The sequence below is a fragment of the Duganella sp. GW821-FHT07G03 genome (assembly GCF_059418605.1).
This window is the reverse complement of sequence record NZ_JBWKQE010000006.1, coordinates 113,674-168,674: the sequence shown is the minus strand read 5'-3', so window position 1 is coordinate 168,674 and position 55,001 is coordinate 113,674. Positions and strand designations below refer to the sequence as shown.

Here is a 55,001-nt window from a genome sequence, read left to right as displayed (position 1 = left end):
CCCGGAGGAAAAGTAACCGTTAGCGGACGCCGGTAGTGGCGTCCGCTCTCGGGTTATTCGGTGCCGTCCCTGCTGCGAGGGACAGCGTGCCGCAGTGTCCCCCACTTCCGCGCGATGTACCACCCGATTATTCCAAGCCCTGCTTTTCACGCCATCCGGTACCGTGTTACGATACCTTTTGTTTTTTTACCAAGGCAGGGTATGAGCTCACCGGAATTGCTGCTGCAAGTCTTGCGGACCCAGATGCGGGCCGCCGGCGTCACCTACAAAATGCTGGCCGAACGGATCGCCATGAGCGAGTCCAGCGTCAAGCGCATGTTCGGCCAGCAGGACATGTCGCTGTCGCGGCTGGCGCAAATCTGCAAGGCGGCGGGGGTGGCGATGGAGGACGTGCTGCGCGGCGCGGCCGACGCCACGCCGCAGACCGACGCCCTGACCCTGACGCAAGAGAAATCGCTGCTGGCGCAGCCGCACCTGCTGCTGATGGCGATCTGCTGCCTGGGCCACTGGACCCTGGAGCAGGTGCTGGAAACCTACAACCTGACCGAACCGGAATGCATCCTGCTGCTGGCCGAGCTGGACCGGCTGGGGGTGATCGAATTGAAGCCGCTGAACCGCTACCGCCTGCGCGTGTCGAACGCCTTCCGCTGGCTGCCGGACGGGCCGGTGCAGCAATTCTTCCGCGAGCACGCGGTGGCCGATTATTTCAGTGGCAGCTTCGACGGCGCCGGCGAAGCGCTGCTGTGCCTGCCGGCGCGGCTGTCGCTGCCCAGCGCCGAGGAACTGGTGGGCCGCATCCAGCAGTTGGCCGGCGAGCTGGCGCGGCTGCACCAGGGCGACCGCAAGCTGGCGCCGCAGGAGCGCGACGGCTTCACCCTGCTGGTCGGCTTCCGCTCGTGGGAATTCGCCGCCTTCACCGCGCTGCGGCGCGCGCCGCCGCCGGCTACCAGATAGGGCCGAGGAACAGGTAGGCGCTGGAGTTGCCGCCCTTGGTGGTGCCGGCGCCCAGGTACAGCGGACCGAAGCGCGTATCGACCGCGAAGAAGCCGCTGGCGGCCTGGTGCAGCGCGCCCCAGCGCAGCGGATTGGTCGGGCTGTAGGCGCCGCCCGCCTCCAGCGAAAAGCCCAGCCGCACATCGCCGCCCAGCGCGGCCGGCATCGCGCCGATGCTGCGCGCCATCACCACCCGCCCCAGCAGCGTGCGGTCGCCGACGATCGATTGCGGCGTCGAGCCCGACAGCCGCAGGAAGCCGCCCAGGTTGTTCGACGAGGCGCCGCCCTGGCTGCGCGACCATTCCGCGTACACATGGCCGGCCCAGCGGTCCACATGGAAGGCCTGCAAAGCCTGCACGGCCTGGGTGGTCGGCACGGCGCCGGTGGAACCGCTGTGCATCAGGCGCTGCCAGCCCAGCGAGAACAGCGTGCCGCGGGTCGGGAAGGCCACCGTGTCGAGGCTGTCGACATTGAAGGACAGCTGCTGCACGGTCTGCATATCGCTGCCCTCGGTGAGGACTTCCGGTATGCTTTGGTGATACACCTGCTTCGCGCGCGCCACGCTGTAGCGCACATCGCCCCAATGGCCCAGCTGGCGGCCCAGCGCCACGCTGGCGCCCTGGCTGTTGAAGGCGTAGCGCGCCTGGCGGAAGCCGCTCGGGCTGAAGATATCGACGGCCGACGAGTTGTAGTGCAATTCCGGCGCCACATACCATTGCGATCCCGCGCCCAGCGGCTGCCAGAACTGCACGCCCAGCGCGCGCTCGGTGCCGACCCGGCCGATGGTGCGCAGCTCGGCGCCCCAGTCGTTGAGCGACGACAGCACATGCATCACCTTCAGCTCGAACGCATTGTTCTCGGAGAAATCGCTGGTCAGCTCCAGGCCAACGCGCAGGCGGCTGCGCGCCCAGTCGGCCTCGGTCGGCTTGATCAGCACGCTGCGGCCATCCTTGTCGTCGTGGATTTCGGTTTCCACCCGCGCCAGGTCGCCGCGCCCGAACAACTGGTTGCCGGCCGCCTGCGCCTGCTCGCTGGTGACCATCTGCCCCACCTGCAAGCCGGACTGCACTTCCAGCTCCTTGGGATTGATGCGTCCGCTCGGCGCCACCTCCAGCTTGGTCAGCCGCACCGGCTGGTCGATGCCCACCGGCGCCGACAGGCGCTTGAGTTCATACGAGGCGTACTGCGCCTCCGGCAGGGACAGCCTGAGCAGCTGCGCGCTCATGGCCCGCACCGCCGCCTCGCCGGCCTTCATGGCGCGGTCGTGGCGGGCGAAATCGAGGAAGCCGATGCCGCCCAGGTCCGGCGCCAGCAGGATGTCGTCGGGACGCAGCTCCTTGAGCGAGCGCTGGACATTCTGCTCGGTCAGGATCTGCAGCATCTGCTGCGCCACGCTGACCGCGCTGATCAATTCCTTTTCCTGCGCCAGCGGCGTGCCGACGTTGACGGCGATGATGATGTCGGCGCCCATGTCGCGCGCCACGTCCACCGGCAGGTTGCGCACCAGGCCACCGTCGACCAGCAGCCGCTGGTTGACCCGCACCGGCGCGAACACGCCCGGCACCGCCAGCGAGGCGCGCATCGCCAGGAACAGCGGCGTGTCGTTCAGCTCCACCAGCTCGCCCGTCACCAGGTCGGACGCGACCGAGCGGAATGGCAGTTGCAGCAGGTTGACCGGCTTGTCGCGCGCGCCGTGCGGCAGCACGCGGGTCAGCGCCAGTTCCAGCGCCTCATTGCCGGCGGCGGCCGGCGGCAGCGACACCCCATCCAGCTTGGCGCCGAACTCGATGCGCGACGGCAGCAGCAGGTCTTCCTCGCGGCGGCGGTACACCAGCTCGTCGCGCGGCGGACGGTCGGCCACCACGGCGTTCCAGTCGGTGCGGCGCACCAGCTGCTCCAGCTGCTCGACCGAGCTGCCGGCGGCATAGGCGCCGCCGACCACGCTGCCCATGCTGGTGCCGACCACGAAGTCCACCGGCACCCGCAATTCCTGCAAGGCGCGCAGCACGCCGATGTGGGCGAAGCCGCGCGCGCCGCCGCCGGACAGCACCAGCGCCACTTTCGGCCGCGGCTTGATGGAGGCGTCGGCGGCGATCGAGGTGGCGCCGGGCGCGGTTTGCGCAGTGGCGGGCGCGCAGATCGCGGCCGCCAAGAAAAAGCCGCAGCAAAAAGCTGCGGCCAAGGTACGGGAGATCACCATGGGGATGGCCTATTGTGTGCGGTCGAAACCGGGAACGGGGGCGATAGTGGTGCCGGAGACGCTGGAGCGCGGCGGTGGCTGCTGCGGCGGCGGCTGTTGCGGCGGCGGCGCTTGCGGTGTCGGCGGCGCGATCGGCGGCAACGGTTGCTGGCCCGCGCCAGGCAGCAGCGACGGCGGCTGGCCGCCGGCCGCACCTGCACCTGCACCTGCGCCGGCATCGGTGGCCAGCTCCAGGCGTTTGAGGGCGCCGCCTTCGGACAACATCACGTATTTCGGATGGACTTCCTTGACCGTCACGCCAGGCGCCACTTCGCGGCCCACGCCCAGCGCCATCGGCGGCTGGCCGTCGACCACGATGATGGCGGCGCTGTCGCTGCCACCGTTGCGCGCGGCGATCACGCCCTTCAACTGGTAGTTGCTGACGGCGGCGACCGTGATCTGGCCGCCGAACAGGCCCTTGGCCGCCTCGATATTCAAGGGTGCGGCGAACTGCTGCGGCGGCGCGGCGATGGCGCGCTGCTGCGGCTTGAACAACTGCAGGCCCCAGTAGGCCAGCGACGCCGACAACAGCACCACGGCAAGAACGGTAACGAATAATGGCAAACGCTTCATGGTTCTCTTTGCTTCCTCAGCGTACCAGCTGATTAATTTCGATGATAGGCATCAGGACCGCCAGCACGATCAACAGCACCACCACGCCCATCGCCAGGATCAGCGCCGGTTCCAACAGGCCGGCGATGGTCAGGGTGCGGCGTTCCAGATCGGATTCCTGGGCGGCGGCGGCGCGGTCCAGCATGGCCGGCAGCTCGCCGGTGATTTCGCCGGCCCGTATCATGTGGATCAGCATCGGCGGAAAATGCTTCTGCGCCGACAGCGAACGCGCCAGGCTCACGCCCTCGCGCACGGCGTCGCTGGCCTCGTCGACCAGCTCCTGCATGGCGACGTTGGACAGCGTATCGCGGCTGGTCTCCAGCGCCCGCAGGATCGGCACGCCGGAACCGGTGGTGATCGCCAGCGTGCTGGCGAAACGCGCGGTGTTCAGGCTGCGCTCGAACTTGCCGTACAGCGGCGCGGTCAGCAGCCAGGTGTGCCAGCGCCGCTTCAGCGCGGGGTTCTGCAAGGCCCGGCGCCACATGAACCAGGCGCCCACCAGCAGGATCGCCACCACGATGCCGTAGCTGCGCACGAAGTCCGACACCGCCAGCATGATGACGGTGAGGATGGGCAGCTTCTGCTTGGTGTTGGCGAACACCGAGACGATCTGCGGCACCACGTAGGTCAGCAGGAAGATCACGATGGAAAACGCCACCACCGTCACGATGGCCGGATAGGTGAAGGCCAGCTTCACCTTCTGGATCAGCGCATTGCGGCGCTCGATGTAGTCGGCAAGGCGCGACAGCACGCGCGACAACTGGCCGATCTGCTCACCGGAGGCGACCAGCGCGCGGTAGATCTCGGCGAAGTCGCGCGGATGCCGTCCCAGCACGTCGGACAGCGCGGCGCCGCCGATCACTTCGGAACGGATCGAGGCGATCAGGTCGCGCATGTACGGACGCTCGGCCTGCTCCAGCAAGGCGGTGAAGGCCTGCTCCAGCGGCAGCCCCGCCTCCAGCAGGCTGGCCAACTGGCGCGTGAACAGCGCCAGCTCGGTGGCGGACAGGCGTTCGCCAAAGCCGCGGCTCTTGGTCACGCCGGCGGCATCGACCTGCGCGGCGATGGCGTCCACCTTCAGCGGCACCAGGCCCTGCGTGCGCAGCTCGGAACGGGCCGAGCGCGCGCTGTCGGCATTGAGCACGCCCTTCTTGGTGGCGCCGCCGGCATCGACGGCTTCATAACGAAATGCGGGCATCTTCGGTCGCCTAGTCTTTGGTCACGCGCAGCAGTTCGGCCTGCGTGGTCACGCCGGCGGCCAGCCAACGCTCGCCGTCCTCGCGCATGGTCTGCATGCCGCCCGCCACCGCCGCCGCCTTGACCTCGGCCTCGGAAGCGCGGTTGTGGATCTGCGCGCGGATCTGTTCCGTCGTCTGCAGGAATTCGTACACGCCGACCCGGCCCTGGTAGCCGGTATGGCCGCAATGCTCGCAGCCGACCGCGTGCCACAGCTTGCCGTCGTAGCTCTTGCAGCTGCCGCACAGTTTGCGCACCAGCCGCTGCGCCAGCACGCCCAGCAGCGACGACGACAGCAGGAACGGCTCGATGCCCATGTCCAGCAAGCGCGTGACCGCCGCGGCGGCGTCGTTGGTGTGCAAGGTCGCCAGCACCAGGTGGCCGGTCAGCGAAGCCTGCACCGCGATCTGCGCGGTCTCCAGGTCGCGGATCTCGCCGATCATGATCACGTCCGGGTCCTGGCGCAGGATCGCGCGCAGCGCCTTGGCGAAGGTCATGTCGATGCGCGGGTTGACCTGGGTCTGGCCGACGCCGTTCAAGTCGTATTCGATCGGGTCTTCCACCGTCATGATGTTGGTGGTGGCCGCGTTCAGCAGCGACAGCGCGGCGTACAAGGTGGTGGTCTTGCCCGAGCCGGTGGGCCCGGTCACCAGCACGATGCCGTGCGGCTGGTTGATCAGCGCGTCGAACTCCGGCAGCATGGTCTCGCTCATGCCCAGGTGGTTCAGGTCCAGCCGGCCCGCTTCCTTGTCCAGCAAACGCAGCACCGCGCGTTCGCCGTGGCCGGTCGGCAGCGTCGACACCCGCACGTCGACCGGCTTGCCGCCGATGCGCAGCGTGATGCGGCCGTCCTGCGGCAGGCGCTTTTCGGCGATGTCCAGCTGCGCCATGATCTTGATACGCGAGATCAGCGAACCGTGGATGGCCTTGCGCGGACGGACCACGTCGCGCAGCGAACCGTCGACGCGGAAGCGCACCACCGAGGTCTGCTCGAACGGCTCGATGTGGATGTCGGACGCGCTGTCGCGCAGCGCCTGCGTCAGCAGCGCGTTGATCATGCGGATCACCGGCGCGTCGTCGGACGATTCCAGCAGGTCCTCGATGGCCGGCACGTCCTGCAGCAGCTTGGTCAGGTCGAGGTCGGCGTCGAACTCCTCGGCCACCATCGAGGCGTTGCCGCCCGAGCTGGCGTAGGCCGCCGCGATGGCGATTTCCAGGTCGGCGCGCGGCATGCTCTTGAGCTGGATGCGGCCGAAGCGGCGCGACACCTCGGCGATGGCCGCCGGCGCGGTGGCGCCGCAGACCAGCACGTCCACCGTGTGTTCGGCTTCGTCGCTCTGCTGCGCCAGCACCACGAAATCGCGGGCGAAAGCGTAGGGTAGGAGATTGCTCATGTCACTTCTGCTTGTTTGGTTCGCCGGCGCCCGGCTCGCGCACCGGTGTCGGCGCGGAAGGCAGCGGACGCACCAGGGTGCCGCCCAGCGGCGCGCCGTCTTTCAGCGTCGGCAGCAAAGGCTGGCCCAGGTCCTTGACCAGGATGCTCTCCGGCGGCTGGATCGCTTCCTGCTGGCCGCGCATGTAGTCGTAGCGGTCGGTGGCCAGCGAGGTGCTCTGCTCCTTGTTGCGGATCACCACGGGACGCAGGAACACCATCAGGTTGGTCTTCTTGCGGGTGCGGGTCTGGAACTTGAACAGGTTGCCCAGGATGGGAATGTCGCCCAGGCCGCGCACCTTGTCCACGCCGTCGCCCTCGGTATCCTCGATCAGGCCGCCCAGCACGATGATCTGGCCGTCGTCGGCGATGACGTTGTTCTCGATCACGCGCTTGTTGATGGTGATGCCGGCGGCGGCCGTCAGCGTGGTCTTGTCGACGCTGGAGGTCTCGTGATAAATCGCCAGCTTGACCGTGCCGCCTTCGGAAATCTGCGGACGCACTTTCAGCGTCAGGCCCACTTCCTTGCGGTCGATGGTCTGGAATGGATTGTTGTTGGTGCCGGAGGTGGTGGTGAACTGGCCGGTCAGGATAGGCACGTTCTGGCCGACCGAGATGGTGGCCAGCTCGTTGTCGAGCGTGATCATGTTAGGCGTCGACAGCACGTTGGCGTTGCCGTCCGATTCCAGCGAGCGCGCCAGCGCGCCCAGGCCAAGGCCGCCGGCGACCTGCTTGAACACGCCGATGGTCAGGCCGGCGCCCGGCAGCGTCGGCCCGGTGGTGGTGGTGCCGGTGGTCTTGCCGAGCAGCGAAGTGGCCAGCGTGCCGATGTTGTTGCCGCCGCTCGAATACGATTGCAAGCCGCCGACGCGGTAGGTGCTGTTCTCGTTGCCGGTCGCGCCGACCCACTGCACACCGAATTCGGAGGCCTTGTCGGACGATACTTCGACGATTAGCGATTCGATGTAGACCTGCGCGCGGCGCACGTCCAGCTGGTCGATCACGGCGCGCAGGTTGCGGTACACCGATTCCGGCGCGGTGATGATCAGGGTGTTGGTGGTGGAATCGGCCTGGATGTAGCCGGCCGTGCCGCCGCCGCCCTGCTGCTGCTGGCCGGAGCCGGTCAGCAGCGGGTTGCTTGGGCCGCTGCTGGTGCTGCCGTTGCTGTTGCCGCCAATGCCGCCGCCGGTGTTGCTGCTTTGTCCGCCCAGGCCACCCTGGCCCTGCCCCTGGCCGGCCTGGCCGGTGCCGCCGATGCCGGTGGCGGTGGCCGCCGAGGTGTCGCCCGACACCACCGAGCGCAAGGTCTGCGCCAGCTTGGCCGCTTCGGCGTTCTTCAGGTAGACCACGTGGACGTTGCCCAGTTCCTGGGTCGGTTGATCGAGCTTGGCGATCAGCGACTTGGCCAGGTTGGAGCGGGCCGCCGACGGCGCGCGCAGGATCAGCGAATTGGTGCGCGGATCGGCCAGCACGCTGACCTTGCCCGCGTCGCCGGCGCCGGCGCCGCTGTCCATCAGTTTGTTGACCATGGCCGCCAGGTCGCTGGCGATGGCGTGGCGCACCGGGATCACGTCAAGGTCGGCGACGGCCGGCGCGTCCAGCGCGGCGACGATCTTGGCCAGGCGCTTGACGTTGTCGGCGTAGTCGGTCACCACCACGGTGTTATTGCCCGGATTGGCGTTGATGGTGTTGTTCGGCGAGATCAATGGGCGCAGCACCGTCACCACGTTGGCCGCCGACTCGTAATTCAGATGGAAGATCTGGCTGACCACCTGGTCGCCCTTGGCCGTGGCCTGGCCGGCGCCGATCTGGGTTGGACCGGCCTGCAGCTTGGCGTCCGCCTCCGGCACCACCTTGGCGTAGCCGTCGCCGCTGACCACCGCATAGCCTTGCAGGCGCAGCGCGGAAGTGAGCAAACCAAACGCCTGCGATTTGGTGACCGGTTTTTCCGACACCACCGTCAGCGTGCCCTTGACGCGCGGGTCGATCACGAAGGTGATGTTGGTGTAGTGGCCGACCGCCTTGATCACCGACTCGATGTCGGCGCCGACAAAGTTCAGCGCGGCGTCGTCGGCCGCGGCATGCGCGGCCAGCGGCAGCAACGCCAGCAAGGGCGTCACGACCGGCACGACGCTGGTCGCACAGCACAGCATCGCGCCCGCGCTCAGGCGGCGCAGCGCGGGAAGATTGGATTTGCTCACGGACTGTTTTTTCATTGTCTGAACTTTTATCTGAACTTAGTGGAACTCTAAAGCGATGATGTTGCGGTCACTATTCGGTTTGCGCTGGCCCAGCAAATTCAACAGATTGGCCAGCTGCTCCTCAAATCCTTTTGCTGCCTCGGCCTGCCCGGAAAACTGCAGGCGGCCGTTATTCAGGTTGCCGGAGCCGCTCAACAACAGCGGCCCCTTGACGGAATTGAGCGTCAGCCCCGCCGCCTGCCCATGCCAGTCCAGCGCCAGCGCATAGCTGCCCAGCGGGCGCACCGACGACAGCCGCGAGGCCATGTCCGTCATCTCCAGCGTGGTGCGGCCGTTGATCGAGACCTGGCCGTCGGCCAGCGCCAGCTCCAGCGCGGTCCACGACAGCCGCATGGTGCCGCTGGGCGCCACGGTGTTCAGCGGCGCGCCCAGCCCGGCCAAGCCTTCGGCCGGCAGCAGCAGCGCCGATGGACTGAGCTGCCAGTGCGACCAGCTGCCCTTGAAGGTCAGCGGCTGCGCCAGCGCCTCGCTGTTTTCCAGCTGCAGGTCGACCATGCCGACCAGCGCCAGCGGCGAAATCCTCCAGCTGAAACGGCCCGGCAGCAACGGCGTGACCGGGCTGTTGCCGCTGGACGCGCCGCCGATAAAGGCCGAACCGCGCCACAGCGTACCCTGCGCGTCCCCCAGCGTCAAACGGCCTCCCGTGCGCGACTCCACCAGGGAGCCCAGCCAGGCGGCCGGAAAGAACACCGCCAGCGTCGCCGCCACGCTCAGCGCGATGGTCAGCAACCATAGCACGGCGCGCTTCATGGACAGCCTTTTTGCATCATCGTCCGCCCGTATTCTGGCGCAGCGTCAGCGTGGCGTTGACCATGCCGGCGGTGTCCTGCGCGCTGATGTTCGCCTCCGAGACGGCGATGCGGCTTTCGGTGCGGATCGCGTCCAGCCAGGCCATCAGGCCGGGGAAGGACACGCCGTTCATCTGGACCTTGGCGTATTCGCCGGTGACGGACACCGATTGCGTCACCAGGCCGCGCGCCGTCAGGCCGGCGCTGAGCATCTCGCGCGTCATCGGCGCCGGGGCGATGGTGTTCTGGCCGCGCAGCGAGGCCGCTTCCAGCGCCAGCGCCTGCAATTCGGCGGCCTGCTGGCGCAGCTCGGGCAGCGACTTGCGCAGCTTGGCGCCGCCGTCCAGCGCCGGCGCGACCAGCAGCGAATAAAACAGCGCCAGTCCCAGCACGGCGCCGCCGATGGCGAGGAACTGGCGTTCCTGCTCGGTGCGTTCGATCCAGAAGGCCGACGCGCGGCCGCGGTACTCTTGTATCGTCAGTGTCAGCTTGCTCATGATTTTCCTCCGCCCGTGCCGCTCAGCGGACGTATTTGCCAGGTGCCTGGATGGTCTTCCGACAGGTCCAGCTTGCGCGCCGCCAGCGCGGAGCGCAGTTGCGCCAGCGTGCCGGTATCGACGGTGTTGGGTTTGACCTTCATTTGCAGCGCGTGCTCGCGGTACTCCAGCGTGGCGATGATGTCCTTGCGCGGCAACGCGCCCAACGCTTCGCCGAGGGCTGCGCTCAGCGCGGTGAATTCATCGGCGGCCGGCTGGCCGCCGTCGGCCTTGGCCAGCGCGATGTTCTTGCGCATCTGCGCGGCCGGGTCGAGTATCACCAGCTCTTTCGGATAGGCGGCCTTGAAGGTCTGCAGCATGGAGACGCTGACCGCGTTGGCCTCGCGCTTGAGGCGCAACCATTCGACGTTCAGGCCCACCACGTTGACCAGCAGCGCCAGCGCGGCGATGCGCAGCGGCCAGCGCCAGCGCTGCCACTGGCGCGCGGAAGTGCCGCTGGCGCCCAGCGCCGGCGCCAGGTCCAGCCCCGCCGAACGGGAGGCGGCCACCCAGTGCGCCCAGTGGTCTTCCAGCAGGGTGATCCCGTGGCCGATACCGTGGCCGGCGTCGTCGTTGGCCACCAGCGGCGCGAACTGCGCCATCTGCGGCGCCGACAGGTACAGCGTGACCGGCTCGTCGCCCGCCATGGCGCGCAGCGTTTGCAGCGCGGCTTGCGGCTGCGCCGGCAGCGTCAGGCCCATGCCCATGGTCTGCGACTGGCGCAGTATCAGTTCGAAACCGGCGTCGCCGGTGCTCAGCGCGGCCGACACGGAACCCGGCTGGAACGGCAGGCACAGTTGCGCCGGCAGCACCGAGATGTGGTGCGCGCCCTGCGCCATCAGCGCCTTGACCAGTACTTCGATCCAGCTGCGCTGGACCACGGCGACCGTGCGGGCGCCCTCGGCGTCGGCGGCGCCGGCCGCCAGTACGCAGTCGGCCGGATCACCCAGCACCTGTTCTTCCACCAGCGCCGGCAGCGCGGCCTTCAGGCGCGCGGCGGACAGCGGTGGCGCCACCACGCGCAGCAGCGTGACGTCGGTGGCGGCCAGCAGCAGCACCACGCGACGCGCCGATGCCACCAAGTCGGACAGGTTGCCCAGCGGGGAGGCGCCCTGTTGCAGCAGATTGCCGCCGTCGCCCACCAGCGCGAACGGGCAGGTCTGGGCCGCGCCGCTGTCGACGCTGGCCTTGGCCGGATAGCGGATAAGTAGTGTAGTCAAAGGGTCTCGCTTTCGTTCACGCTGTCGTTCATAGCTGTTCTAGTTTTCCCGTATCCATACCACCGTCGTGATGCCGTTCGTCGCCCGCTCCATCAGGGACTGCGTATCTAGCGCCGCCCGGTCCAGCCTCACCCGGCTGTAGGCCAGGAAGTAGTTGCTCTTGACGCCGAAAGGTACATCCGGCGCCTGCAGACTCACCACCTGCGGCTGCTTGCTGAAGTCAGCCGGGGTGTAATAGAAGACGCGCTTGCGCGTATTCACCATGGCCGCAGCATCCGACAGCGACAAGCGCTCATACAGCGCCGACATCAGTTCGGCCGGCACTGTGTTCACGTTCAATTCCGTTCCCCGTTTCGGCAAGATGGTGACGAACTCGCGCAAGCGCTCGACCGTCTGCGGAGTAAAGCCGCTCACCGCCAGCAAATCCTCCACCCGCAGCAAATCAATCGGCTGCGGGCCGGTGGTTGTCGGCTGCGGCACCGCCGGCTGCGCGTTAGCCACCTGGGTCGCCACCGCCTGCGCCAGCGACGAATCGAGCCGCAGATTGGTCAACAAGCGTTCGAACACCTTCACCTGGGCGCCCACCATCGCATGGTTCACCGCCAAATTGGCAAGATTGTAACGCGACTGCGCGTCGATCATCTTGCCGGACAGCGTGGCGTTGAAATTTTCCGCCTCGGCGCGTTCGCGCTCGATGTAATCGTCCAGCCGCGTCTCTTCCAGCGGCGTGGCCCAGACTCCCCCCGCCTGCGTGAAGTTGGGCGAGTCCAGGTGGTCCTGGTACAGCACCAGCCGGCTCAGGTCCAGCGCGCCGCGCACGATCCAGCGCGTTTGCAGTTGCAGGCGCTGGTTCTCCATCGAGCGCACCTGCACCTGCTGCTGCCAGAACAGGCTGGCGACGATGGTCACCGCCAGCGTCGTCAACAACAAGGCCGTGATGACCGCCACGCCGCGCTGGCGCCGCAACTTCACAGTGCCCCCAGCAGGAAGGATTTGATCATCGGGACTTCCTGGCCGTCCAGCACCATCGACACTTCCATGCCGGTGGGCGCGCCGATGGTCGGCGCAGGCATCACGCCCGCCGCCTGCACCCAGCCCTGCGTGGTCCAGAAGCGCATCGCCATGCGCTGCACGCCCGATTTCAGCGCCACGCTGGCGGCCGGATCGATGTCGCTATTGGCCGCCTGCCACAACGCGTCCAGCTGCGCCAGATCGCGCGTGCCGGCCGATTCGCGCCGCGTCAGCATGCCGTCGCGCACGCGGTAGGACACCACCTCCACCCGCGTGGCCTCGTTCTCGGCCAGCGCCAGCCGCACCAGCGTGATGCGGCCGTCTTCCGCGCTCAGGATGGTGCGCGTGCCGATCAGCCCCTGCGGCGCCAGGTTGGCGCAATCGCTTTGCAGTTGGGCGAAGGCCAGTTGCAGGCCGCGCGTCTGCTCCATCGTCGCGGTCAGCGCGGCGCGTGAGCGGATAATGCCGTCCAGCCCACGCCAGCCCAGCACCGCGACGATGGCGAGAATGGAAATCGCCACCAGCAGTTCGATCAGCGTGAAGCCGCGCGCGCGGCGCAAAGTCGGCGTCATTGGTTCAACACCAGTTGGACCAGCTTGATGATGCGCCGGTCCGGCGCGGCCTGGTCGTAGACGCTGACCTCGACCCGGCGGAAGCGCGGATTCGGGCTGGCGATCACTTCCTCCTGACACATCAGCTTCATGTCGCCCTGCGGGCATTCAAAGGTTTGCTTGCCGACCGCCGGGAACTGGCGCGTCAGGCGCAGCTGCACCAGCCGGTTCTCGGCCGACCAGGTGGCCATCATGGCGCCGCGCAGGCCGTCGCTGTTGGCGGTCAGGCTGCCGACCGCGCGCAACGAGGCGCCCAGCGCGGTGCCGACGATCACCAGCGCCACCAGCACTTCCAGCAAAGTAAAGCCGTGTTGTCGAGGAAGGCGCATCTAGTCCACCGTGAAATGGCCGATGCCGTCGGCGCGGATGGCGATGCTGGCATCGCCGGCGCTGAGGGTCAGCACGAAGGGTTTGTCGACCGGCTCGCGGCCGAAGACGATGCGCAGGTTGACGTCGGGGACGTTGGGCGGCGGATCAAGCATCAGCGTGATCGGGGCGTGCTTGAATTCGCGCTCGCGCAGCAGGTCGTCCTGCACCGCCACGTCCCATTGCTTGTCGTTGCGGATCAGGAAACGGTAGCCGTCCGATCCCGCCTCGAAGGCGATCTGGCGGTTGCGCACGATGGCCTCGTCGCGCGCCAGTTGCAGCAGCAGCGCCACGCGCTGCGCGTCTTCACGCAGCGATTGCTTCTGGCCCGGCAGCGCGTTGAGCGACACCAGTCCCAGCGTGACGCCCAGGATGACCATCACCACCAGCAGTTCGATCAGCGTGAAACCACGCTGGCGGGCGGCGCGCATAAGCCGTGATCCCCCTGCGATCAGTTATCCCAGGAGCCGATGTCGGCGTCGTCGCCGGTGCCGCCCGGCGCGCCGTCGGCACCGTAGGAGAACACGTCGACCTCGCCCTTGATGCCCGGCGACAGGAACTGGTATGGGTTGCCCCACGGGTCTTTCGGCATTTTTTCCAGGTAGCCGCCGGCTTTCCAGCCGTTGGCGGACGGGCCGGCGGTCGGCTTAGTCAGCAGCGCCTGCAGGCCCTGCTCGGTGGTCGGATAGCGCTGGTTATCCAGCTTGTACAGCTTGAGCGCCTGCATGACGGTGGCGATATCGACCTTGGCGGCGGCCACTTTGGACTCGCCGGTGCGGCTCAGCAGCTTGGGCACGACCAGCGCCGCCAGCACGCCCATGATGACCACCACCACCATGATTTCGATCAGCGTAAAGCCGCGCGAGGCGGCACGACGGGGCAGGGAGAGTTTTTTCATAGTCGATGACAAATTAAAATGATTGCAGAGTATAAGGCCGAATCGGCGCCAGCGGCACCCTAAAACGAGTTTTGCGCCGGGAGGCTTAAATAGGGCTTAAACACGGGCTTAACCGGGCGCCTGCGCGCCCGGTTTTTACCGCGTTTTACCTAGTCGCGTTGATGAGCGGTGGCGTCGATGCGGCGGCGGGCGCCGTCGTTGCCGCCACCGTTAATGTCCGCCACGGCGGCCGTGGTTCTCGCAGCCTGCGGCGCATCCTTGACGAACGGCGCAATGCCCAGCGCAGTGTCAATCTCGCGCGGGTAGATGACGTAGCCGCGCGTGATCACCGCCGCCACCTTGCGGACGTCGGCGATATCCTTGGTCGGATCGCCGTCCACCAGCACCAGGTCGGCCAGCTTGCCGGCGGCGATGCTGCCACGGTCGTTGCTGGTGCGGGTGTAGCGGGCGCCGTTGCGGGTGGCCACCTGCAAGGCCTGGGCCGGCGTCAGGCCGGCCTTGACCAGCAGCGCCAGCTCCGAATGCAGCGTGAAGCCGGGAATGTCGTCGGTGCCGGCGACGATCGGCACGCCGGCCTTGTACATGATGCCGACGAATTCGACCATCTTGGCGTAGGACTGCTCGTAGCGCTTGAGCGTATCGGCGCCCTCGATCTTCATGGCGCCGACGGCGAAGCCGCGCGCCACGTCCGGCGGCATGTTGGCGGCGAAGGCGCGGTACGGCTCATTGACGTCGCCATCCTTCTGCTGGATGAAGGCGAACGCCGACAGCGTCGGGTCGATCGAAATCTGCTTCTTGGCCAGGCCGGCGACGAAGTCCTTGAACGGCTTGGTGTTGAAGTCCATGCCGGCGACTTTTTCGGCCGGCAGCAGGAAGCGGTTCAGGTTGCGGGTTTCCGTGTCCGGCTTGACCAGGAAGTTCAGCAGCACCTGGTTGATGTGCTGGATCTCGTCGTAGCCGGCGTCCAGCGCTTCCTGCGCGCGCAAGCCGGCCGGGATGTGGCCGGACACGCGCATGCCGCGGCTGTGGGCGTAGGCCACGGTGTCCTTCAGGATGGCTTTCGGGAAGGAGTTGTAGATCTTCAGCTGTGGGTAGCCGTGCTCCGCGTACCAGTCGATCGCGTCCTTCGCGCCCGGCAGGTCCTTGATGGTGAAGCCGTTGATGGCGCTGAACGGGCTCTCGCCTTCCAGGAAGCCGGCCGGCACCACCTGCGGCGCCAGCAGCTTGCCGGCGGCGGTTTCGTCGAGCATCGCCTGCAGCTGCTTGTTGTCGTTGCCCATGTCGCGCACGCTGGTCACGCCGGTGGACATGTTCAGCGCGCCGGACCAGCGGTCGACGTGGCCGTGCATGTCGAACAGGCCGGGCAGCACGATGCGGCCGGCGGCGTCGATGGTGTTGTCGGCGCCGCGCACCGGCGAGCCGGCCGGCAGCACGGCGGTGATGCGGCCGCGCAGCACGTAGATGTCGGACGGCGCGCCGACGGCGGCTTTCTCGCTGTCGAACACGCGGGCGTTGCGCACCAGGGTCAGGCCGGTCAGCGGATGTTGCAGCTTGGCGGCCAGGTCTTCCAGCATCTTGCTCTCGGCCTGCTTCTGGCGCACGGCCAGCACTGGCGCGGCGCCCTGCCAGCCCTCTTCCAGCATGTTGGCGAAGCCGGGGATGATCACGCCGAACAGGCGCGGCTTGGTTCCGGTGGTGGCCCAGTAAAACGACGGCGACAGGCCGACGCCAGTCTGCGCCAGCAGTTGCACGGTTTGTTTCTGGCCGCCGTCGCTGCTCACTTCCAGTGTATCGAGCACGGTCTGCGACAGCGTGCCCGATGGCAGCAGCGCCATTTTGTGTCCGGGCGCGGCGTCCAGCGCGGTGATGTAGGCGGAGACGGTTTCGAAGGAACCGTTCAGCGGCAGGTAGCCGGCCGGACCGCTGACGGCCTTCTTGCCCTGCTCGGAGGTGGACTTCCATTCGGCCTGGTCGCCCTTGCGCTCGAAGCGCTCGTCGACCACCGCGCCGAAGGTGGAGTTACCCTTGACGCTGTACTCGGTCATCACGCCATCGGCGCCCATGCGGAATTGTTCCGTCAGTTCCGGGCCGCGGCCGTTGTTCTTGAAGATGAAGCGTACTTTGGTCAGGCCGTCGTCCTGGTGCTCGACGGCTTGTTCACCGATCTGCTTGCCGCTTTCCGAGATGATCAGGTACTTGGTGCTGGTGGCTGCCTGTGCGGCGAACGCCGCGGCCAAGGCCAGCGGCAATACAGCGAGTCGTTTCATCAACAAGATAAGTCTCCTTCCGGTTAGTGTTATTTTTTTGCGCAGACCGGGCAATCGCCGTTGCGCCCCACACCTATGCTGGTCCACTCCATGTGCAGACCATCCAACATCAACAGGCGCCCGGCCAGCGAGGCGCCCACGCCCATCAACAGCTTGAGCGCTTCCGCCGCCTGCATGGCGCCCACCACGCCCACCAGCGGCGCGAACACGCCCATGGTGGAACAGGCCACATCTTCAAACTGCTGGTCCTGCGGGAACAGGCAGGAGTAGCAGGGCTGCGCGCCGCCGCGCGGATCGAACACGCTGACCTGGCCGTCGAAGCGTATCACCGCGCCCGACACCAGCGGCTTGCCCAGCGCGACGCAGGCGCGGTTGACGGCGTGGCGAGTGGCGAAGTTGTCGGTGCAGTCGAGCACCACGTCGGCCCGCGCCACCAGCTCGGCCAGGCGGGCATCGTCGACGCGTTCGTTCAGCGCGGTGATGGTGATGTCGGGATTGATCTGGGCCAGCGTGATGCGCGCCGATTCCGCCTTGGACTGGCCGACCCGCTCCGTGGTGTGGGCGATCTGGCGCTGCAGGTTGGTGAGGTCGACGGTGTCGTTGTCGACCAGCGTGATGTGGCCAACGCCGGCCGAGGCCAGGTACATGGCGGCCGGCGAACCGAGGCCGCCGGCGCCGACCACCAGCGCGTGCGCGGCCAGCAGCTTTTGCTGGCCTTCGATGCCGATTTCGTCGAGCAGGATATGGCGCGAATAGCGCAGCAGTTGCGAGTCGTTCATGGTCTCGGACCGGCGGCGCGCCCGTCGTTTATTGGGTAATGGGTAAAGTGCCCGGCTGTTTCAAGGCCGGCTTTTTTTCGCTGGACTTGGGCTTGGATTCCGGCTTGGCGGCCGGTTTGACGGCTGGCTTGACGTCGGTCTTGTCGGTCTTGCTGTCCGACTTGATCTCGCCGACTTCGCCGCCGGCGGCGGGCATCGCCTCCACTTTCGACAGCTTGACCGGCAAGCCCTTGAAGTGATTGATCGCCTGCGCCAGCTGGAAGTCGTCCTTGGAGCCGAATTCCACCGGCTTGGTTTTCTTCGCCAGCGAAGCCGGGCTCTGGCCGTCTTCCAGCTCTTCGCGCTGCGCGCTCAGGGCTTTCTTGGCGGCGCCGTCGCCTTCCGGGTCCTTGTCGTTGTTCAGGTGTTTTTGCAGGTCGGCTTCGCGCACGCGCAGGCTGTTCAAGCCGTCGCCGTCGGCCGTTTCGTCGACCATCAGGTCCGGCACGATGCCGCGCGCCTGGATCGAGCGGTTGTGCGGTGTGTAGTAGCGCGCCGTGGTCAGCTTGACGGCGGTGTCGGCGGTCAGCTGACGCAGCGTCTGCACCGAGCCCTTGCCGAAAGTCTGCGTGCCCATGATCGTGGCGCGCTTATAGTCCTGCAGCGCGCCGGCGACGATCTCCGAGGCCGACGCCGAACCGGCGTTGACTAGCACCACCATCGGCACGTCCTTGAGCGCGGCCGGCAGCTTGGCCAGCGGATCGTTCTTGGGACGGGACGCATAGAACTCGCTGCGGCCGTAGAAGGTTTGCTTGGAGTCGAGCAGCTGGCCGTTGGTCGAGACGATCACCGCGTCCTTGGGCAGGAAGGCGGCCGAGACACCGATCGCGCCCGGCACCACGCCGCCCGGATCGTTGCGCAGGTCCAGCACCAGGCCCTTGATGTGCGGGTCTTGCGCGTACAGGGCGGTGATCTTCTTGGCCATGTCCTCGACGGTCGGCTCCTGGAACTGCGAGATGCGCAGCCACGCGTAACCCGGCTCGATGATCTTGGCCTTGACGCTCTGCACGCGGATCTCCTCGCGCGCGATGGTCAGGACGATGGGCTTGTCCTCGTCCTTGCGGCTGATGGTGACGGTGACCTTGGAGTGCGGTTCGCCGCGCATCTTCTTGACGCTTTCGTCCAGCGACATGCCCTTGATCGGCGTGCCGTCGATGCGGGTAATCAGGTCACCGGCCTTGATGCCGGCCTTGAAGGCGGGTGAATCCTCGATCGGCGAGACCACTTTGATGTAGCCGTCTTCCATGCCGACTTCGATGCCGATGCCGACGAATTTGCCGGCCACGGTCTCGCGCATTTCGCGGAAGGCTTTCTTATCGAGGTAGACCGAGTGCGGATCGAGCGAGGCCACCATGCCGGAAATGGCTTCGGTGAGCAGCTTCTTGTCGTCGACGTTTTCGACGTAGTCGGTTTTAATCAGGCCGAAGACGTCGGACAACTGGCGCAGCTCTTCGAGCGGCAGCGGCGAACCGGTGACTTTTTGCGCGATGGCGGAAAACTGCAAGGAGACGGCGACACCAGCCACCATACCCAGGCCGATCAGGCCGATGCTCTTGACTTTGTTGCCCATTTTTTCCGCGAACCTTAAAACTTGACCCAGCCAGCCGGATCGAATGCTGTGCCCTGATGGCGAAGCTCAAAGTATAGCCCCGATTCCTCGTTGCCGCCGCTGTTACCTGCGCTGGCGATCGAGTCGCCCGGCTTGACGACGTCGCCGACCCGTTTCAGCAGCGACTCGCAATTGCCGTAGATGCTCCAGTACTGGCCGCCGTGGTCGACGATGATCATATTGCCGAAGCCACGCAGCCAGTCCGAGAAGATGACCTTGCCGCTGGCGACGGAGCGGATCTCGGCGCCTTCGCCGGTGCGGATGAACACGCCCTTCCAGCTTGGGCCATCGCCGCGCTTGGTGCCGAACTTGGCGGCGATCTTGCCGCTGACGGGCGCGCGCAGCTGGCCCTTGAGGCTGACGAACGGCGCGCCGGACGGCACCGCCGGGGCCAGCGCGATGTCCGCCGCCTTGGCTGCCGGCTTGGCCGGTTCTTCCTCGCGCGGCGCCGGCTTGAGCGGTTCCGGCGGTTTCGGCGGCGGCAGCTGTTGCTGCTGCTGCGCCACTTTCGGCGGCTCGGTGTCGGTGGTGTCGGGTTTGGACGGCGCCGGCTTGATGGTGCCGGATTTGCTGGCGTTGGCCTTGGCCAGGCGCTGGCGCTCGGCTTCGACGGCGGCCTTGGCCTTGGCCAGCGCGCGCGCCTCGGCTTCCGCCTTGGCCTTGGCTTCCGCGTCCGCCTTGGCGCGGGCGGCCAGCTGTTCCTGGCGTTTTTTCTCGGCGGCGGCGGCGATCGCCTGCTCCTGGATCAGCTTGCCCAGCTTGTCGACCAGGCCGGTCAGGCGCTGTTCGTCGCGCTCGACGTTGCCGACTTCCTTGCGCTGGGCCACCAGCTTTTTCGACAGCGAGGCCAGCAAGTTGGCGCGGCGCGACTTCTCCTGCTCCAGCTTGGCCTTCTGCTCCATTTCCTCGGCGGCGATTTCCTGCAGCTCGTCCTTGGCGTTCTGCGCCTCGGCCTGGTTGACCTCGACCGCCTTCAGGTTGGCGCGCAGCGAATCCAGCAGGCGCGCCTGGGCCTGCGACACGTAGGACATCATTTGCAGGTCGCGGTTGATGCGGTTGGGGTTGTCGCCGGACAGCAGCAGCTTGATGCGGTCCTCGTTGCCGGCCACGTACTGGTCGCGCAGCAGCTTGGCCAGCTGCTGCTTTTGCTGGGCGACCGTGGCCGCCAGCTTGTCGTGCTCGACGGCCAGCTGTTGCAGCCTGGTGTTGGTGTCGCCCTGCTCCTGCGCTAGGTCGCGCAGCGAGCGGTTGGCGTCCGAGATCGCCTGTTCGGACTCGGCCAGCGTATCGGCCGCGTCGTCCTTGGCGCTTTCGGTCTTGCCGATGTCTTTCTTGAGCGCACTGAGTTTTTGCTGCAAGCCGGCGCGCTCGGCCTCGGCCGCCGCTTTCTGCTTGCTGCGCTCGGTGGTCTTGCTGAACGGCGCGGCCTGCGCCCCGTTCAGCATCATCAGCAATAGTGCCGCACTGGTGGCGGCACCACGCCAGCCGCGGAAGGAAGAATGCGACAAATTACTTGGCCTTGCCCTGGTTGGCGACGGCCGCCTGGGCCGCGGCGATGGCGTCGGCGTCACCCAGGTAGTAGTGGCGGATCGGCTTGAGGTTCTCGTCCAGCTCGTAGACCAGCGGCTGGCCGTTCGGGATGTTGAGGCCGACGATGTCGTTGTCGCTGATGCCGTCGAGCATTTTAATCAGGGCGCGCAGGCTGTTGCCGTGGGCCGAGATGATGATCTTCTTGCCGGCGCGGATGGCCGGGGCGATGTCCTCGTCCCAGACCGGCATCACGCGCGCCACGGTGTCCTTCAGGCATTCGGTGAGCGGGATCTGCGACTTGTCCAGGCCGGCGTAGCGCGGGTCGTTGAAGGAGGCGCGGTCGTCGCCCGCTTCCAGCGGCGGCGGCGGCGTATCGTAGCTGCGGCGCCATACCAGCACCTGGTCGTCGCCGTACTTGGCGGCGGTTTCGCCCTTGTCCAGGCCTTGCAGGGCGCCGTAGTGGCGCTCGTTCAGGCGCCAGTCGTTCTTGACCGGCAGGTACATCATATCCATCTCGTCCATGCTCAGCCACAGCGTGCGGATCGCGCGCTTGAGCACCGAGGTGTAGGCCAGGTCGAAGGTGTAGCCGGACTCTTTCAGTACCTTGCCGGCCGCCTTGGCTTCGGCGATGCCCTTCTCGGTCAGGTCCACATCGGTCCAGCCGGTGAAGCGGTTCGAGAGGTTCCAGGTGGACTCGCCGTGGCGCATGAATACGATTTTATACATTTGAACTATCTTCAAAAAGGATTGAACGGGACGGAAAACCGGTACTGCGAGAACTCTTCCAGCTTCTATTTTATAATGCGCGGATTGACTTAAACCATTGGAACCCTGTGAAATTCTTCATTGACAATATTTTCATCATCGCCATCGTGCTCCTTTCGGGCGGCGCCCTGCTCTGGCCGGTCCTGACGCAGCGCGGCAAACGCGCCTCCGCGCAAGAGGTGACGCTGTTGATCAACCGCAGCAAAGCCACCATTGTAGACGTCCGCGACGCAACGGAATTTGCTGCCGGTCACTTGCCAGAAGCCAAGAATATTCCGCTGGGCGAGCTGTCCAACCGCCTCGGCGAGCTGGAGAAGTTCAAGACCAAGAGCGTGATCGTGGTGTGCAAGACGGGCGCGCGCGCCTCGTCGGCGGCCGCCAAACTGACCAAAGCCGGCTTTACCGACGTGGTCAACCTGGACGGCGGCGTTGCCGCATGGCAAAAAGCCGGCCTGCCGCTGGCCAAATAAGGAGGTCGAGATGACTGCCCGTGTAATCATGTACACCACCGCCGTATGCCCCTACTGCGTGCGCGCCGAGCGCCTGCTGGAAGCCAAGGGCGTGACCGGCCTGGAGAAGATCCGCGTCGACCTGGACCCGGAGCAGCGCATGCTGATGATGCAAAAGACCGGCCGCCGCACCGTGCCGCAGATCTACATCGGCGACACCCATGTCGGCGGTTTCGACGATTTGTATGCGTTGGATCAAGCTGGCGGCCTGTCCCCCTTGTTAAATGGCTAATCAACCCCAAATACAACGAGAGGGCCGCAGAAATAGTTTGAAACCATAATGGTTTTGATACAATTGCCCTCGCGTTTGATTTGAGCTCCATACCAAGCAAACTTATTCTGAGCGGCCCGTGCCGCTCGTTTTCACTATAACGAAAGCGTTCCATGTCTGACGAAAACCTGCAACCAGTATTCCAAATCCAACGCGTCTACCTGAAAGACATGTCGCTGGAACAACCGAACTCCCCGTCGATCTTCCTGGAGCAGGAAGCACCGACCATCGAAGTCGCCCTGGACGTTGGCGCCGAGCCACTGGCCGATGGCGTGTTCGAGTCGACCGTCACCATCACCGTGACCGCCAAAGTCAAAGACAAGGTCGCTTTCCTGGTTGAAGGCAAGCAAGCCGGTATCTTCGAAGCGCGCAACATTCCTGCAGAGCAGCTCGATCCGCTGCTGGGCATCGGTTGCCCGAACATCGTGTATCCTTACCTGCGCGCCAACATCGCCGACGTGATCACCCGTGCCGGTTTCCCACCAGTGCACCTGGCTGAGATCAACTTCGAAGTGTTCTACCAGCAGCGCATGCAAGCGATCGCCGACGCGGCCGCCGCAGCACCAGCAGCAACCGACGGCGCTGCAACCACGCACTAAGTCGTACCGAAGTACTTCGCTGCCGGGCGCCACGTCCGGCAGCGGTATCACCCCGACATGCCGCGCCTTCGCGCGCTGTCCATCTGCAAGGTAAGCCATGACATTTCCCCGTTTAATCGCCAGTCTGACCATGTTGTTGGCCATGAGTGCCAGTCACGCGTTCGACTTCAAAACGGTGGGCGCCGCACCCGTCATCCTCTACGACGCGCCGTCGACCAAGGGCGGCAAGCTGTTTGTCGTGCCGCGCGGCGCGCCGCTGGAAGTGGTGCTGGCCTATGGCGAATGGCTGAAAGTACGCGACGTCAACGGCGAACTGGCCTGGACCGAGGCCAAGGGCCTGGTCGGCAAGCGCAACGTCATCATCCGCACCCCCAACCTGAAAATCCGCGCCACGCCGGACGACAGCGCCGCGCCGGTGTTCACCGCCGACAAGGGCGTGCTGCTGGAAGTGACCGAATCGGCCGCCGGCGGCTGGCTCAAGGTGCGTCACCGCGACGGCCTGGTCGGTTACGTCAAGAATTCCGAAGTCTGGGGCATATAATTGCCGTAGCGGCGACATCCGGTCGCCGAATGAGGTCCCATGCAAGATAATCCAAACAAACCAGCGGCGACTGTCCGCAAGGTGGCTGTGCTCGGCGCAGGCGCCTGGGGCACCGCTGTCGCCATGGCGCTGGCCCAGCGTCACGACGTGCTGCTGTGGGGTCGCAGCAGCGACGCCCTGCAGGACATGGCGCGCGCGCGCGAAAACACCGGCTACCTGCCTGGTTATCCCTTCCCTGACGGCCTGCGGGTCGCCGCCGATTTCGACGCCGCGCTGGCCCATGTGGCCGGCCCGGACAGCCTGCTGATCGCCGCCTGCCCGGTGGCTGGCTTGCGGCCGCTGCTGGAGCAGCTCAAATCGCGGGCGATACCGAACGTGGTGTGGCTTTGCAAGGGTTTCGAATACGGCACTGGCTTGCTGCCGCACCAGATCGTGCGCGAAGTGCTGGGCGCCGGCGTGGCCGGCGGCGCCTTGTCGGGACCGTCGTTTGCGCAGGAGGTGGCCAAGGGCTTGCCGTGCGCGCTGACCATCGCCTCCGACTCGGCGGCCTTGCGCGACTGCGTGGTGGCGACCGTCCACGGCGGCAATATCCGCGTGTATTCCAGCGAAGACCTGGTGGGGGTTGAAGTGGGTGGCGCGGTGAAAAACGTGCTGGCCATCGCCACCGGCGTGGCCGACGGCCTGGGCCTGGGCCTGAACGCGCGCGCCGCGCTGATCACGCGCGGCCTGGCTGAAATCACCCGGCTCGGCACCGCGCTGGGCGGGCATACCGAAACCTTCATGGGCCTGACCGGCATGGGCGACCTGATTTTGACCTGCACCGGCGACCTGTCGCGCAACCGCCGCGTCGGCCTTGGGCTGGCGCAGGGCAAGCCGCTGGACCTCATCGTGCAGGAGCTGGGCCATGTGGCCGAGGGCGTGCCGTGTTCGAAGGCCGTGCGCGAACTGGCGGCCAGGATGGGCGTCGACATGCCGATCACCAACGCGGTGGCCGGCGTGCTGTTCGACGGCGACCAGCCGCAGGCGATGGTCTCGCGCCTGCTGGCCCGCGACCCGCGCCACGAAAAATAAGCGAAAAAGCGGGGTCAGTTCCGGCATCGTGCCACGCGTGGCACGATGCCGGAACTGACCCCGCTTTTTTTTATTCTTCTTCCTCTTCTTTTGCCGCACGCATCCATTCGACCAGCGGGAACGCATCCTTGAGCCCGCTGGCGATCATCGGCACCAGCTTTTCCGGCTGGTTCATCGGCAGGTCGAGCTCGGTCCAGACGAAGAAACTCTTCAGCTTGATGTATTCGATGTGCTCGTGCTCGGCGTCGAAACCCTTGGGTGGGCGCATCAGCTTGCCTTCGTTCTGGATGTCGCCGAAGGTGGCTTTCAACTTCTTGTTCTTCAATACCTTGCTGAAGCCGGCCGCGTCGTCGACCATGTGCTGGCGCAGCGCCTTCAGGCGCGACGGCGGCGGCATGTATTCGCCGGCGCCGAACAACAATTTGCCGCTGCCGTCGATCTGCATGTAGTAGGTCGGCCCGCCGGCCTTGCTCGGACGGCGCAGGTCGTTCGGCGCCACGGCGGCCGAGAAGCGCGTCTTGTACGGGCTCTTGTCATGCGCGAAACGCACGTCGCGGTTGATGCGGAACATCGCCTTCTTCGGGTTGCAGAACTTGACGGCCGCATCGAACTTGCCCAGCTCGATAATCATGTCCGTCACCACTTGCAGGAATTCTTCGCGCAGGATGTCGTAGCGCGGTTTGTTCATGATGAACCAGGGACGGTTGTTGTTGTCCGCCAGTTCCTTGAGGAATTGAGTCAGGTCGCGCAGATGCATTAAAGTTCCTTATTTGGCGCCGGCCGGACGCTTGCCGACGGTGATGTCGAGCGTGGTCTCGCGGCTCTTGCGCAAGATCGTCATTTTAGCTTTTCCGCCGGGAACGAGTTGGGCGATCACATTGAGCATCTCGTTGGTGTCGGCCACCGGCTTGTCGTCCACCGACAGCAGGATGTCGCCCGGCTTCATGCCGCCCTTGTCGGCCGGGCCGTTGCGCACCACGCCGGCGATGATGGCGCCGCTCTGGCGCTTCAGGCCGAAGCTCGACGCCAGCTCCGGCGTGATCTCCTGGGTCTCCACGCCGATCCAGCCGCGCACCACGTGGCCGGACTTGATGATGGCCTCCATCACCGACTTGGCGGTCGACACAGGTATCGCGAAGCCGATGCCGACCGAGCCGCCCGACTGCGAATAAATCGCCGAGTTGATGCCCAGCAGGTTGCCGTTGGCGTCCACCAGCGCGCCGCCGGAATTGCCGAAGTTGATCGCGGCGTCGGTCTGGATGAAGTTCTCGAAATGGTTGATGTGCAGGTTGTTGCGGCCCAGCGCGGAGATGATGCCCATCGTCACCGTCTGGCCGACGCCGAAGGGATTGCCGATGGCCAGCACCACGTCGCCCACCTGCGCCTGCTCGGCCTGGCCCAGCACGATCACCGGCAGCTTGTCGAGCTCGATCTTGATGACCGCCAGGTCGGTCTCGGGATCGGTGCCGACCACCTTGGCGCCGGCCTTGCGGCCGTCGGCCAGCATGACCTCGATCTCGTCGGCCGCCTCCACCACGTGGTTGTTGGTCAGGATATAGCCTTCGCCGGAGACGATGACGCCCGAGCCCAGGCTGGACTCCTCGTCGTCGCTCTCGCCGTCATGATCGCGGTCGCGCTCGCCGAAGAATTTTTTAAAGAAGGGATCGCGCAGCAGCGGATGCTTGCCGCGCTTGGGTTTCTTGCTGGTGATGATGTTGACCACAGCCGGCATCGCCCGCCCCGCCGCCGCGCGGTAGGAGCCGACCGCCACGCCGGGCGCCTTGCCCGGCCCCGCCTCCAGCATCAGGGCCGGATGGTCGGCGCTGCCCATTTGCTGGGTCCGCACCGGCGCGCGCCGCTCCGGCCCCACGGCCGTGTAGACGAAATACAGTGCCAGTACGACGGTCACCGTTTGTGCAAACAATAACCAGAGTCGTCGCATAGCTTTCAGCCTGCCGTCCCGGAAGACGGCGTCCTTGTCATTTCTTGAGTGAGTCGCGGATCTCGCGCAGCAGCACGATGTCTTCCGGCGTCGGCGCCGGCGCCGCGGCCGCTTCAGCCGCCGCTTCCTTGGTGTTCAGGGTACGCGCCTTGTTCATCAGGCGCACCATCTGGAAGATCACGAACGCCAGGATGATGAAGTTCAGCAGGATGGTGGCGAAATTGCCGTAGGCCCACACCGCGCCCAGCTTTTTCGCTTCGACCAGGCTCAGGTGCGCGTCCTGGCCGTTGAGGCCGATGTAGTAGTTGGCGAAATCCAGGCCGCCGAACAGTTTGCCGATCGGCGGCATGATGATGTCGGCCACCAGCGAATCGACGATCTTGCCGAAGGCGCCACCGATGATCACACCCACAGCGAGGTCGACCACATTGCCCTTCATCGCGAATTCTTTAAATTCCTGCATCATTGACATTTTCTCATCTCCGCTGTGGTCATTTGTGAACAAAACTGCGCTTGGATCATACTATTTTTTCAATTAGATTCCAAACACACGCGCCCTGTGCGCATTTAGGTACCGAATTACGCTATAAATTTGTCTTGTATCAATATCTATGGCTTGCGCCCCGCCAGTAGGGGATAGCCCGGCGGAATTCAAGTCCAAAACGGTGCGCAAATCGCGCCAATTGGGGTTACGGCAACGTTTTTTCTTTAATTCGTATCACGCTTACCTTATAATTTAAGGTTGCTAGAAGCTATATTCGTGCTTCATCAAGTTTCAGGTTTTGTTCTCGGTTCTCGGATTTTGTTCGCACTTTGACTGATTGGGGTTTGTATGAGTATCGAAAAGCAGGTCGATTCCGGCCGTCGCGGATTGCTCGTCGCAACAGGCGCGGCGGGTGGTGTAGTGGGTCTGGCAACCGCCGGGGCACTGGTTAGCACGTTCCAACCGTCCGAGCGCGCAAAAGCCGCCGGCGCACCGGTGGAAGTGGATATTTCCAGCCTCAATCCCGGCGAAATGAAAACCGTCGAATGGCGCGGCAAACCGGTCTGGATCATCAAGCGTACCCCTGAAATGGTGGCCTCGCTGAAAAAGACCGACGGCAAGGTGGCCGACGCCGACTCCAAGCGCAACCCGGACGAGTTCACCCCGGAATATGCCCGCAACGAATGGCGCTCGCGCAAACCCGAGCTGCTGATCGCGGTCGGCATCTGTACCCACCTGGGCTGCTCGCCTTCGTCCAAATTCACCCCGGGCCCGCAGCCATCGCTGCCGGACGACTGGGAGGGCGGCTTCCTCTGCCCATGCCACGGTTCGACCTTCGATATGGCCGGCCGCGTGTTCAAGAACAAGCCGGCGCCGGACAATCTGCAAGTGCCGCGTCATATGTTCCTGAGCGACACCAAGCTGATCATTGGTAAAGACGAGAAAGGCGAGGCGTAAATCATGGCGGCTTTCAAAGAGACACAATTCCCGGCCGATGCTCCGGCCGCACAAAAAGCGCTGGGCTGGGTCGACGACCGCTTCCCGCTCACCAAGCTGTGGAATGATCAATGGGGCAAGTACTACGCTCCGAAAAACTTCAACTTCTGGTACATCTTCGGCTCGCTGGCCATGCTGGTGCTGGTGCTGCAGATCGTCACCGGCATCTTCCTGACCATGCACTACAAGCCGGACGCCAACCTGGCCTTCGGTTCGGTCGAATACATCATGCGCGAAGTACCGTGGGGCTGGCTGGTGCGTTATATGCACTCGACCGGCGCCTCGGCCTTCTTCATCATCGTCTACCTGCACATGACGCGCGGCCTGCTGTACGGCTCCTACCGCAAGCCACGTGAACTGATCTGGCTGTTCGGTTTCGCCATCTTCCTGTGCCTGATGGCCGAAGCGTTCTTCGGCTACCTGCTGCCATGGGGCCAGATGTCGTACTGGGGCGCCCAGGTGATCGTCAACCTGTTCGGCGCGATTCCGCTGATCGGCCCTGACCTGTCGCTGTGGATCCGCGGCGACTACGTGGTCTCCGACGCCACCCTGAACCGCTTCTTCGCCTTCCACGTGATCGCCATCCCGCTGGTGTTGCTGGGTCTGGTGGCCGCCCACCTGATCGCGCTGCACGAAGTCGGTTCGAGCAACCCGGACGGCATCGAAGTGAAAGACAACCTGGGCGCCGACGGCCACCCGGTCGATTCGATCCCTTCGCACCCTTACTACACCGTGCACGACCTGTTCGGCGTGTCGGTGTTCCTGCTGATCTTCAGCACCGTGGTGTTCTTCGCCCCGGAAATGGGCGGCTACTTCCTGGAATATAACAACTTCCTGCCGGGCGATTCGCTCAAGACCCCGCTGCACATCGCGCCAACCTGGTACTTCACCGCGTTCTACTCGGTGCTGCGCGCCACCACCGCCGACTTCATGTGGGTGCTGATGTTCTTCGTCGCCGCCTACGTGGTGTTCATCTGGCTGAAATCGCGCCTGTCGAGCATGGTGAAGACCGCCATCGCCGTGATCGCGCTGGTGGCCATCATCGGCATGCTGCCGCAGGTGCTGGACGCCAAGTTCTGGGGCGTGGTGTTCTTCGGTGGTTCGGTGGTGATCCTGGCCTTCCTGCCTTGGCTGGACAAGTCGCCGGTCAAGTCGATCCGCTACCGTCCGAGCTGGCACAAGTATGTGTACGGCGTGTTCTTCTTCTGCTTCCTGGCGCTGGGCTACCTGGGTACCCTGCCACCGACCGAAGGCCGCACGCTGTTCTCGCAAGTATGCACCCTGCTTTACTTTAGCTTCTTCCTGTTCATGCCATGGTGGAGCGCCATGGGCACGTTCAAGAAGGTCCCGGACCGCGTAGTGTTCCACGCGCACTGATCGACCACCCCGGCTAAAGTACACAAAGGACATTACATGAATTTTCCTAAAAAACTGCTCGCCATCCTGGCATTGCTGCCGGGTCTGGCACTGGCTAACGAAGGCGGCATTGCGCTCGACAAGGCGCCGGACCGCTCGAATAACATGGCAGCACTGCAACATGGCGCCAAGCTGTTCGTCAATTACTGCCTGAACTGTCATAATGCGTCCTCGATGCGCTACAACCGTCTGCGCGACCTCGGCCTGACGGAAGAGCAAATCAAGGCCAATTTGCTGTTCACCGGCGACAAAGTCGGCGAAATGATGACCACCACGATGAACCCGAAAGATGCGAAAGCATGGTTCGGCGTGGTGCCGCCGGACCTGTCCGTCATTTCGCGCGCGAAATCGTCGGGCGCCGGCAGCGGCGGCGACTATCTGTACACGTATCTGCGCACCTTCTACAAGGACGACACCCGCCCGACCGGCTGGAACAACCTGGTGCTCAACAACGTGGCGATGCCGCATGCGCTGTGGGAACTGCAGGGCGTGCAGAAGGTCAAGATGGAAGAAGTGGCCGATCCGCACGAAGAAGGCAAGAAGATTCATCAGTTTGCCGGCTTCGAGCAAGTCACGCCGGGCAAGCTGAGCAAACTGGAATATGACACTGCGGTGGCCGACCTGGTCGGTTACATGGAGTGGATGGCGGAGCCTGCAGCGCAGACCCGCAAGAAACTGGGCGTAGCGGTGGTGCTGTTCATGGCCCTGTTCGCCTTCCTGGCATGGCGCCTGAACGCGTCGTTCTGGAAAGAAGTTAAATAATCGAGAGCACCGGCTGGCCGGCGCTTGTTTTGCGATGCCCGCGTTGGCGGGCGATCGATCCGGGGTGATCCGTTCGCGGCGTCACCCCCTTTGTTCTTCTAAGGAACTATAAAAATGATGGTTCTCTACTCGGGTACAACCTGCCCATTTTCGCAACGCTGCCGTCTGGTCCTGTTTGAAAAAGGCATGGACTTCGAAGTGCGCGACGTCGACTTGTTCAACAAGCCGGAAGACATCTCGACCATGAATCCGTATGGTCAGGTGCCGATCCTGGTTGAACGTGAATTGATCCTGTACGAATCGAACATCATCAATGAGTACATCGACGAACGCTTCCCGCATCCGCAGCTGATGCCGGCCGATCCGCTGATGCGCGCGCGTGCGCGCCTGATGCTGTTCAATTTCGAGAAGGAATTGTTCGTTCACGTGCACGTGCTGGAAAGCGAACGCGCCAAGAGCAACGACAAGAGCCACGACAAGGCCCGCGCAGAAATCCGCGACCGCCTGACCACGCTCGCGCCGCTGTTCCTGAAGAACAAGTACATGCTCGGCGATGAGTTCTCGATGCTGGACGTGGCGGTCGCGCCGCTGCTGTGGCGTCTGGATCACTACGGCATCGAACTGTCGAAGACCGCAGCGCCGCTGATGAAGTACGCCGAGCGCATCTTCTCGCGCCCTGCCTACATCGAAGCGCTGACGCCGTCGGAAAAGGTCATGCGCCGTTAATTTGGGCGTTGACCGTTTTACTTGAAGTCTATCGGCGCGTTTGCCGGCCTTAGTCGGCGGCGCGCCGGGTTCTACTGCAGTCTGGAATACCATGTCCGAAATCTCAACCAAGCCCTACATGCTGCGCGCCATTTATGAGTGGTGCACGGATAGCGGCTATACGCCCTACCTCGCCGTCAAGGTCGACGCCTCGACCACGGTGCCGATGGAATATGTGAAAAAAGGCGAAATCGTCCTCAACATCAGCTTCGGCGCCACCTCGGGGCTGAAGATGGACAACGACAGCATCCGCTTCCACGCGCGCTTCGGCGGCGTGTCGCGCGAGATCTACGTCCCGGTCAACAACGTCATGGCGATCTATGCCAACGAGAACGGCCAGGGGATGGCGTTCGAGCCGCAAGCGGGCTTTGCCGAGCCGATGGCGGACGAAGAAATCAGCGCGCCGGCGCCGGTGTTGGCGGCTGTTCCAGCGCCTTTGCAAGAGGCCAAGAGCGAGGCCCCAAGCGCTCCGGACGACGATAACGAGCCGCCAAAAAAGGGCGGCCGGCCTACTCTTACGCGAATTAAATAGCGTATAATTCGCCCCGTACAAGTTTCGCCGACTTAGCTCATTTGGTAGAGCAGTTGATTTGTAATCATCAGGTGGCCAGTTCGAAACCGGCAGTCGGCACCAGCAATATCAAGGGCTTACAGCGATGTAAGCCCTTTTGTTTTGGTTTTCAAGCGCTCTGTCAGGCCATAACCTTGTGGCATGTCACCGCAATTAATCCAGCGGAAGACTCGCTTCGGGGTACAGGTTTGGAAAGAGCATGCCGAGCGTATCCAGGGGCAGCCCGAAGCGAACCGCGCCATACGCGGTGTCACTGACGAGCAAACCGTCGGCCAAGAGTTTCGACAACAGTGATCGCGCATTTCTCTCGCCAAGACCTGTCATCTGGGCGAACTCACCGCGAGCGACTGGGCCCAGCCCGAAAATATGAATAAGCGGCAAAATTGCTTCGCGCCTGATGCCCTTGTCTTGCGTCGACCGGAAAATCACTAAGGCCTCGATGCGCTGCTTTATTCCATCCAGAGCGAGCATTTTCGACATGTACGTCACCTGGTCGTCGCACACGCCAAGGAAGTATTTGACCCACTCCAGCAGCCCTGACGCGCTGAGGTTTCCCCTGCCATCCAAATCCCCCCGGCGCGGAGAATCGGCGTTGTGTAGCGCCGCGTAGTAAGCTTCCGTCGATCTCGCGAATCCCCGACTCGGAGACCAGAGGCCTTCCGATAATTTCCATAGGGAGCAATGGCTCTGAAGCCGCGTGGCCCTGCCGTTACCATCAAGGAAAGGGTGTACCCAAGCCACACGATGGTGAGCACAGGCCGTATTGATCAAGATACGCTCCCATCCCCGCGATGAGCCGTAGACATCGTCCAGCCGCTTGAGAAACGCCGGCAGAGACACCCCAGTAGGAGGGATATGCCCGCCCACATGGACATCACGGGTCCGGATTTGACCGGGAATAATGACTTCGCCATCATCGGACAGCCGGTCGCCCGGTTCCAGTCGCTCATATAGGGCGCGATGTGCATCGGTCAGAAATGTGGACGTCAACGCGGAGCGATGTTCGACCAATCCTTCCAATTCTTGTTCTGCGGCGATGTGCGCGAGTGCGATCCGCTGCAACCGGGCCTCATCCGGCTTCTGGGAAAAATCGTTTTGCAGTGCCCTCTCGATATTGCGTGGATGGGTGCTCTGCCCTTCTATTCGATTGCTATAGAAGGAATTCATTTTTCTGACCAGCTCGCGCAGCGTGGCCCGCGTTGTTTCATGCGCGGCAGACGCCAGCTTCACTGATCCCAAGACAACGCTCTCGCCCAGCGCGCCAACTTCGTCCAGCTGGCGCTCGGTTAACAAGAGAGGCTCAAATTGGTGTGGTGAGTCGTACATTTCTGCCGCTTTTTTTGCCGTTTTTATAGAATCCCAAGTAATTGATTGTACAAGCTATTTTCGCGAAATTGTGCATTCTTTTCAAAGACCTTCTGCCGCTTTGATTGCCGGTCGCTTGTAGCTCGCTGATTTACGATGGTGTCATAACATGACGAACCCGCTTGCGCCGGTAGGCGCCGTAGCCGACATGGCAAAGCCAGTACACCAACAAAGCCAGGATCAACAGCGCCGGTGCATTCAGCACACCCGAATCCCGCACCGCTTTCGGAAAGACCTGTTGCTGCCCCAGGAAGAGTGAATTGGCCGCAATGAAATAGGCGACGGTCATGCGCCACAGATGGCGGGCCAGGCGCGTCGCCCCGGTGACGCCGCGGTTCAGGATCAATCTCAGATCGCCCACCGCAGCCACGCTGCCGATGATCATGAACAAGACAAAGGCGGCGCCCGGCTGGCCGTCCAGCTTGCCGGTCGTGCTCTGTCCGGCCAGCCAGAAGAAATAAGCGCCGGCAATGGTGATGCTCAACGAAGTCAAGAGCACGCCGTAGTCGAAGCGGCCGACTTGGCCGGGCTTGCGCTTGACGGCGGTCCACGAAGTTAGGACCAGATAGAAGGTCAACACGCCGGCGACTACCGAAGCGCGCTCGGGCGTCGGCAGGAACGGCGCCACGCAGGCACCGATCCCGGACATCATCATCATCGCCACGACAAAGATTTTTCCCGCCAGGCGGTGCAGGTCGGAACCTTTGCGGAACACGAAGGCGGCAGCGCCGGACAGCAGGCCCACGCTACCGGCGCCGATGTGCAGGTACAAGACCGCCGCAGCGGCAACGTGAACCAGGACAGAACTGCCGGGATCAACATACAGTATGGTCATTTTCAATAACTCCGAAGTAACGTGGATAGCGCGAAAAAGTTTATGGCCGCTGCCGCGCGAAGAAGGCCCAGATCATGGCCGGTCCGTTGGGTTCCATCGGTGACGGTCCCAAAAGGCGCGGGCGGCGCGCATACGGCTGCGGCAGGCCGTGGCCGCCGCCATGGATGGTCACCAGCTCGACCTCGCTCTTGCCGTCGTTGTGCCAGCGTGCCTGCTCGACGCTGATGCCCTCTGCCGCTGGTGTCAGGCTGATCTGAGGCGCACCAACAAGCTGGCTGCGATCCGCGAAATACTGCGCCGATGCCTGCGAGGAAATGACCTGCCCGCCCTTGTAGAACAGCCCCAACAGGTTGATCTCGCCGCCGGCGTAAGGCACCAGTGGATCCTTGGTGCCGTTCATGATCATCACCGGCGTGGTCTGCGCCACAGGCTTGCATTGGAAATTCTGCGACGCCGGCAGATTGGCGATCACCGCGGCCACCGCGCGGTAACGGCTCGGTTGCTCCAGCGCCAAGCGTATCCCCATCGAGCCGCCGTTCGACACGCCGGCAGCAAACACACGCGTCGGGTCGAGTCCGATTTCGCCGACCAGCTTGTCGACCAGGGCGCCCAGGAAGCCCACATCGTCGGCGCTGACGCCGTTCACCTTGGTGTCACCGATCGAACTGCAGTCATTCCAGTCGAAGGCGTAAGACTTGGGGTAGACAACGGCGAAGCCATGCTGGTCGGCCAGGCGTTCGAAGCTATAACCGGTGCCGACGCGAATTTGCTGGAGGCCTTCTCCGGAACCATGCATCACCACCACCAGGGGCGCGCCTTTGGGCAAGCCCTTGGGCACATAGGTACGGTAGCTGCGTGTCAAGCCGGCTACTTCAATGGAACCCTGACTGAGGGTGCCGGACAGCTGCGGCTTCTCGGGATCGGGGGTATAGACGAAATAGCCGAGCAGACCGGCCAGCACAGCCACCAGGCCAAGCAGGCCCAAGAAGGTGAACATCAGGAACCGCAGAACTTTTTTCATGGTATGGATCTCGTTATTGCGAAAACGTCCACCTTACCAGCATGACCCAGCCGGGACTAGCTACAAGCGACCGGCTACGCCACCGCCAGCACGAACCACGTCCCAGCGCGACGAACGACGCCGGCGCCCGAGGATCGGCCCGCTGAACAGCTCATCCCGCCAAGCCGTGGCTGAATACCCGCGCGCCGTCGTTCGTCCGAAACGCCGATTGGGTGGGGCGGCGCAGCAATACCATGGGTTGTCCTGGCGAGATCTGAGCCGCACCGTCCCGCTTCTCGCTTCCTCAACCGCCTGTCTTAAGACTAAGCCGACCATGAAAACTCAACGCATTCGTCCACGCAACCTCCTTTCGATCGTCACCCTTGCGCTGTTGGCCGGCATGGGTACAGCCCAGGCCGCCATCTTCAAGGATGCGCAGTTTGAGTCGCTGCAAGACGCCGGCAACTACGTCGAACTGGAGCGGCAAGCGCAAGTCCGTCTGAAGGCCGATGCCGGCGATGCCGAGGCCAGCGCGGCCTTGTCCCTGGCGCTGACCTTCATCGACGCCGGTGACGCGAAACGGCTGGAAGCCGGCGCCAAGCAGGCCAAACGCTGCGTCGAACAGCATCCGGCGGCGGCGGTGTGCCATCTGGCGACGGCGCAGAACCTGAGCATGCAGATGCTCAGCATGGGGATGTTCAAGGCCATGCGCATGCTCGACACCTTGAAAGAGTCCTGGAGCCGCACGCTGGAACTGGCCCCCGACAGCTTCGTGGCCCGCGTGCAATTGGCCAAGCTCTACCTGACCGTGCCCGGCATGATGGGCGGCAGCGTCTCCAAGGCCAAGGAACTGGAGGCCGCCGTGCGCACCAGCCAACCTGAAACGGCGCGCATCATCCGGGTCGACATCGCCGCCGAAGCCAAGCAATGGGGCGCGATGGAGGCCGAGTTGGCTGCGCTCAAACCGGGCAAGGATGCCGCCATGCGGGAGGAAATTCGCGACGCCACCATGCAGCTGGCACAGGTCTTCCTGGCGGACGGCAAAGACCTGGCCAAGGCCAAGAGCCTGTACGCGAACCTGCTGCGCGACCAGCCCGACCACGCCGCCGGCTACTACGGGCTGGGCCGGGTCCATACCCAGATGGGCCAGGCGGACGAGGCGATTCGCAACCTTGAGCGCGCCAAGGCCATGGCCGGCGCCGACGAGTATCCGATCGAGCACCGCCTGGGCGACGCCTATCTGGCCAAAGGCGACAAGGCGCAGGCCAAGGCGGCGTATGAACGCTTCATCGCCAACAAACGCTCCAACCCGGCCAATCTCGACGACGCCCGCAAGAGCCTGTCCAAGCTCGGCTGAACGCAGCCAGGCAATAAGGCGGCCTCGGCGAGGCCCGATAAACTCATCCACTAAAGGTGCACTCATATGAACCACGACGACCTCCCACTCTGGCGCTTGAACCTGCTGCGCGCCTTCTATTTGCTGGTGACGCTGGGGCTGGCACTCAGCTTCGGCCCGTTGATGCTGCAGCACAGCGACCTCTGGGCGCAGCGCAAGGGCGAAACCGCGGCGCTGTTGAGCGCCATGGCGATCCTCTGCCTGTGGGGACTGCGCTATCCGCTGCAAATGCTGCCCCTGCTGATCTTCGAACTGGTCTGGAAAACAATCTGGCTGCTGGCCATTGCCTTGCCGTTGTGGCTGGGCGGGGCCATGACGCCGGCCGTGGAAGAGACCGCCTTTGCCTGCCTGCTGGGCATCGTGCTGACGCCGTTGGTGCTGCCATGGCGCCATATCGCGCATCACTACTTCGCCAAGCCAGCGCCGCGTTGGCGCTAAGCCGCAGCGGCCCTTCGACCCTACATCCATCGAGTATCATATGGACATGCCATCCGACCAATCCGCCCGCTTCAACGATCCTGCCGCGCCGGCCAACTGGCGCGCCATGCTCGGCTGGCGCCGCCTGCGCACCGTCGCCATCCTCTGTACGCTGATCATCCTGCTGTTCAGCTTTGGCTGGAAGGCGGGCCTGTCCGTTCTCGTGACCAGGATATTCTGCGTCGGCCTGGCCTTGCTGCTGGTGTTCGGCCTGTTCGAACAATGGCCGCGCCGCCTGCCCACGTGGATGGCCCGCTGGGTCCTGCAAGTGGCGGCGGTCGGCGTGACGGTGCCGATCACCATGTTCATCGCCTACATGTGGAGTACGGCGCCGGGAGCGCCAATGTTCTGGAACGAGCCGGACCGGCTGGAAGGCTTCGTGACCTTCACTTTGCTGGGCATGCTGCTCGCGCCCTGGACCGCGCTGACGGCCCTGCTGCGCCAGCGCGAAGCGACGGTGGAAGAACAGGCCGTCGGCTTCGAGCTGGAGCGCAGCGAGATGGCGCGGGCCGCGCTCGATGCCCGCATGCGCCTGCTCACCGCCCAGGTGCAGCCGCATTTCCTGTTCAACACCCTGGCCAATGTGCAGGCCTTGGTGGAGGCCGGTTCACCGCGCGCGCCGCAACTGCTGCAAAGCCTGACGGCCTATCTGCGCGCCGCCGTGCCCCGGCTCGACGGCTCGACCAACACGCTCGGCCAGGAGCTGGAACTGGTGCGCGCCTATCTGGAATTGATGCAGATGCGCATGCCCGACCGTCTCGCCTTCGCGCTGCACATAGGCAGCGGCGGGCATCTGCTGCACTGCCCGCCGATGACGCTGCTGACCCTGGTCGAGAATGCGGTCCAGCATGGCATCGACCCGAGCGAAGAAGGCGGCCGTATCGATGTGCATGCCGAAGTGCTCGCAGCGCAAGGCGACACGCCGCGTTGCCGCCTGACCGTCATCGACACCGGCATCGGCCTGCAGGCGACCGGCCGGGGCCTCGGTACCGGTCTGGCGGCGCTGCGCGAGCGGCTGCTGTGGGCCTACCGGGGCAGCGCGACGCTCGAGCTGGTCGAAGTGGAGCCGCACGGTGTACAAGTGACCATTGAATTCAATATCGAGACGACATGACCACCACCATCAGCGCCCTGATTGCCGACGACGAACCGCTGCTGCGCGAGATTCTTGAAGCACGGCTGGCCGCCGCCTGGCCCGAATTGCACATCGTCGCGCAGGCGCGCAACGGCAGGCAGGCGATCGAACTGTTCGAGGAACATCTGCCGACGATCTGCTTTCTGGACATGCATATGCCGGGCCTGAACGGCATCGAAGTCGCGCGGCACATCGGCAAGCGCTCGCATCTGGTCTTCGTCACCGCCTTCGACCAGTACGCGCTCGATGCTTTCGAACATGGCGTGCTGGACTACCTCGTCAAACCGGTCACCGCCGCCCGCCTGGCGGAAACGGTGGAACGCCTGAAAGCGCGCACCCAAACGGCGCAACCGGCGGTGCACACCGAGGCGCTGCTGGCGCAATTGGCCGAGCGCCTCAAGCTCGGCCAGCCCGAGGCGCTGCGCTGGTTGCGCGCGACGGTGGGCGGCTCCTTGCGGATGATACCGGTTGATGATATCGACTATCTGAAGAGCGATACCAAATACACCCTGGTCGCCTTCCGCGACGAAGGGCAGCCCGCCGAGGCGCTGATACGCATGCCGCTGAAGGACCTGATAGTGCAACTCGACCCGCAGCTGTTTGCGCAGGTTCACCGCTCGGTGGCGGTCAATCTGCGGGCGATACGGCGCGTCACCCGAGGCGACAACGAAACCGCCGACATCGAGCTCAAGGGACGTAGCGAACGCCTGCCGGTCAGCCGCAGCTACTTGCAGTTCTTCAAAGAGATGTAGGCCTGCCCGCCATCAATAACGCCCATTCCACATCAGAAAACTCCCCTGACCAGCCATCGCCATGGCCCCCAAACATGCCAAGGCCAGCAGCACAGAGTGAAGCCGGCTCACCAGCGAGATCGTCCGATTGCGCCAACTTAGCCAAACAGCCCGGAGTGCCACAATTGTGCCGCCCACCGCAAGCCATGCCAAGGCCTGAACCACACGCAAAAGTGTGGCGCAGGTGGGCGAGGCAACGAACAGGGAGTCATTCAAGTAAGCCAGCAAAATGCCGCCGTACAAAACCCATGGCAGCAATGCCAGCAGCCCAGACAAGCGCAGGTGGTTCCGAATCTTAAGCAGTGCCGGCGACCGAACGGCTGGTGGGCCGGAGCGCATGCGCCACACGACAGACAAAGGCCACGCCAGTACGCTTAACAACACCGTAGCAATCGACAAAACCAGGACGGAAAGCATGACCAGCTTGTGCTGATGCCAGGAGACCTTTTGCATGATCTGCATCGGATCCCGGTTGCTGCTCATCTCCCACTCGCCTTGCGCATTCTTGAGGATGTAGCGGCGACGCAGCGGGTTCGCCGCGCTTTGCCACACGCCTGGCTCCACCTCATGCCACTCGACAGGCTTGCCGTTCGATCCACGTACTGTGTCGATGATGAGTGTTCCGGGTGTCACCACGCGCACGATGTTTTGGTCAAGCAGCAAAAATGGCAAAGACAGCGGACTCGATTCAAACCGCCGGGTGGTGCGGTAGCTCCCCTGCATCTGCTCAGACTCGTCGCTCACGGCCTGACGCGGCGGCGCGGCCACTGGTGACGGCGGCGGAAGATAGCGTTCGGCGAAGGACTTCAACAGGACCTCGCGCATGCCCGGATCGGCTTCCGTGTTTTGCACGATGAACAAGCCAAGACGCTGTTCGGGCAGCAGATAGATGACCGAGTGAAAACCTGGAATGTCACCCGTATGTCCGATCAGCCGTTGCGCCACTTCGTCCATTTCGTAAAAACCCAGCGCTATCCCCGGCCCTGCGGGATGGTGGCGGAATTGGGCGCTATGCATCTGCGCCAATGTGGCTGGCTTGAGCAACGGCGGCCCCGCTGAGGTCGGCTCGCCAAGGTGGGCCAGCATGAAACGCGCCATATCCATCGCAGTACTCGACAACGCTGCGGCCGGCGCTATTTGCGCCGTATCGAACGGGCGGGTCGCCCCGGTCCCGACGGCGTACCCCTTCGACAGCAGCGGCGCGAGGCCCGGCGGCAACGGTTGCGCAAAGCTCGAATGGCGCATACCAAGCGGTGCAAAGATATGGCGCTCGGTATAGGTTTCGAAAGCCTCGCCCGACACTCGCTCCACGATGTAAGCCGCCAGCGTCGTGCCATAGCTTGAATAGGCCGGTACCGTGCCGGGAGCAAACAGGCGCTTGGGCATTTGCCGCACGAGGTAGTCCCGCAGCGTAGTCAGTTTTTCAGGCTTGACCCACCTGTTTTCCACTGTATCTTCGAAGCCGGCCGTATGCGTCATGAGATGGCGCATCGTGATCGGTTGAGCGAATGTCGCTGGAATGGGGAAATCCAGATAGCGCGCGAGGTCGGCATCCAGATCGATCTTGCCCTGTTCCGCCAATTGCAACACTGCGGTGTAAGTCACCAGCTTGGATAGCGATGCCATGCGGAACAGCGTGTCACCTGGCGAGACTGGGGTCCCAAGCCCAACGTCCGCATAACCGTAGCCGCGCGCAAACAGCACCTCGCCATCTTTGACAACCACGATTGCGGCGCCGGCGACATCCGATTTCTTCATCTCGCGCGAAGCATGCTGATCGAAAAACGTGCTGAGATCTTCCGCAGTCATCGTTGCACCTTGGGCAGTGGCAGGCCCGCCGCAGCCCAGGCCGATCACCACACTGAACGCTGCTCGAAGCAGGTACGCGCAAGCGCGGTTATAACCACTTGATAGCCTGCTCAACCGACGACTCCAATCTCTCTCTTAGAACTGCGAAAATTAACATTTTAACATTCACGCCAAGCTTCAAGCCGACAACTTATCGTGCCCAGACGAACCAATTCGCTAGCGCCTCCTCCAGTCCTGCGACGCTGTTTTCTTCGCCGATCCAGGCAACGCAGGCATCGGGACGGATCAACATCGATGGTCCGGTATCGACGCCGATGCAACGTACCTTTTGCGTCGTGGCGCCAACCAGTCTGGCCGCGCTGCCGTCGACCGATGTGTCGAGCAAAACGCCCGCGCCATCCTGCATGAGTTCGTAGAGCGTGGCGCCAGCGACCGGCCGGTCGCCCACCAACCGTCCCACCTCATCCCATTCCGACCCAAGATCGTAGCGCGTGGCCAAGCCGCTGGTCATCGCGCCGATCAGCCGGTTGACGTCGTCGCATTGCAGCAGATCCGCCATCAGTTCCCGCATCGCCCCCGCTTGCGGATCGGGCCGCATGATGGCGACCTGGGCCAGCGTGTTGGCCAGCACCGCTTGCGCGACGGGCCGCCGTTCGGCCGTGTAGGTATCGAGCAGGCCGTCGGGCATCTCGCCCCGGATCACCGCCGCAAGCTTCCAGCCGAGGTTGGCCGCGTCCACCAGGCCGAGGCCCAGGCCCTGTCCGCCGAACGGCGTGTGGACATGCGCCGCATCGCCGGCCAGCAGCACCCGGCCTCGGCGGTAGGTGTCGACCAGCCGGGTATGGTCCGTCCATCGGCTGCCGCTTTCGAGCGCCCTCACCCGGACGTCGGCACCACTGACGCGGCGGAGGACGGCTTCGACCTCCTGCCGCGTCACCGGAGCCTGCCGGTCTTCAGGCGGTCCGCTGAAATCGAGCATGAGCAGTCGGCCAGGCGCCGGGCCGAAGGAAAACATGCCGCCGGATGTGCGGTGCCAGCCTAGCGGCAACAGGCGCTCAGGATGGTCAATGTCGGCGACGGCCTGGTAAAAGGTCAGCGTCGGCGGCGTGCCGGGGAAGTCAAAGCCAGCTATCTTGCGGACGAGGCTGCGCCCGCCGTCGCAACCCACGAGGTAAGCGCAGCGGATACGGCCGGCGCGACCCGGCGCGGTCCACTCGACGTCGACGCCGTCCGCCTGCTGGGCGAAATCGGCGACATCGCAGGCGCGGCGCACCTCGATGCCCAGCGCCTGCGCACGCTCGGCCAGCATGGCTTCCAGCGCCTGCTGGTCCACCGGACGGGGACGCCGTTCCGGCTCTTTCTGCGCATCCTTGCGTATCAAGGACAGGCCGGCGAAATGGCCGCTGAACTTGGACGTCCGGCCGCGCAAAACCGCTCCAGCCTGCTCAATCTCCGCGAAGCTGCGCGCCTCTGCGGCGGCGATCGCCTCGGCCATGCCGCGACGCATCAACGCTTCCACGCCCAGCGGTCCGATGCCAAATGCCTTCATCGCCATGCTCGGGGCGGCCAGGCGTTCCAGCACCAGGACGCGCGCGCCACCCAACGTCAGTTCAATGGCGGTCAGCAGCCCTACCGGCCCGGCGCCCACCACGACAACATCCACTTGCTCAATCATATACTCGATCCCAATATGTACTCAGTATATGTAAACTATGCTATCATCGGCCACATGTCAATCCCAGTCGATCTTCGATCCCGCAAACGCCTCGCCACGCGACAAGGCATCTCCAATGCCGCCACGCGCCTGTTCCTTGAACGGGGCTTCGATCATGTGACCGTGGACGACATCGCGGCAGCGGCCGACGTCGGGCGGATGACGGTGTTCAACCACTTCCCCCGCAAGGAGGACATGTTCTTCGATCGCGACGAAGAAGCCCGCGAGTTGCTGCGCCTGGCCTTGCGCGAGCGGGCCCCGGATGTCGCTCCGATCGAGGCCTTGCGCCTGCTCGCCCACCGGCTGGCTGAGGAGCAAAGCCCCTACACCAGATTTTCCGCAGCAAGCCAGGGCTTCATCGAGACCATCGAAGGCAGCGCAACCCTCAAGGCGCGGGCCCGGGCGATCCGCGACGAGATCGCGCAAGTGGTCGCGGTGGCGCTGGCCGCATGCGCAGGACGGGAACCTGCCGATCCCGACGCGCAGCTAGCGGCCAGTCTGCTCTTGGCGACCTGGACCGTGGCCCTCGTTCAGGCTCACCAAGCCTTCCGGCAAGGGCGCGATACCGGGCAAGCAAAATCCGTCTTTCTCGCGGTCGTAGACAAAGGAAGCGTCAGCCTACAAGTCGCAATGGCAGGCACTCCTTACGTCTGAGCGTCCGACGCTTGACGGTCGCCCCACTTGCGTGGCCGCAGATCTCACGCACGATTTCAGCCATAGCATAGCTACCTGACCCGCTTAGTTACTCGTATTTGGCCGCCAGCCGCTGCCACTCGGGATCGTCCTTGAGCTGGCGGATCACCGGGGCGATCTTTTCATAGATCGCCCTCTTGGCGCGCGGCACCAGGAAGCGCCGCTCGGTGGCGCGCGACGGCAGCTCGTGCAGCTGGAATTTGTTGGCCTCCACCGCGTGCACCTTCAGGTAGTAGCGCACGACCGACTCGGCGGCGGTGACGCTGTCCACCCGTCCGAACCGCAGCTTCTCCAGATTGTTGTCGTCGCTGATGGCGTCGCTGCGAACCAGCCCCTGCTGGTGCATCCACGCTTCCAGGTCGGGATAGCTGTAGCCCAGCACCATCCCCACCGTGCGGCCGCGCAGCGCCCCCGGCTTGGACACGCTGAAAGCCTGCCCGGCAGGCAGCACGATCACATAGCGGTCGATATCGAACGGCACGGTCCACAGGTATTTTTTCTGGTCAACGTCGTTGAACCAGTGCGGCATCATGCCGATGACGATGCCGTCCAGTTCGCCTCGCTCGACTTGCAGCTGCAAGCGTTTGCGCGGCAGATAGATCAACTTGAAACTCAGCGGGCCGAGTTTTTTGCGGTTCAGGTAATCGACCAGGTCGGGATAGAGGCCGCTGCTGTCGCCGACCATCAGCGGCGCGACACGGGCGCTGGTGTAGACGTTGACGACCTCCCCCTGCGCCGCTCCGTGGAGCACGCCCAAGCACAGCATCGCCAGTGCCGTCAGGAACTTTTTCATACTTGAAATATAGCACGCCACAACACGGTCCGATTTAAGCCCGTCCCAACCTTGCAGGCGCAAAGGGCCCCGCAGGGCCCTTTCTTCGTTTTAGGACTGGGCGAAGGCCAGGAAGTCGGCGTTGAACTGGTCCTTGTGGGTGTCGGTCAGCCCGTGCGGCGCGCCGGCGTAGACGATCAGCTTGGCATGCTGGACGATGGCGGCCGAGGCCTTGCCGGCGGCGTCGATCGGCACGATCTGGTCGTCGTCGCCGTGGATGATCAGTGTCGGCTTGTCGAATTTCCTCAAATCGTCGCGGAAGTCGGTTTCCGAGAAGGCCTTGATCGAGTCATAGGTATTCTTGTGGCCGGCCTGCATGCCCTGGGCATACCAGGCCTGGATGATGCCCTGCGACGGCTTGGCGCCCGCACGGTTGTAGCCGTAGAACGGACCCGAGGCGATATCCAGGTACAGCTGCGCACGGTTGGCCACCGAGCCGGCGCGGATGCCGTCGAACACTGCCATCGGCAGGCCGCCCGGATTGGTCTCGGTTTTCAGCATCAGCGGCGGCACCGCCGAGATCAGGCCCAGCTTGGCGACGCGCCCGGTGCCGTGGCGGCCCACATAACGCGCCACCTCGCCGCCGCCGGTCGAGAAGCCGGCCAGGATGATGTTCTTCAAGTCCAGCGCTTCGATCAACTGCGCCAGGTCGTCGGCGTAGTGGTCCATGTCGTTGCCGTCCCACGGCTGGCTGGAGCGGCCGTGGCCGCGGCGGTCGTGGGTGATCACACGGAAACCATTGTTGGCCAAGTGGAAGGCCGCCGACTCCCAGCTGTCCGCGTTCAGCGGCCAGCCATGGCTCAGCACGACCGGCTGGCCGGTGCGTGGGCCCCAATCCTTGTAGTAGATCTCGACGCCGTCGCGGGTAGTGATGGTGCTGTTGGTAGTTTGGGTAGCGTTGTTCATGATCTTCTTCCTTTTAGTCGATGTGTGGATGACAAGTGTTGTGCTAAAGTTCCCGGCACGTTTGGCCTTGCGATGGAATGAATCTTAGGCCTGCCGGCGCGTTTGCGGAACAGACAGCCCTGCAAGCCCACTTTGCAAAAACGCAGGCCCCCAACCCGACACCGTCCATGCCCTCAAGTACCGACTTCGACTGGAACGACATCCCGCTGATCCTGGCGCTGGCCCGCAGCGGCAGCATGAGCGCCACCGGCCGCCAACTGGGCGTGGACGCCTCGACCATCAGCCGCCGCATCGCCGCCGCCGAAAAGTCGCTCAAGCTGCGCCTGTTCATCCGCGACAACACCGGCTACCAGCTGACCGACGCCGGCCAGGTCTTCGTCCAGCACGGCGAAGCGGTGTACGGCAACGTCCAGGGCATGTTGCAAGCCTCGTCGCAGGAGGCCGACGCCACCGCCGGCACGGTCAACATCACCTCCATCGACTTCCTGTTCGACTACTGGTTGCTGGAACACGTTCCCGCCCTGCACGCCCAGCATCCGCAGCTGCAACTGACGCTGCAGGCGGAAAACCAGAACCTGTCCTTCACCCGCCGCGAGGCCGACTTCGCCCTGCGTCTGGGCAAGCCGGGCGAGGACGCGGCGCTGGTGATGCGCAAGCTGGGCGACCTGGGCTTCGCCGTCTACGGCCACGCCCGCTTCGCGGACACGCCGCGCGCCTGCTGGGGCACCCAGCCGTGGATCGCCTACGACGACGCCCTGGCCGGCACCGGCGAGATGCGCTGGCTGGCGCAGATGGACCCGCAACCGCGCATCGTGCTCAAGGTGAACAGCCTGAGCACGATGGTGCGCGCCTGCCGCGCCGGCGTCGGCATGGCGCTCCTACCCTGCATCATGGGACAGCAGGAGGGACTGGAGCGCATCGGCGGCGGCGTCGAGGTGCAGCGCGACATCTGGCTGCTCAGCCATCGCGACGCCGGCTCCATCGCCCGCTACAAAACCGTCTCCGCCTGGCTATCGCAGCTCTACGCCGGCAGCCAGGACCTGTTGTGCGGCGCGGTTTCACACCGCTAATCCGCATTCTGACCCCTCGTTTTTGCAGTTCGTCACATCCCGGTGGATGTACAGGGGGCCCTTGTCTATAGTTCACTCAACGCAAGACAAAACGCAGTGAACCAAACCACCCAAGGAGCTCAAAATGAACATCGCTAAAAACATGGAAGCCATCTTCGTCGCCGCAATCGTCGTCGCCAGCGCTACCTCCTTCGCCACCGCCGCCGTACCGGCCATGCATACCGCCGCCCCAGTGGCAGCAGTCGCCGCCAAGGCCGACACCACGAAAATGCAAGTGGTGACCGTCAGCGCCAAGCGCCTGACCGCCGCTGAAAAAGCCGCACTGTAATCGCGCCCTGCAATCGATAAATAACTCACGCTGAACGACGGAGCGCATGATGAAAAAATATCTGAAGGCTGCGATGCTGGCCACGGTACTGAGCAGCGGCGCCAGCGCCGCGCTGGCCGCCGATGTGACCAGCGAAACCCGCAGCGTCGATGCGCGCGCCGTCAACATCGATCTTGATGGCGTCATCAGCCTCAAGGTCAAGCAAGGTCCAGTCGCGTCGCTGACTCTATACGGAGAGGCTGACGCGCTGAAAAAAGTGACGGTGGAGCAGACGGGCGATACCCTGCACATCGGCACCAGCAAGGTCCGCAGCAGCTTCACTTTCGGCTTCGGAAGAAAGCAAGACCTGCGGGCGGAACTGACGCTGCCAAATCTGCGCCAAGTGGTGTCGGGCGGCGTCGGTTCCACCGAAGTGTATGGCTTCAGCGGCGACAACCTGCGCCTGGCGTTGGACGGCGCCGGCTCGGTCAAGGTCAACGCCCAGTACCGCAACGTCGATGTGAAGCTGGGCGGCGTCGGCAGCATGACCGTCAACGCCGGCAATAGCGACAACGTCGACCTGAATCTGCGCGGCACCGGCCACATCGAAATCACCGGCCAGACCAAGCAGCTGCACGCCAGCCTTGGCGGCGTCGGCGGCCTCGATGCGGAGCAGCTGCGCGCCGACACGGTGGAAGTCACGATGTCAGGACTGGGGAGCGCGTCGGTGTACGCGAAGACCAGCGCGAATATGAAGTTATCGGGCATGGGTTCGGCCAAGGTGTACGGCAACCCGGCCAATCGTAGCGCCAGCGCCCGCGGCATGGGCAGCATCAGCTGGCAGTAAGGAATGCGGTAGTCCGCAGCAGGAAACACATGGGTGTGTTTTTACCGTCCGCGAGGCTCACTCCTCCCGGACGGTTTTTTTTTACTTCAGATAGCGGGCCTGCACGGCATCGCGCCCCAGCACGATCCGCATGTCGGCGTAGACCGACTTACCGTTCCGCGCTTGCAGCGGCAGGCCCAGTCGCTGCGCCAACGTCAGCGCCAGCACTTGCTGGTCGCGCTGGTACTCGATGCGGCTGACCGGCACCACGAACGGCTTCACATTGGTCAGGCGCGTGGCCTTGATGCCTTCCGCGTCCAGCGTGCGCGCCAGGCGCGCGGCCGCGCCGGCAACGCCGTTGCCGTTGCTGATCTCCAGCTTGACGCCTTGCGCCACAGGCGCCGCTTCAGCGCTGGCCGCCACGCGCAGCACTTCCACCAACGCCGCGCCAATCGTCCTCACTTCCGTGCGCGGCATCGAGGCGTCGACGACGGCCCTGGCCTGCGCCGCGCCTTGCTTCAACAGCGCGTAGTCGCGCTGCACGTCATGCGCTCGCAAGGTGGCGGCTTGCCTGAACATGGTCGCCGCCCGTTGGCGTTCGCCGCCCGCCTCCAGCGCGGCGCCCAGCTGCTCCCAGCGCGATGCCTCGGTCGGCTCCAGCAGGCAGGCCTGTTCCAGCGCGGTGACGGCGCCGGCTTTCCGGTCCGTCTCCGGCATTGGCGCCGTGGCCATGCCGCTGCACGCCATCAGCAACGCGCCGGTGCACGCGGCGCCCAGTGTACGTTTCATCATCGCCTCCTATTTTCCCAACATGCTCGGCAGCATGCGGTAAATCTGTATGCCGGCGGGGCCGATCAACACCAGCATCAGGGTCGGAAAAATACAGAAGATCAGCGGGAACAGCAGCTTTAATGCGATCTTGGCGGCGGCTTCCTCGGCGATCATGCTGCGCTTGGCGCGCAGATTGTCCGAGTGCACCCGCAGGGATTCGCCCATGCTGGTGCCGAAGCGTTCCGACTGTATCAGCATCGCCACCAGCGTATCGACATCGTCGACGCCGCTGCGCAAAGCCAGGTTGCGCAAGGCCTTCTCCTTGCTGAAGCCCGCGCGCATTTCCATCAGCGCCAGTTGCAGCTCCTGCGCCAGCGCCACGCTTTTGATGTGGATTTCGCCGGCCACCTTGGCCATGGCGCGTTCCAGGCTCAGGCCCGCTTCCACGCAGACGGTCAACAGATCCAGCGCATCGGGGAAGTTTTCGAAGATTTCGCGGCAGCGGCCGGCCGCCCTGCGCGATAGCATGACGTTCGGCAGGTAATAGCCGATGGCCGCCGTCATCAGCAGCAGGTAGATGAAGCCCCGGTTCAGCATGTTCTCCAGCGCGGCGGCGCCCAGCCCCGCCAGCAAGGCCGGGAGCCCCAGCGCCAGCAGCGTCTTGGCGGCGAAGTACAGCGACGGCGCCGACGCGCCGCGCCAGCCCGCGTTCATGAAACGGGTGCGCAACGGCGAGCGCTCCCAGCCCTCCTCCGGCAGCGACAGCCGCGAAAACGGTTGCGCCGCCTGCGCGACCTTCTCTATCCAGCCGCCGTCGACCGGCGCCGACGATTCCGACTTGCCGATAAAATCACCGAGCCGCTCGCGTATCGGCACCGACGAAAAGCTGAGCAGCGCCACCAGCGCCACGCCCACCACCACCGCGAACACGATAACGAGAAAGCCTATCTGCCGGATATCCATGCCGCGCTCCTTACACCCGTATGCGTATCACTTTGCGCATCCACATAACGCCGCCAGCGGCCATCGTCAACGCGTACCACGTCAGCGTCACGCCGGCCGGATCGGTCCACAGCACCTTCACGTAAGCGGGATTGGACAACATCATCAGCGCCAGCACGCCCAGCGGCAGCAAGCCCAGTATCCACGCCGACATCCGCCCCTCGGCCGACATCACGCGCACCTGCGCCAGCAGCCGCAGGCGGGCGCGTATCAGGCGGCTGATGCTGCCCAGGACTTCGGCCAGGTTGCCGCCGGATTCGCGCTGTATCAGCACCGCGATCACCAGGTAGCGCAGGTCGGTCAGCGGTACGCGCATCGCCAGGTTGTGCAAGGCTTCGTTCATCGGCACGCCGTAGTTGATCTCTTCGTAGGCGAACTTGAATTCGCCGGCGATCGGCTCCGGCATTTCCTCGCCCACCATCTGCATCACGTTGGCGAAGGAGTGGCCGGCCCTCAGCGCCCTGCCGAGAAAATCCGCGGCCTCCGGCAGCTGTTCCTCCAGCTTGACCAGGCGCGCGCGCCGCGTGCGCATCAACAGCGCCCAGGGCAGCGACAGTATCATCGCCAGCATGCCGGTCGCCGCCAGCGCCGGCAAATTCAACATGGCCGGCAGCATCAGTGCCGGCGCCAGCAACGCCAGCATGCAGCCGAGGAACTGCGCCACCGACCAGCGCACACCCGCTTGCAGCAGCAGTCGGTCCAGTAAAGCCAGGTGCTTGTAGCGGCGCAGGAATCTTTCGAGCGCCGGATTGCGGCTGTAGCTGCGCTGCTTGAGGATATCGATCCGCTCTCCGCCATGCTCGCCGCGCGCCGCCATCAGCCGCAGGCGCTTGGAGATGCGCCGCGCGCCGCTGCCGTGCGCGCCCGACCACCACAGCCAGGCGCCTTCGATCATCAGGATCACGGCGGCGAACAGCAGCACCGCAAAGGCGGAGAAGATCGCATCCATGTCGCTACTCGTAGATCTTGTCGGGATCGAACACGGAATCGGCCACCGGCACGCCAAACAGGCGCAGGCGGTCGGCGAAGCGCGGCCGCACGCCGGTGGCGGAGAAGCGGCCCAGCACCTTGCCGTTCGCATCCACGCCCTTTTGCTCGTAGCGGAAGATCTCATGCATGGCGATCACGTCGCCCTCCATGCCGGTGATCTCCTGCAGGCTGACCAGCTTGCGCGTGCCGTCGGTCAGCCGCGACACCTGCATCACCACCGTCACGGCGGAGCAGATCTGCTGCCGCGTGGCGCGCGGGGTCAGGTTCAAGCCGGTCATGCCGACCATGTTCTCCAGCCGCGACAAGGCGTCGCGCGGGGTGTTCGAGTGGATGGTGGCCAGCGAGCCTTCGTGGCCGGTGTTCATCGCCTGCAGCATGTCGAGCGCCTCCGGCCCGCGCACCTCGCCGAGGATGATGCGGTCCGGCCGCATGCGCAGCGCGTTGCGCACCAGCGAGCGCTGATTGACCTCGCCCTTGCCTTCGATGTTGGGCGGCCGCGTTTCCAGGCGCACCACATGCGGCTGGCGCATCTGCAGCTCCGCCGCGTCCTCGATGGTGACGATGCGTTCCGCCGCCGGGATAAAGCCGGACAGCACGTTCAGCATGGTGGTCTTGCCGCTGCCGGTGCCGCCGGAGATCAGGATGTTGACCTTGGCCTGGCCCAGCGCCTTCAGCACCTCCATCATCGGCGGCGTCAGGCTGCGGTAGTCGAGCAGGTTCTGCACCGTCAGCGGATTGACCGCGAAGCGGCGTATCGACAGGATGGGGCCATCGATCGCCAGCGGCGGAATGATGGCGTTCACGCGCGAGCCGTCCGGCAGCCGCGCATCGACCATCGGGCTCGATTCGTCCACGCGGCGGCCCACGCGCGAGACGATCTTCTCGATGATCTTCATCAGGTGGGCGTTGTCGTTGAAGGTCACGTCGGTCAGCTCCAGCCGGCCGGCGCGTTCGACGTAGACCTTGGCGCAGGTGTTGACCAGGATGTCGGACACGCCGGGATCGGCCAGCAGCGGCTCCAGCGGTCCGAAGCCCAGCATCTCGTGCTGGATGTCGAGCACCAGGCTATGCCGCTCATGCTGATTGAGCACGATGCGCTCTTCCTCGATGATGCGCTGGACCAGCAGCGCTAGCTCGTGCTTGAACTGCTCCGGCGTCAGCCGCTTCAGGCGTTCCAGGTCGATACGGTCGAGTATCGTCTGGTGCATGCTCTTCTTCAGCTCCTGGTAGGCCGATGCCGCCAGTCCCGGCAGGCCGCCGATAATCAGGCCCTGGCGGCTGTCGTCCGCCGTCGCCAGTCGTTCGCGTAAGCTCATGTCATTCTCCGTTGTCGTTGCGACCGAACAGGCGGTCGAACAAGCCTTTGCTCTCCGCCACCCGGCGCGCCGTCACCTGTTCCACCAGCTCGGCGAGGCTGCGCGCCACCGCGCTGCTGCGCGATAGTTGCAGCACCGGGATGCCCTGGTTGACCGAATCGGTGGCCGACAAATAATCGTTCGGCACCGTGTGCACCACCTCCGCGCCCAGCGCCTGCTCCAGGTCCATCAGACGCAGCTTGCCGCCCTTTTCGTAGCGGTTGACGATCAGGCGCGTGCGCTCGCTCGGATAGCCCAGCGAACGGAAGATATCCAGCAGGCGGCGGCCGTCGCGAATGTCCGGCAGCGCCAGTTGCAGCACCGGGTGGATAGTGTCCGCCTGGTCCAGCGCGCGCAGCGAGATGGCGTCGATCTGGCGGCCGACATCGAGCACGATGAAGTCGTAGTGCTGGCGCGCCACGCGCAGGATGCTGTCCATGTGCTCCGGCTTCATGTCGACCGCGTGGTTCGGATCGTCCGCCGCCGCCAACACGCCGAAGTTGGACGCCACGTGCACCAGGCAGGAATCGAGGAAGGAACCGTCCATGCGGCTGATCTGCGCGCAGATGTCGGACAGCGTCATCGCCGGCTTCTGGTCCGACACATACAACGTGGCGTCGCCGAACTGGCCGTGCAGGTCGATCAGCAGCACCTTCTTGTCGGCTAGCGCGGCCAGCGCGTAGCCGAAGTTGGTCGACAAGAAGGTCGCGCCGCTGCCACCCTTGCAGGAGATGAAGGCCAGCACCTTGCCCTCGCGCGTCTGGCTGACGCCGGCCGCCACTTCGATCCGCCCCATCGTTTCATGGAAGGCGCTGTGCACCAACGGCAGTTGCAGCACCTCGCGGATGCCGGCACGCATGGCGCGGATCAGCAGGTCCTGCTGTGGCTCGCGCGTCAGCAGCATGAAGGAGGACGATGGATACAGCTTGCTGAGGCGCTCGACCAGTTCCGCCTCGTCCGCGCCCACATCGCTGGCGTCGACGATCACCAGCTCCGGCGTCTCCGGCAACTGGCGTTCGACCGCGTCGCGCAGGCCGTTGCGCGACGCCACCAGCTGCAAGGCCGGCATGCGCGCGGAGCCTTGCGCGGCGACTTCGGCGTGCAGCAGGCTGTCCCTGCTGATCATCAGTGCTTTCATGGTCACTCCTCACTTGGCGCCGCTGACGCCGATGGTAAATGCGGACGACTGCGGCGCTGGATCGCTGCTGGCCTTCTGGTAGCGTTCAAACGCGGCGTGCGCGGCGCGGCCGTCCATGCCGGCCACCGGGTCGCCGTTGCGGCCGGCGTCCGCGTCGATCACCTGCTGCGCCAGCGTTACGCGGGCGATCTCGCCGAAGTGCCGGTCCCATTGCGGCGTGGTGAAGCCGGGGTCCAGGGCGCAGGAGGCCAGCATGCATGCCATCGGCAGGCTCAGTAGATATCGCATCGTCGTATCCCGTTTATTTGTGGTCGGTAATCTGGGCCGGAGGCCCTTCCATGCGCCCTTCGAGGAAGAGCTGGGCGCGGCTCGGTGTGGTGATACTGTCGGTCGGCAGCTTGTAATTCGGCGGCAGCGGCTTCACCAGGTGCGGCGTCACCACGAACAGCAGCTCGGTGCGGTCCTGCTGGAAGTCGGTGCTGCGGAACAGCGCCCCCAGCACCGGCAGCTCACCCAGCACCGGCAGGCCGCGGATGTTGGTGGTCTGGTTGTTTCTGATCAGGCCACCGATGGCGAAGCTCTGGCCGTCGAACAGTTCGACCGTGGTGGCGGCGCGGCGCGTGGTGATCAAGGGCAGGATGGCGCCGCCCGAGAAGCCGGCCGCCGAGATGCCGATGCCTTCGCGCGACAGCTCCGAGACCTCCGGCGCCACGCGCAGGTTGATGCGGCCGCCGGCCAGCACGGTGGGCGTGAAGTGCAGGCCGATGCCGAACTCCTTTTCCTCCAGCGTGATCTTGTTGTTGTCCTGCGCGACCGGCACGAAGATCTTGCCGCCCGCCAGAAAGCTGCCTTCCTGGCCGCTGATCGCCATCACCGTCGGTTCGGCCAGGACGCGCACCAGGCCATCCTGCTTGTCGGCGGCGATGCCCAAGTGGTTACCCCCGGCCTTGCCGGCGCTGAGCAGACCTTTCAATGTCCCGCTGATAAAGTTCGATGCCAGTGTGGAGCTCCAGGTGCCGCCGCCAAAACCAAGCGATATCCCGCTCTCCAGCTTGTCCAGCAGCGTCTTGGAGACCTCGGCAATCTTCACCTCCAACATCACCTGCTGCGGCGCGCCGACGTTGAGGAAGTTGACGATGCGCGTTGCGCCCGCAGCGGCGGCTGCCGCCGGCGTCTGCGGCGCGGCCGGTACCGCAGGCGCGGCGCCACCGGCCGCGCCGCCCTTGTCGCCCTTGGCCGCCTCCAGCGCCTGCGCCGGACGCCGCACGAACGCGGAGGCCAGTTCCAGCACGCGCGCCGCCGTCGGCGCATCATCGACCGTGCCGCTGATGACCAGCGTGTCGCCGGCCGCGCTGACGCTGATGTCCTTCTGCTCCGGCATCAGCGCGGCCAGGGCGTTCTGCAGCGCGGTGGGATCGATGCCGACCACCACCTCGATCACGTTACACATGCCGCTGCGTCCCTGCACGATCATATTGCTGCTGCCGATGTCGACGCCGACCACGTACAGCGTGTCCGGCGCCACCAGCATCGCCTGCAGCACGGCTGGATTGCCGACGCTGCGCGCCAGCACCGCTTCCGGCATGCGCATCAACGTCGACTTGCCCAGCGCGAGCGTCAGGTTGCCCGGCGTGGCCGCCTGGCCGCCGCACCGCAGGCTTACGGCGTCGCGGCCCGGCGACGCGTCCGGCGCGGGGCGTCCGGCGCCGGGGACGGTGGACGGTACGGTCGCAGCGGCATTCGCGGCGGTAGCCGTTGGCCCCATGCCAACCATCGCCAACAGCAGCGCCGCGTGTCGTAGCGTCGTCATGGCCGGCTCACAGGCATTCCTGCGTGCGCTGCACGCCGGCGATCACGCCGACGCAGGCGCGGGCACGCGGTGCGGCTTGCGCCAGTTGCGGGCGCGGCTTGGCAACGGCGGCGGGCGTCTCCACCGCCGCCGCAGGCGCCCTGGCAATGCCGAGCAAACTGGTTTTGGTCGCGCCGTCCGTCACGCCCGGACGCGGATCGACCTGGTTGCGCAGCACCAGCGACAGCGTGCCGACGCTGCGCGCCAGGTCGATGTTCTCGGCCTGCGCCGGCGTCACCTCCAGCGTCACGGCGTTGACCACGCGCGGCTTGGTTTCGTCGCGCCCCACTTCCTGCGCCACGGCCAGCACCAATATCCGTTCCAGCACGATTTTGGAAATCGCGTTCTCGTTGCCGGTGGCGGCGGCCTGCGTGTTGACGAGGATGTCGACAAAATTGCCCGGCAGCGCAAAGCCGGCCACACCCACCACGTCATTGACGCGCACCGTGATGGCCCGCTTGCCTTCCGAGATCAGCGCCGACAAGCCGCCCAGCGTTCCGGCCGGCGCCAGCTTGGCCTCGCTCAAAGGCTCGTCGCGCAGCACGCTGGTTTTCAGCACACGTCCCACCAGCTTGGCGCCGTCGCGGATGGCGCCGCGCGGCAGGCTGTCGGCTGGCCAGTCGATCGCCTTCAGCATCTCCGGCGTCAGGCGCTGGCCGAGGTTCACATCGGTGGCGGCGACGATGATCTTGTTGGCCGACGTCGGCGTCTGGCGCAGCAGCCAGCGCGAGGCCAGCACCACCGCCACCAGTCCCAGTACGATGGCCAGCGCCATCATCATCAGTGCGCGCCGGTTGTTCATGCTATGCGCCGTTGCAGTTGGTCGATGGCGTCGGCCGGCGCCGCGACGCCGGTGGCGAACATGCTGATCCAGGCCTGCTCCAGCGTCTCCAGGCTGACGCGCGCGGGCTCGCCGAGGAAGCCGGCGAAGTCATTGATGCGGCCTATGATCTCGCGCGGGTAGCAGGCTAGCAGCGACAGGCCACTGCCGGCATGCAGCTCTTCAATCAGGTAGCCCAGCGCCGCCTCGTCGAGCGCCACGCCGGCGGCGACGCACTGCTGGCGAAACAGGTTGCGGTAATTGGCCGACTCCAGCGGCCCGACCGGGATCTTGTAGCCGACCCGGCGCAAGGCCGCCGCGTCCAGCAGCACCTCCGGCGCCAGGCTGGTGGCGAACACCAGCTGCATGCGGCAAGGCACACTGAAGTGACAGCCGCCGGCCAGCGCCAGCTGGCTGCGTTCCAGTTCCCGCGCCTGCGAGAAGCGGTTCAGCAGATCGACGGCCGCCATGCGCTGCCGGCCCAGGTCATCGACGATCAGCAAGCCGTTGTTGGCCTTCAGCTGCGGCGGCGCGCGATAGCAGCCGCTATGGCTGTCCGCCTGCAGCTCCAGCATGTCGGCGCTCAGGTCGGCGTCCAGCGCCACCACGGGCCGCACGCACAGCACCCAGCGCGGATCGCTGCTGCGGCGCTCCTGCGCCTGCCGCAGCTGGCGCATATGCTGCGGCGCCGGCGCGCGGTGCAGCAGCGCGTCGTAGACCTGGACGATCTCCTGCCCCACCACCAGCGCATGCGGCACCGCGATCACGCCTTGCAGCAGGGCGCCCAGGCGGCGCGCCAGC

Annotated in this window: 57 protein-coding genes and 1 tRNA gene (2 of these 58 only partly in view); 21 read left to right on the top strand and 37 right to left on the bottom strand. The window is 64.8% G+C overall.

The window, feature by feature from the left end:
- Positions 1-16 carry the final stretch of a hypothetical protein gene (locus AC07OK_RS10775; RefSeq protein ID WP_116993728.1) on the top strand. It extends 191 nt beyond the left edge of the window, so 16 of the gene's 207 nt are visible here — the last part of the coding sequence; the start codon falls outside the window, past its left edge; it ends in the stop codon at positions 14-16.
- A gap of 185 nt (positions 17-201) precedes the next feature.
- On the top strand, positions 202-954 hold the full coding sequence (locus AC07OK_RS10770) for a helix-turn-helix domain-containing protein (RefSeq protein ID WP_494690307.1): 753 nt from the start codon (positions 202-204) through the stop codon (positions 952-954).
- Here AC07OK_RS10770 and AC07OK_RS10765 read toward each other — a convergent pair.
- The 18 genes from AC07OK_RS10765 to gpmA all read right to left on the bottom strand — a co-directional run bounded on the left by AC07OK_RS10765 (position 944) and on the right by gpmA (position 21,153).
- Positions 944-3,193 (bottom strand): patatin-like phospholipase family protein, encoded by a 2,250-nt coding sequence (locus tag AC07OK_RS10765; protein ID WP_494690306.1) that lies wholly within the window; start codon positions 3,191-3,193, stop codon positions 944-946. The two genes, AC07OK_RS10770 and AC07OK_RS10765, sit on opposite strands and share 11 nt — an antisense overlap.
- 9 nt (positions 3,194-3,202) lie before the next feature.
- Positions 3,203-3,805: a type II secretion system protein N gene (locus tag AC07OK_RS10760; protein WP_494690305.1), complete on the bottom strand. Its 603-nt coding sequence runs from the start codon at positions 3,803-3,805 to the stop codon at positions 3,203-3,205.
- A 16-nt stretch (positions 3,806-3,821) separates the two neighbouring features.
- Positions 3,822-5,042: a type II secretion system inner membrane protein GspF gene (gspF, locus tag AC07OK_RS10755; protein WP_020704234.1), complete on the bottom strand. Its 1,221-nt coding sequence runs from the start codon at positions 5,040-5,042 to the stop codon at positions 3,822-3,824.
- Positions 5,043-5,052: 10 nt separating this feature from the next.
- Complete coding sequence (gspE, locus tag AC07OK_RS10750; protein WP_217943507.1) at positions 5,053-6,474, bottom strand: type II secretion system ATPase GspE; 1,422 nt, start codon at positions 6,472-6,474, stop codon at positions 5,053-5,055.
- Between the two features lies 1 nt (position 6,475).
- Entirely contained in the window at positions 6,476-8,728 is a 2,253-nt protein-coding gene (gspD, locus tag AC07OK_RS10745; RefSeq protein ID WP_494690304.1) for a type II secretion system secretin GspD, read from the bottom strand.
- 21 nt (positions 8,729-8,749) lie between these two features.
- Complete coding sequence (locus AC07OK_RS10740; RefSeq protein ID WP_494690303.1) at positions 8,750-9,523, bottom strand: type II secretion system protein N; 774 nt, start codon at positions 9,521-9,523, stop codon at positions 8,750-8,752.
- 16 nt (positions 9,524-9,539) lie between these two features.
- On the bottom strand, positions 9,540-10,058 hold the full coding sequence (locus AC07OK_RS10735) for a type II secretion system protein M (RefSeq protein ID WP_494690302.1): 519 nt from the start codon (positions 10,056-10,058) through the stop codon (positions 9,540-9,542).
- Complete coding sequence (gspL, locus tag AC07OK_RS10730; protein WP_494690301.1) at positions 10,055-11,317, bottom strand: type II secretion system protein GspL; 1,263 nt, start codon at positions 11,315-11,317, stop codon at positions 10,055-10,057. Before gspL ends, AC07OK_RS10735 begins: the two co-directional genes overlap by 4 nt.
- A 39-nt stretch (positions 11,318-11,356) precedes the next feature.
- A complete protein-coding gene (gspK, locus tag AC07OK_RS10725) occupies positions 11,357-12,289 on the bottom strand; it encodes a type II secretion system minor pseudopilin GspK (RefSeq protein WP_494690300.1) in 933 nt (310 codons plus the stop codon).
- Complete coding sequence (locus tag AC07OK_RS10720; RefSeq protein ID WP_494690299.1) at positions 12,286-12,900, bottom strand: PulJ/GspJ family protein; 615 nt, start codon at positions 12,898-12,900, stop codon at positions 12,286-12,288. The genes gspK and AC07OK_RS10720 overlap by 4 nt, the downstream gene beginning before the upstream one ends.
- A complete protein-coding gene (gspI, locus tag AC07OK_RS10715) occupies positions 12,897-13,268 on the bottom strand; it encodes a type II secretion system minor pseudopilin GspI (protein ID WP_494690298.1) in 372 nt (123 codons plus the stop codon). The genes AC07OK_RS10720 and gspI overlap by 4 nt, the downstream gene beginning before the upstream one ends.
- Positions 13,269-13,736, bottom strand: a complete 468-nt coding sequence (locus AC07OK_RS10710; protein WP_494690297.1) for a GspH/FimT family pseudopilin — start codon at positions 13,734-13,736, stop codon at positions 13,269-13,271. It lies immediately after the preceding gene.
- A gap of 20 nt (positions 13,737-13,756) precedes the next feature.
- Positions 13,757-14,203, bottom strand: a complete 447-nt coding sequence (gene gspG, locus AC07OK_RS10705) for a type II secretion system major pseudopilin GspG (protein WP_445234056.1) — start codon at positions 14,201-14,203, stop codon at positions 13,757-13,759.
- Positions 14,204-14,352: 149 nt separating this feature from the next.
- Complete coding sequence (locus AC07OK_RS10700; RefSeq protein ID WP_494690296.1) at positions 14,353-16,470, bottom strand: amidohydrolase family protein; 2,118 nt, start codon at positions 16,468-16,470, stop codon at positions 14,353-14,355.
- 29 nt (positions 16,471-16,499) lie between these two features.
- Positions 16,500-17,249 carry a HesA/MoeB/ThiF family protein gene (locus AC07OK_RS10695; protein ID WP_494690295.1) on the bottom strand — a complete coding sequence of 250 codons (750 nt, stop codon included), beginning with the start codon at positions 17,247-17,249 and terminating at the stop codon, positions 16,500-16,502.
- A 28-nt stretch (positions 17,250-17,277) separates the two neighbouring features.
- Positions 17,278-18,858, bottom strand: coding sequence for a S41 family peptidase (locus AC07OK_RS10690; RefSeq protein ID WP_494690294.1), 1,581 nt, complete (start codon positions 18,856-18,858; stop codon positions 17,278-17,280).
- Between the two features lie 14 nt (positions 18,859-18,872).
- Positions 18,873-20,345, bottom strand: coding sequence for a murein hydrolase activator EnvC family protein (locus AC07OK_RS10685; RefSeq protein ID WP_494690372.1), 1,473 nt, complete (start codon positions 20,343-20,345; stop codon positions 18,873-18,875).
- A 61-nt stretch (positions 20,346-20,406) separates the two neighbouring features.
- Positions 20,407-21,153 (bottom strand): 2,3-diphosphoglycerate-dependent phosphoglycerate mutase, encoded by a 747-nt coding sequence (gene gpmA, locus AC07OK_RS10680; protein ID WP_494690293.1) that lies wholly within the window; start codon positions 21,151-21,153, stop codon positions 20,407-20,409.
- Between the two features lie 107 nt (positions 21,154-21,260).
- Here gpmA and AC07OK_RS10675 point away from each other — a divergent pair, with 107 nt between their 5' ends.
- From AC07OK_RS10675 to AC07OK_RS10655, 5 genes are all read left to right on the top strand, one after another.
- Entirely contained in the window at positions 21,261-21,662 is a 402-nt protein-coding gene (locus AC07OK_RS10675) for a rhodanese-like domain-containing protein (protein ID WP_494690292.1), read from the top strand.
- A 10-nt stretch (positions 21,663-21,672) separates the two neighbouring features.
- Positions 21,673-21,933: a glutaredoxin 3 gene (gene grxC / locus AC07OK_RS10670; RefSeq protein WP_176652980.1), complete on the top strand. Its 261-nt coding sequence runs from the start codon at positions 21,673-21,675 to the stop codon at positions 21,931-21,933.
- A gap of 152 nt (positions 21,934-22,085) precedes the next feature.
- Entirely contained in the window at positions 22,086-22,571 is a 486-nt protein-coding gene (gene secB / locus AC07OK_RS10665) for a protein-export chaperone SecB (RefSeq protein WP_217943493.1), read from the top strand.
- A gap of 97 nt (positions 22,572-22,668) precedes the next feature.
- On the top strand, positions 22,669-23,112 hold the full coding sequence (locus AC07OK_RS10660; RefSeq protein WP_494690291.1) for an SH3 domain-containing protein: 444 nt from the start codon (positions 22,669-22,671) through the stop codon (positions 23,110-23,112).
- Positions 23,113-23,151: 39 nt separating this feature from the next.
- Entirely contained in the window at positions 23,152-24,183 is a 1,032-nt protein-coding gene (locus AC07OK_RS10655; protein ID WP_494690290.1) for an NAD(P)H-dependent glycerol-3-phosphate dehydrogenase, read from the top strand.
- 70 nt (positions 24,184-24,253) lie between these two features.
- Here the strand turns inward: AC07OK_RS10655 and AC07OK_RS10650 are convergent, their stop codons facing one another.
- Genes AC07OK_RS10650 through mscL form a run of 3 tightly spaced genes read right to left on the bottom strand, consistent with a single transcriptional unit; the run spans position 24,254 to position 26,597 of the window.
- Positions 24,254-24,940, bottom strand: coding sequence for a DUF2461 domain-containing protein (locus tag AC07OK_RS10650; RefSeq protein WP_494690289.1), 687 nt, complete (start codon positions 24,938-24,940; stop codon positions 24,254-24,256).
- A gap of 9 nt (positions 24,941-24,949) precedes the next feature.
- Positions 24,950-26,125 carry a Do family serine endopeptidase gene (locus AC07OK_RS10645; RefSeq protein ID WP_494690288.1) on the bottom strand — a complete coding sequence of 392 codons (1,176 nt, stop codon included), beginning with the start codon at positions 26,123-26,125 and terminating at the stop codon, positions 24,950-24,952.
- A gap of 37 nt (positions 26,126-26,162) precedes the next feature.
- Positions 26,163-26,597 carry a large conductance mechanosensitive channel protein MscL gene (gene mscL / locus AC07OK_RS10640; protein ID WP_494690287.1) on the bottom strand — a complete coding sequence of 145 codons (435 nt, stop codon included), beginning with the start codon at positions 26,595-26,597 and terminating at the stop codon, positions 26,163-26,165.
- Positions 26,598-26,957: 360 nt separating this feature from the next.
- Here mscL and petA point away from each other — a divergent pair, with 360 nt between their 5' ends.
- From petA to AC07OK_RS10610, 6 genes are all read left to right on the top strand, one after another.
- Complete coding sequence (petA, locus tag AC07OK_RS10635; RefSeq protein WP_116993704.1) at positions 26,958-27,566, top strand: ubiquinol-cytochrome c reductase iron-sulfur subunit; 609 nt, start codon at positions 26,958-26,960, stop codon at positions 27,564-27,566.
- A 3-nt stretch (positions 27,567-27,569) separates the two neighbouring features.
- Positions 27,570-28,982: a cytochrome b gene (locus AC07OK_RS10630; protein ID WP_494690286.1), complete on the top strand. Its 1,413-nt coding sequence runs from the start codon at positions 27,570-27,572 to the stop codon at positions 28,980-28,982.
- Positions 28,983-29,018: 36 nt separating this feature from the next.
- Complete coding sequence (locus tag AC07OK_RS10625; RefSeq protein ID WP_217943486.1) at positions 29,019-29,783, top strand: cytochrome c1; 765 nt, start codon at positions 29,019-29,021, stop codon at positions 29,781-29,783.
- A gap of 114 nt (positions 29,784-29,897) precedes the next feature.
- Positions 29,898-30,509, top strand: a complete 612-nt coding sequence (locus tag AC07OK_RS10620; protein WP_008443913.1) for a glutathione S-transferase N-terminal domain-containing protein — start codon at positions 29,898-29,900, stop codon at positions 30,507-30,509.
- 91 nt (positions 30,510-30,600) lie between these two features.
- Complete coding sequence (locus AC07OK_RS10615; protein ID WP_494690285.1) at positions 30,601-31,080, top strand: ClpXP protease specificity-enhancing factor; 480 nt, start codon at positions 30,601-30,603, stop codon at positions 31,078-31,080.
- A gap of 26 nt (positions 31,081-31,106) precedes the next feature.
- Positions 31,107-31,182 (top strand) — tRNA-Thr (locus AC07OK_RS10610).
- A gap of 90 nt (positions 31,183-31,272) precedes the next feature.
- Here AC07OK_RS10610 and AC07OK_RS10605 read toward each other — a convergent pair.
- The 3 genes from AC07OK_RS10605 to AC07OK_RS10595 form a co-directional block, all read right to left on the bottom strand.
- The gene (locus AC07OK_RS10605) at positions 31,273-32,445 is read right to left on the bottom strand and encodes a Fic family protein (protein ID WP_494690284.1); all 1,173 of its coding nucleotides are present in this window, start codon (positions 32,443-32,445) and stop codon (positions 31,273-31,275) included.
- Positions 32,446-32,575: 130 nt separating this feature from the next.
- Positions 32,576-33,319 carry a DUF2306 domain-containing protein gene (locus tag AC07OK_RS10600; protein WP_494690283.1) on the bottom strand — a complete coding sequence of 248 codons (744 nt, stop codon included), beginning with the start codon at positions 33,317-33,319 and terminating at the stop codon, positions 32,576-32,578.
- Between the two features lie 40 nt (positions 33,320-33,359).
- On the bottom strand, positions 33,360-34,340 hold the full coding sequence (locus tag AC07OK_RS10595; RefSeq protein WP_494690282.1) for a CE1 family esterase: 981 nt from the start codon (positions 34,338-34,340) through the stop codon (positions 33,360-33,362).
- 313 nt (positions 34,341-34,653) lie between these two features.
- Here AC07OK_RS10595 and AC07OK_RS10590 point away from each other — a divergent pair, with 313 nt between their 5' ends.
- From AC07OK_RS10590 to AC07OK_RS10575, 4 genes are all read left to right on the top strand, one after another.
- Positions 34,654-35,676, top strand: a complete 1,023-nt coding sequence (locus AC07OK_RS10590; RefSeq protein WP_494690281.1) for a tetratricopeptide repeat protein — start codon at positions 34,654-34,656, stop codon at positions 35,674-35,676.
- A gap of 66 nt (positions 35,677-35,742) precedes the next feature.
- On the top strand, positions 35,743-36,153 hold the full coding sequence (locus AC07OK_RS10585) for a hypothetical protein (protein ID WP_494690280.1): 411 nt from the start codon (positions 35,743-35,745) through the stop codon (positions 36,151-36,153).
- 40 nt (positions 36,154-36,193) lie between these two features.
- The gene (locus AC07OK_RS10580) at positions 36,194-37,306 is read left to right on the top strand and encodes a sensor histidine kinase (protein ID WP_494690279.1); all 1,113 of its coding nucleotides are present in this window, start codon (positions 36,194-36,196) and stop codon (positions 37,304-37,306) included.
- Complete coding sequence (locus tag AC07OK_RS10575; RefSeq protein ID WP_494690278.1) at positions 37,303-38,079, top strand: LytR/AlgR family response regulator transcription factor; 777 nt, start codon at positions 37,303-37,305, stop codon at positions 38,077-38,079. Before AC07OK_RS10580 ends, AC07OK_RS10575 begins: the two co-directional genes overlap by 4 nt.
- 12 nt (positions 38,080-38,091) lie before the next feature.
- Here the strand turns inward: AC07OK_RS10575 and AC07OK_RS10570 are convergent, their stop codons facing one another.
- Together AC07OK_RS10570 and AC07OK_RS10565 are read right to left on the bottom strand one after the other, a co-directional pair.
- Positions 38,092-39,978: a serine hydrolase domain-containing protein gene (locus AC07OK_RS10570; protein WP_494690277.1), complete on the bottom strand. Its 1,887-nt coding sequence runs from the start codon at positions 39,976-39,978 to the stop codon at positions 38,092-38,094.
- 139 nt (positions 39,979-40,117) lie between these two features.
- Positions 40,118-41,602 (bottom strand): FAD-dependent monooxygenase, encoded by a 1,485-nt coding sequence (locus tag AC07OK_RS10565; RefSeq protein WP_494690276.1) that lies wholly within the window; start codon positions 41,600-41,602, stop codon positions 40,118-40,120.
- Positions 41,603-41,656: 54 nt separating this feature from the next.
- Between AC07OK_RS10565 and AC07OK_RS10560 the strand changes: the two genes are divergently transcribed.
- On the top strand, positions 41,657-42,295 hold the full coding sequence (locus AC07OK_RS10560) for a TetR/AcrR family transcriptional regulator (protein ID WP_494690275.1): 639 nt from the start codon (positions 41,657-41,659) through the stop codon (positions 42,293-42,295).
- An 88-nt stretch (positions 42,296-42,383) separates the two neighbouring features.
- Here the strand turns inward: AC07OK_RS10560 and AC07OK_RS10555 are convergent, their stop codons facing one another.
- Together AC07OK_RS10555 and AC07OK_RS10550 are read right to left on the bottom strand one after the other, a co-directional pair.
- Positions 42,384-43,127, bottom strand: a complete 744-nt coding sequence (locus AC07OK_RS10555; protein WP_494690274.1) for a substrate-binding periplasmic protein — start codon at positions 43,125-43,127, stop codon at positions 42,384-42,386.
- Between the two features lie 90 nt (positions 43,128-43,217).
- A complete protein-coding gene (locus AC07OK_RS10550) occupies positions 43,218-44,072 on the bottom strand; it encodes an alpha/beta fold hydrolase (protein ID WP_494690273.1) in 855 nt (284 codons plus the stop codon).
- Between the two features lie 167 nt (positions 44,073-44,239).
- On the opposite strand from AC07OK_RS10550, the gene AC07OK_RS10545 reads away from it, so the two are divergent.
- The 3 genes from AC07OK_RS10545 to AC07OK_RS10535 all read left to right on the top strand — a co-directional run bounded on the left by AC07OK_RS10545 (position 44,240) and on the right by AC07OK_RS10535 (position 46,296).
- Positions 44,240-45,142: a LysR family transcriptional regulator gene (locus tag AC07OK_RS10545; protein WP_494690272.1), complete on the top strand. Its 903-nt coding sequence runs from the start codon at positions 44,240-44,242 to the stop codon at positions 45,140-45,142.
- A 124-nt stretch (positions 45,143-45,266) separates the two neighbouring features.
- A complete protein-coding gene (locus AC07OK_RS10540; RefSeq protein ID WP_494690271.1) occupies positions 45,267-45,470 on the top strand; it encodes a hypothetical protein in 204 nt (67 codons plus the stop codon).
- Between the two features lie 46 nt (positions 45,471-45,516).
- Positions 45,517-46,296, top strand: coding sequence for a GIN domain-containing protein (locus tag AC07OK_RS10535; RefSeq protein ID WP_494690270.1), 780 nt, complete (start codon positions 45,517-45,519; stop codon positions 46,294-46,296).
- 81 nt (positions 46,297-46,377) lie between these two features.
- On the opposite strand, the gene AC07OK_RS10530 is transcribed toward AC07OK_RS10535, so the two are convergent.
- The 9 genes in view from AC07OK_RS10530 to AC07OK_RS10490 are tightly spaced (at most 13 nt apart) and all read right to left on the bottom strand, a layout consistent with a single transcriptional unit that may run on beyond the window.
- Positions 46,378-47,064 (bottom strand): LytR C-terminal domain-containing protein, encoded by a 687-nt coding sequence (locus tag AC07OK_RS10530; RefSeq protein ID WP_494690269.1) that lies wholly within the window; start codon positions 47,062-47,064, stop codon positions 46,378-46,380.
- Positions 47,065-47,073: 9 nt separating this feature from the next.
- Entirely contained in the window at positions 47,074-48,009 is a 936-nt protein-coding gene (locus AC07OK_RS10525) for a type II secretion system F family protein (protein ID WP_494690268.1), read from the bottom strand.
- 10 nt (positions 48,010-48,019) lie between these two features.
- Positions 48,020-48,997 carry a type II secretion system F family protein gene (locus AC07OK_RS10520; protein WP_494690267.1) on the bottom strand — a complete coding sequence of 326 codons (978 nt, stop codon included), beginning with the start codon at positions 48,995-48,997 and terminating at the stop codon, positions 48,020-48,022.
- Positions 48,998-49,001: 4 nt separating this feature from the next.
- On the bottom strand, positions 49,002-50,354 hold the full coding sequence (locus tag AC07OK_RS10515; RefSeq protein ID WP_494690266.1) for a TadA family conjugal transfer-associated ATPase: 1,353 nt from the start codon (positions 50,352-50,354) through the stop codon (positions 49,002-49,004).
- Between the two features lies 1 nt (position 50,355).
- Positions 50,356-51,531, bottom strand: a complete 1,176-nt coding sequence (locus AC07OK_RS10510; RefSeq protein WP_494690265.1) for a CpaE/TadZ family protein — start codon at positions 51,529-51,531, stop codon at positions 50,356-50,358.
- 9 nt (positions 51,532-51,540) lie between these two features.
- Positions 51,541-51,819 carry a hypothetical protein gene (locus AC07OK_RS10505; RefSeq protein ID WP_494690264.1) on the bottom strand — a complete coding sequence of 93 codons (279 nt, stop codon included), beginning with the start codon at positions 51,817-51,819 and terminating at the stop codon, positions 51,541-51,543.
- Positions 51,820-51,832: 13 nt separating this feature from the next.
- Positions 51,833-53,341 carry a type II and III secretion system protein family protein gene (locus tag AC07OK_RS10500; protein ID WP_494690263.1) on the bottom strand — a complete coding sequence of 503 codons (1,509 nt, stop codon included), beginning with the start codon at positions 53,339-53,341 and terminating at the stop codon, positions 51,833-51,835.
- Between the two features lie 7 nt (positions 53,342-53,348).
- Positions 53,349-54,182: a Flp pilus assembly protein CpaB gene (gene cpaB / locus AC07OK_RS10495; protein WP_494690262.1), complete on the bottom strand. Its 834-nt coding sequence runs from the start codon at positions 54,180-54,182 to the stop codon at positions 53,349-53,351.
- A protein-coding gene (locus AC07OK_RS10490; RefSeq protein WP_494690261.1) for an ATP-binding protein crosses the window boundary here: on the bottom strand, positions 54,179-55,001 show its 3' portion. The gene runs 542 nt beyond the window's last position; the window shows 823 of its 1,365 coding nt (coding positions 543-1,365); the start codon falls outside the window, past its right edge; its stop codon occupies positions 54,179-54,181. The genes cpaB and AC07OK_RS10490 overlap by 4 nt, the downstream gene beginning before the upstream one ends.

Excerpts from the sequence above, each read along its gene's own strand:
- AC07OK_RS10710 (WP_494690297.1), bottom strand. The coding sequence starts at position 13,736 with ATGCGCGCCGCCCGCCAGCGTGGTTTCACGCTGATCGAACTGCTGGTG.
- AC07OK_RS10685 (WP_494690372.1), bottom strand. The coding sequence starts at position 20,345 with ATGATGCTGAACGGGGCGCAGGCCGCGCCGTTCAGCAAGACCACCGAG.
- cpaB (WP_494690262.1), bottom strand. The coding sequence starts at position 54,182 with ATGAACAACCGGCGCGCACTGATGATGATGGCGCTGGCCATCGTACTG.
- AC07OK_RS10770 (WP_494690307.1), top strand. The coding sequence starts at position 202 with ATGAGCTCACCGGAATTGCTGCTGCAAGTCTTGCGGACCCAGATGCGG.
- AC07OK_RS10660 (WP_494690291.1), top strand. The coding sequence starts at position 22,669 with ATGACATTTCCCCGTTTAATCGCCAGTCTGACCATGTTGTTGGCCATG.
- AC07OK_RS10520 (WP_494690267.1), bottom strand. The coding sequence starts at position 48,997 with ATGGATGCGATCTTCTCCGCCTTTGCGGTGCTGCTGTTCGCCGCCGTG.
- AC07OK_RS10525 (WP_494690268.1), bottom strand. The coding sequence starts at position 48,009 with ATGGATATCCGGCAGATAGGCTTTCTCGTTATCGTGTTCGCGGTGGTG.
- AC07OK_RS10575 (WP_494690278.1), top strand. The coding sequence starts at position 37,303 with ATGACCACCACCATCAGCGCCCTGATTGCCGACGACGAACCGCTGCTG.
- AC07OK_RS10700 (WP_494690296.1), bottom strand. The coding sequence starts at position 16,470 with ATGAAACGACTCGCTGTATTGCCGCTGGCCTTGGCCGCGGCGTTCGCC.
- AC07OK_RS10535 (WP_494690270.1), top strand. The coding sequence starts at position 45,517 with ATGATGAAAAAATATCTGAAGGCTGCGATGCTGGCCACGGTACTGAGC.
- AC07OK_RS10655 (WP_494690290.1), top strand. The coding sequence starts at position 23,152 with ATGCAAGATAATCCAAACAAACCAGCGGCGACTGTCCGCAAGGTGGCT.
- AC07OK_RS10605 (WP_494690284.1), bottom strand. The coding sequence starts at position 32,445 with ATGTACGACTCACCACACCAATTTGAGCCTCTCTTGTTAACCGAGCGC.
- AC07OK_RS10600 (WP_494690283.1), bottom strand. The coding sequence starts at position 33,319 with ATGACCATACTGTATGTTGATCCCGGCAGTTCTGTCCTGGTTCACGTT.
- AC07OK_RS10645 (WP_494690288.1), bottom strand. The coding sequence starts at position 26,125 with ATGCGACGACTCTGGTTATTGTTTGCACAAACGGTGACCGTCGTACTG.
- AC07OK_RS10720 (WP_494690299.1), bottom strand. The coding sequence starts at position 12,900 with ATGACGCCGACTTTGCGCCGCGCGCGCGGCTTCACGCTGATCGAACTG.
- AC07OK_RS10735 (WP_494690302.1), bottom strand. The coding sequence starts at position 10,058 with ATGAGCAAGCTGACACTGACGATACAAGAGTACCGCGGCCGCGCGTCG.
- AC07OK_RS10515 (WP_494690266.1), bottom strand. The coding sequence starts at position 50,354 with ATGAGCTTACGCGAACGACTGGCGACGGCGGACGACAGCCGCCAGGGC.
- AC07OK_RS10630 (WP_494690286.1), top strand. The coding sequence starts at position 27,570 with ATGGCGGCTTTCAAAGAGACACAATTCCCGGCCGATGCTCCGGCCGCA.
- AC07OK_RS10510 (WP_494690265.1), bottom strand. The coding sequence starts at position 51,531 with ATGAAAGCACTGATGATCAGCAGGGACAGCCTGCTGCACGCCGAAGTC.
- AC07OK_RS10560 (WP_494690275.1), top strand. The coding sequence starts at position 41,657 with ATGTCAATCCCAGTCGATCTTCGATCCCGCAAACGCCTCGCCACGCGA.
- AC07OK_RS10590 (WP_494690281.1), top strand. The coding sequence starts at position 34,654 with ATGAAAACTCAACGCATTCGTCCACGCAACCTCCTTTCGATCGTCACC.
- AC07OK_RS10545 (WP_494690272.1), top strand. The coding sequence starts at position 44,240 with ATGCCCTCAAGTACCGACTTCGACTGGAACGACATCCCGCTGATCCTG.
- gspE (WP_217943507.1), bottom strand. The coding sequence starts at position 6,474 with ATGAGCAATCTCCTACCCTACGCTTTCGCCCGCGATTTCGTGGTGCTG.
- gspI (WP_494690298.1), bottom strand. The coding sequence starts at position 13,268 with ATGCGCCTTCCTCGACAACACGGCTTTACTTTGCTGGAAGTGCTGGTG.
- AC07OK_RS10565 (WP_494690276.1), bottom strand. The coding sequence starts at position 41,602 with ATGATTGAGCAAGTGGATGTTGTCGTGGTGGGCGCCGGGCCGGTAGGG.
- AC07OK_RS10540 (WP_494690271.1), top strand. The coding sequence starts at position 45,267 with ATGAACATCGCTAAAAACATGGAAGCCATCTTCGTCGCCGCAATCGTC.
- AC07OK_RS10595 (WP_494690282.1), bottom strand. The coding sequence starts at position 34,340 with ATGAAAAAAGTTCTGCGGTTCCTGATGTTCACCTTCTTGGGCCTGCTT.
- AC07OK_RS10505 (WP_494690264.1), bottom strand. The coding sequence starts at position 51,819 with ATGCGATATCTACTGAGCCTGCCGATGGCATGCATGCTGGCCTCCTGC.
- AC07OK_RS10550 (WP_494690273.1), bottom strand. The coding sequence starts at position 44,072 with ATGAACAACGCTACCCAAACTACCAACAGCACCATCACTACCCGCGAC.
- AC07OK_RS10760 (WP_494690305.1), bottom strand. The coding sequence starts at position 3,805 with ATGAAGCGTTTGCCATTATTCGTTACCGTTCTTGCCGTGGTGCTGTTG.
- AC07OK_RS10585 (WP_494690280.1), top strand. The coding sequence starts at position 35,743 with ATGAACCACGACGACCTCCCACTCTGGCGCTTGAACCTGCTGCGCGCC.
- AC07OK_RS10500 (WP_494690263.1), bottom strand. The coding sequence starts at position 53,341 with ATGACGACGCTACGACACGCGGCGCTGCTGTTGGCGATGGTTGGCATG.
- gspG (WP_445234056.1), bottom strand. The coding sequence starts at position 14,203 with ATGAAAAAACTCTCCCTGCCCCGTCGTGCCGCCTCGCGCGGCTTTACG.
- petA (WP_116993704.1), top strand. The coding sequence starts at position 26,958 with ATGAGTATCGAAAAGCAGGTCGATTCCGGCCGTCGCGGATTGCTCGTC.
- gspF (WP_020704234.1), bottom strand. The coding sequence starts at position 5,042 with ATGCCCGCATTTCGTTATGAAGCCGTCGATGCCGGCGGCGCCACCAAG.
- gspD (WP_494690304.1), bottom strand. The coding sequence starts at position 8,728 with ATGAAAAAACAGTCCGTGAGCAAATCCAATCTTCCCGCGCTGCGCCGC.
- AC07OK_RS10690 (WP_494690294.1), bottom strand. The coding sequence starts at position 18,858 with ATGGGCAACAAAGTCAAGAGCATCGGCCTGATCGGCCTGGGTATGGTG.
- secB (WP_217943493.1), top strand. The coding sequence starts at position 22,086 with ATGTCTGACGAAAACCTGCAACCAGTATTCCAAATCCAACGCGTCTAC.
- gpmA (WP_494690293.1), bottom strand. The coding sequence starts at position 21,153 with ATGTATAAAATCGTATTCATGCGCCACGGCGAGTCCACCTGGAACCTC.
- AC07OK_RS10555 (WP_494690274.1), bottom strand. The coding sequence starts at position 43,127 with ATGAAAAAGTTCCTGACGGCACTGGCGATGCTGTGCTTGGGCGTGCTC.
- grxC (WP_176652980.1), top strand. The coding sequence starts at position 21,673 with ATGACTGCCCGTGTAATCATGTACACCACCGCCGTATGCCCCTACTGC.
- AC07OK_RS10580 (WP_494690279.1), top strand. The coding sequence starts at position 36,194 with ATGGACATGCCATCCGACCAATCCGCCCGCTTCAACGATCCTGCCGCG.
- AC07OK_RS10740 (WP_494690303.1), bottom strand. The coding sequence starts at position 9,523 with ATGAAGCGCGCCGTGCTATGGTTGCTGACCATCGCGCTGAGCGTGGCG.
- AC07OK_RS10650 (WP_494690289.1), bottom strand. The coding sequence starts at position 24,940 with ATGCATCTGCGCGACCTGACTCAATTCCTCAAGGAACTGGCGGACAAC.
- mscL (WP_494690287.1), bottom strand. The coding sequence starts at position 26,597 with ATGTCAATGATGCAGGAATTTAAAGAATTCGCGATGAAGGGCAATGTG.
- AC07OK_RS10625 (WP_217943486.1), top strand. The coding sequence starts at position 29,019 with ATGAATTTTCCTAAAAAACTGCTCGCCATCCTGGCATTGCTGCCGGGT.
- AC07OK_RS10530 (WP_494690269.1), bottom strand. The coding sequence starts at position 47,064 with ATGAAACGTACACTGGGCGCCGCGTGCACCGGCGCGTTGCTGATGGCG.
- AC07OK_RS10615 (WP_494690285.1), top strand. The coding sequence starts at position 30,601 with ATGTCCGAAATCTCAACCAAGCCCTACATGCTGCGCGCCATTTATGAG.
- AC07OK_RS10620 (WP_008443913.1), top strand. The coding sequence starts at position 29,898 with ATGATGGTTCTCTACTCGGGTACAACCTGCCCATTTTCGCAACGCTGC.
- AC07OK_RS10695 (WP_494690295.1), bottom strand. The coding sequence starts at position 17,249 with ATGAACGACTCGCAACTGCTGCGCTATTCGCGCCATATCCTGCTCGAC.
- AC07OK_RS10765 (WP_494690306.1), bottom strand. The coding sequence starts at position 3,193 with ATGGTGATCTCCCGTACCTTGGCCGCAGCTTTTTGCTGCGGCTTTTTC.